This window comes from Halostella litorea (assembly GCF_004785955.1).
In the GTDB taxonomy this organism is placed as follows: domain Archaea; phylum Halobacteriota; class Halobacteria; order Halobacteriales; family Natronoarchaeaceae; genus Halostella; species Halostella litorea.
Window position 1 is genome coordinate 1 of record NZ_SJER01000004.1, and the last position, 55,785, is coordinate 55,785.

The following is a 55,785-nucleotide window of genomic DNA, read 5'->3' on the forward strand; positions in this document are numbered from 1 at the left end:
GTGCTGCTCGATGACGTGCTCGGGAACGCTCCCCGTCTCGTAGAGGAGTCGCCCTACGAGTGTGCTCTTGCCGTGGTCGACGTGGCCGATGATGGCCAGGTTCTGGTGCGGTTTGTCTTCGCTCATTAGCCGAACCGTGTTTTGCTGTTTTAGGCAACACCCTTAGTGTTTGGGTTCTATGGGTAACACCACACATGGGATACCAATCCGATGTCGACCGGAGCGACCGAATTCGCGTCACCGAGATCCAGGTGACGGCAATTCGATGATGCAGTACCCGAGTGTCTTTGTACAGGCTCGATGCGCTCTGGTTCGTGGGAATTCACCGTCCTAAGTCGGGGGTTTCGAGTAATCTAACGGCTAACCGGGACCCGGACGAACGGCGGTATATGACTCAGGAGAGCCTTGCCTCCTGCAGGCGGGAACAGTAGTTACTGGTTGATCTGCGGATCTATTCCGGTCGTATCGACGACATTCGAGAGACGTGGGTTCGGGGAGATCCGCTGTGCCGACTGGTCGTATTCGACCAGATCGACAGCGGCTAACTGTGGAAGGTCACGATGATGCAGCGTAATGCGAAGGGTTCGTTTTGCGTTGTAGGACGTGGGTCGCGGGCCTAATCGTCGCTTCGTAAGTATGGTAGTGAGAGTCCCCAGGCTGATTCTGCCCGGAGCGGCCACGAGGCATTCCGCTAACTCCTGCCGACGGGGATGGCTGAGGAGAACGCTGATCGGCTCCCAGAGGGGATGCTCGGGCTCTCGTAAGTCCGGGAGCGACATTCCCAGCGAATTAGTCGGTAAGGGGTCAGCGGCGATGACCCCATCGGACTGCCGGTCGATACATTCGGCCGCCTCCAATTTCGGCAATATCCGGTGGGTGAGGTCTATCCGGATCGAGTGACGGTCCGAGCCCGGAATTTCCGTTGATTCACCGTCGGACTCCCGTTCCGTGAGGTGGCTGGTGAGTTCCTGGAGTGGGACGGGACTCGATCGGTTGACGAGAGTCGCGAGCACGCGTCGATACCGCAAATCACCTAGTACCGTGGATAACGTCTCCTGGTCACCCCCTCTCGTCGGCGCTTCGGGTCGGTGATTCATACTACCACCCTGACCAGGGAGCGTGATAGTTTGACGCACCAATATATGTGACCGCCGGGGGAGAAGCTTTCAGAGTTCCTCAAATATCACTTCGAGAAGCTTGCTTTGGGCCTTCCGGACGTGCTGGTGATACGTGGAGGCATCGATATTTAGTGAGTCGGCTATCTCCCCGCCGGTTCGATGCCGGGGGCTGTTGAAAAACCCTCCAAAGTATCCTGCTTCGATGGCGACTCGCTGGCGTTCAGTGAGGTCGTCGGTGAGTAGATTGACCAGATCCTGTAGCGAAGGGGCCGACCGAGTCACCTGCTGTTGTCGCACGAGCCTGCCGGCGGGGTACGTCTCCTGCACTCTCCCGATGACCGACCGGACATCTATCCCCGGTGGTAACTGGATCGTCGCGCTGAAGGCTCCGTTCTCGATTCGTCCCTGCTTGAAGTTGCCTCTGTGGTCCGCGATAGCCGAAGTGAGTGGGGCAGCCGAGAGGTGCTGTTCGAACCGAACTACACCGTCCGTCTCATAGAACGTCTGAAGGTCCTTCCAGCCCTGGAGCCGTTCACTTAGCCCTTCGAGAACCGGTATGGCGCCTTCGGGGAGTCGTCCATACATCAGATACTCGTTTCCGCCCAGTGGCGTCATCCGCTCGATGGTGATGGTGCCTGCCGTTGGTGGGACGTCCTCCGTGTCGAACAGGTCCGGGATCTGTAGTTCGAGTTCGATAACTTCCTCGCTGATGAGTGCCCGTTTGTGGTCTACCGCAGCGATCGCGTGGCCGATGACGTCGCTGAGTTGGCCGATGACTTCCCGCTCCGCCTCGGCAAAGGCATCCGGCCGTTCCGAACCCACACCGAGAACCCCATAGAGCACGCCCTGATGGAGGATCGGGATGATCGCGAGTGAACTGTAATCGAACTGGCTCGCATGGTCCCGTAACGCGCCGGAACTCAGCTCCTGTCGGGCGTTCTGGATGACCTGCATCCGCTTGGTGTCGATGGCTTTCCGAACAGGGCCTTGCTCAGTAGACTCGGCCAGCGTCCGTACGGGCGGGACGTCGTCGTTTTCGCCAGCGCACCCCGACCACACTCGCGTTTCCAGATCGTGGGCCGAATCGAGCGACCCGACCCAGGCGAATCGATACGAACCGGAGTCGGCCAATCGGTCACAGACCACTTGCTCGATCTCCGTACGGGTGGATTGCTCGATGACCGCCGTGGTGATACCACGTACGACGTTGTTCAATTCGTCGAGCGCGGCGAGTTGCTCACGTTGCCGTTCCAGGTCCCGCTCGTACTGCCGGCGCTCGGAGATGTCCGTTGCCATTAGAATGGCGCCGTCGAACTCGCCGTCCCGGTGCACTGGGACCGCACGCCCGGTGAAGTAGGCCTCCTTTCCGTAGATCGATTCGAACGGGAACGAAAACTCGATCGTTTCGCTATGCTTGAGGCTCTTGAAGAGATCCGACTGCCCCGTCTCGACGATCGGCGGGAGTTCGCTGATGTCCAGACCGATCGCGGCCGACGATTCCTTCTCATCAGGGAGACCGATTATCTCCTCAGCCCGCGGGTTCTCGTAGGTGATTCGAAGCTCTTCGTCAAGGCGAAACATCCCGAACGGGGCGTTTTCGACCAGTTCCTCGTTGAATTCACGCGCCTCACGGAGCTGTCGTTCGTTCTCCTTGCGGTCCGTGATGTCACGGACGACACAGATGATGCCACCGGATTCGGAGGCCATCAGCGATATCTCCTGGGGAAACGTCGTGCCGTCCTGTTTCTTCCCGGTGGCTTCACCGCGCCAAGCGCCGTCTTCGGAAAGCGCCGGAATGATCTCGTCTTGGAACCGTGAGTACTCCTCGTCCGAGTAACACATCTTCCAGTGTTCCCCGAGAAACACATCCGGGTCGTCATAGCCGTACACGTCCGCGTGGGCCTGGTTCACGTAGAGGTACTCCCCGGATTCGCTGACGATGCCCAGGCCATCGATCAGCGACTCCAGCGTCTGTGACTGCCACCGAGAGTGATTTTCCCCCGTCGATCCGTCGGCTGGTTCAACCGCTAAACGATGGCCATCTGAGGTATCATCCGCTTGGCTCTCCGTCTCCGACCTCGGCTGAGTCTCCTGATCGTGATCGCCTTGGGAACTCGCATCAGCGGAGTTTCGCCACCAAACCCGGGACCCGGACCCGGCCTTTTTCGTTTCGAGTCGGCCCCGTTCGGCCAGTTTTTCCAGTCGTTTGTGAATAGTTCGACGCTCCGCGTCGAGAGTTTGAGCCACTTCCGGGGTCGTGAGCGGTTCGTACTGGTCGTCGCGTTCGTCGAAGACGGCCAAGGTTTCGGCGTAGATATCCCGCCGCGATCCGGAGGCCATACGTGTAACGAGATAGCATTGCACATAGTTCCGTCGGCGGAACTACCTCTGAGATGGCGACACTCGATTCGACGACGCATTCGGCAGTTCCGGTGGAGACGGCCATCTCGTAGGCCCAGTAGGGGACGTCGATCCTGTGAAGATCCTCGGTCACTTCGACCACAGGAGATTCGTAGTCCGCAACCCGTCCCCGTCAGACCAGCAACTGGATGTCGGCGTCCGCCATGTCCCGCAGGGCCGTCGCGGCTCCGACGCCGGTGGTGACGCCGTCGTAGAAGTCACCTTCGTCGTAGTCCAGCAGGTCGATGGTCATCTGACAGGCCTGGAACTCCACGCCCATCTCGAGGCTCGTCTCGACGAGTTCCTCGACGGACGCGGTGTCGTTGTCCGCGATCCGTCGTTCCATCATCTTTGTCGTCACGCGGTCCATGCCGGGGAGCGCTGCGACCGCGTTCGGCACCGGCACGTTGGGGTTGCCGACGGAACTCAGCTTGAGGTCCTTCGAGCGCTCCTCGTGGAGGATATCCAGCCCCCAGAACGTGTGGAAGACGGTCACCTCGTAGCCGAACGCGGCGGCGGTGCTGGCGAGGATCAGCGGGGGATACGCCATGTCGAGGGTTCCCTTCGTCGCGATGATGCTCACCTTCCTCGTGTCGTCCCCGCCGGTGGCTGCGTCGAGCGCGTCCTCGAGTTCGTCGACGCGTGCGGCCAGTTCCGCTCGGGAGGGCACCTCGTCGGCCGCCGCGTCGGGTGTGTCGGCGCTCATCGTCACGCCGTCTTGCGAACGTAGTGGGTGTACACGTCGTCGCCCTCCGCCTGGTCGAGTAGTTCGACGCCCTCCGTTCCGGCCGCCCACCCGTCGATGTCGCTCACGCTGCCGGGGTCGGTCGCCAGCACTTCGAGGACGTCGCCGGCGGCCAGGTCGTCGATGGCGGCCTTCGCCTTCACCACGGGCATGGGACACGATGCGCCTTTCACGTCGAGCGTCTCCGCGATATCGAATTCGGTGCTCATTGGGTATCCGCTCCGTGTGTCTGTATTGGAGCTACCGCACAATATCCTACACTCGGTTAAAAGATTGTTGGTTCTTGTGCTTACTACAAATCACTACATCGCCTTCATTGGATAAATAAGCGTCTAAAACGGCTATATTGGCGTTATATGGTATCGAACCGTGTTTCAACACCAGTTAGTATTGCTCTTCAAAGGAAATACTATGAAAACGCTTTTGTGCGGTCGACCGGTAGAGGCGACCACACGACATGAACGCCGACGACTTCCCGACGCCGGACGTCGCCGTGGAAACGGTCGATCCGGAATCGCTGAAGGACCGCATCGACGCCGGAGAGGCGGTCACGCTTCTCGACGCGCGCATGGGGTCCGACTACGACGAGTGGCACATCGACGACGAGAGCGTCACGTCGATCAACGTCCCGTACTACGAGTTCCTCGAGGACGGGATCGACGAGGACGTCCTCGAGCGCGTCCCGAACGACCGCGAGGTGACCGTCGTCTGTGCGAAGGGCGGTGCCAGCGAGTACGTTGCTGGCACGCTCGCGGAACGCGGCTACGACGTGGACCACCTTGAGGGCGGGATGAACGGCTGGGCGAGCATCTACGAGGCCGTCGAAGTCACCGGCTACGACGGTGCCGGCACGCTCCTGCAGTACCAGCGGCCCTCCTCGGGTTGTCTGGGCTATCTCCTCTACGACGGCGGCGACGCCGCGATCATCGACCCGCTGCGGGCGTTCACCGAGCGCTATCTGCAAGACGCCACCGACCTTGGCGTCGACCTCCGGTACGCGCTGGACACGCACGTCCACGCCGACCACGTCTCGGGGGTGCGGGACCTGGCCGACGAAGGCGTCGAGGGCGTCGTCCCCGAAGCGGCCGTCGACCGCGGCGTCACGTACGCGGACGACCTGACCACCGCCGAGGACGGCTACACGTTCCAGGTCGGCGACGCCACCATCGAGGCAGTCTACACGCCGGGGCACACCACGGGGATGACGTCCTACCTCGTCGACGGCAGCCTGCTTGCGACCGGCGACGGCCTCTTCGTCGAGAGCGTCGCCCGCCCCGACCTGGAGGAGGGCAACGAGGGAGCGCCCGACGCGGCGCGACGGCTCTACGAGTCGCTGCAGGAGCGCGTGCTGGCGCTGCCCGACGACACGCTGGTCGGCGGCGCGCACTTCAGCGACGCCGCCGACCCGGCCGCCGACGGCACCTACACCGCGCCCATCGGCGACCTCGTCGAGGAGATGGACGCGCTCACGATGACCGAGTACGAGTTCGTCGACGCCGTGCTCGCGGACATGCCGCCGCGGCCGGCCAACTACGAGGAGATCATCGCGACGAACCTCGGTCGGAACGCCGTCGACGACGAGGCGGCGTTCGCGCTCGAACTCGGCCCGAACAACTGCGCGGCGAGCCGGGACTCGCTCGCGGATGACTGACGACACAGATGGTGACTGACCTAGTCGGACTCCAGGTCGTCGCCGAACTGTTCCCGAACGGCGTCAGCCGGTACGCCGTCGGTGGGTTACTCGTGGGGCTCGGCACCGTCCTCATCTACCTCGGGACGGGGATTCACGCGGGGGCGAGCACGTTCCTGGAGTCGACGCTGTCGTACGTCTCGGACCGGTCGCGGTTCCAGCAGTACGTCGCCTCGCGGGACTGGCGGCTCGTGTTCACGCTCGGCATCGTTCTCGGCGCGGGCGTCTACGCCGTCGTCTACCAGGGCGGGGCGTGGACGACGGACGTGCAGCCGTGGCGGCTCCTGGTGGGCGGGTTCTTCGTCGGCGTCGGGACGCGCGTCGGCAAGGGCTGTACGTCCGGCCACGGCATCTGCGGCGTCGGGTCGGCCTCGAAGACGTCAGTCGTCGGCGTCGTGACGTTTCTCGCGGTGGCTATCGTCACCGCACAGGTCGTCGCCGCACTCGGGGCGAGTCCGTAGATGGCGGACCGCCATCCCCTGTTCGTGCCGCTGGTCCTCGTCGGCGGCCTCGTCTTCGGGTTCGGGCTCGCCTACAGCCACATGGCGCGCCCGGAGGTCGTGCTGGACTTCCTCCAGTTCGAGGACCTCGGGCTGGTGTTCGTGATGTTCGGCGGGGCGGCCGTCGCAGGATTGACGTTCCTCCTCGCGCCCCGGCTGCTCGGCCGCGCGCCCCTGACCGGCGACCGCTACGAGCGTCGCCTGAAGCCGTTCGACCGGGACGTGCTCGTCGGCGGCGCGGTCTTCGGCGTCGGCTGGGGCCTCTCCGGCATCTGTCCCGGGGCAGCCTACGCCAGCCTCGGCGTCGGCAACGTCGCCATCCTGTGGGCCCTCGCCGGGATGTTCCTCGGCGCGTACCTCCAGGGCTACTGGCGCAGCCGCGACCGGGCCCCCGAGACCGCCCCGTCGGGCGCGGACTGACGCCCCGTGCCGATGGACCCCGCTCTCGTCGCCCTCTTCGTCGGTGCCGCGCTCGCCAGCCTGTTCATGGCCTGGGTCATCGGTGCCGGGTCGAGCGGTGCGACCCCGTTTGCCCCCGCCGTTGGAGCGAACGCCGTGGGGACGATGCGGGCCGCCTTTCTGGTCGGCATCTTCGGGTTCGCCGGCGCCGTCACCCAGGGTAGCAGCGTCTCGGAGGCCGTCGGGACCGGGCTCGTCGGCGGGACGAGCATGCCGGTCGCCGGCGTCATCCTCGTGCTGGTGCTGGGTGCCGGACTGATGGCGGTCGGCATCGTCACTGGGTACCCGATCGCGACCGCGTTCACCGTGACCGGTGCCGTCATCGGCATCGGCCTCGCGCTCGGCGGGACGCCGGTCTGGCCGAAGTATCGCCAGATCGCCGCCGTCTGGGTGGCGACCCCGTTCGTCGGCGGCGGGATCGCGTACGTCATCGCGAGTGTTCTCCCGCGCCCCGACGTGCCCGAGCGGTACAGCGTGCCCGCGCTCGTCGGGGTCGTCGCCGCCGTCCTCGTGAACGTCGAGTTCGGGTTCCTCGGCGGGGGCAGTTCCACCGGGACCGTCCGGGGAGTCGGCCAGGACGTGCTGGCGGTCGGCGAGTGGGCGTCGGCTGTCGTCGTCACCGGCGGTGCGGCCCTGACCGTCGCCGCCCTGGTCCGGTGGGACGTCGAACGGGACCAGTGCGGGGGGTTGCAGCGCGTGCTGCTCGCGCTCGGGTCGCTCGTCGCGTTCTCCGCGGGCGGCAGTCAGGTAGGACTCGCGGTCGGGCCGCTGCTTCCCCTCCTCGGCGAAGTCGGGTCGGCGTCGACGGTCGCGGTGCTGGTCGGCGGCGGTCTGGGGATGCTCGCGGGATCGTGGACGGGTGCCCCCAGGATGATCAAGTCACTCGCACGGGACTACTCGTCGCTGGGGCCGCGGCGCGCCATCTCCGCGCTCGTCCCGTCGTTTCTGATCGCACAGCTAGCCGTCCTGCTCGGCGTCCCCGTGTCGTTCAACGAGATCGTGGTCAGCGCGATCATCGGGAGCGGTGCCGCCGTCGGGGGCCAGGCCGCGGTCGACGCGCGAAAGATCCTCGTGACGCTTTGCGCGTGGGCCGGGTCGTTCGCGCTCTCGTTCGTGCTCGCGTACGCCGCCGGGAGGCTCCTCCTGTAACCCGTCGCGGACGGGCTGTTCGCGGGCTTGACCCCCGGATGGCGGCCGGCCACGGACGCGGTCACCGTCGCCCGAGCGGGGCGTCGTTTACTGGTCGAATTCGCCCCTGATGACCGCCGCGACCCGGTCACGGTCGAACAGTTGTTCCTCCTCGGGGATCTCGGGATACGGCCCCTCGGTGTAGGTCGGCCACTCGCCGAACGCGTCGGGGTACAGCTGTTTGGCGGTCATCTCCAGCTGGAACAGGTTCAGGATCGGCCCCTGGTAGCGCGCCCCCTGGGCGTACACGCGGTCGTTCTGCACGGCGGGGAGCTGGCTCCCGGCCGCGTCGTCCGCGAGGCCGCTCCGGATCGCCCCGATGCTGGTCTGGGGGTGCATCCCGCCGAGCGCGAAGATCACGTCCGGGTTGGCTTCGAGGAGCGCCTCCATCCCGATCTGCGTCGTCGACCCGACCTCGTCGCTGAACGCGCTCACCGGCTCCAGCGGGCTGACGTGGGCCGTCAGGAAGCCGGGGTCGTCGAGCGGGTACGCGTAGATGCTGTCGAGGTCGCTGGCCCCGATGAGCACCGCGGTCGGTCGCTCTGATTCGGGCGGGAGCACCGATTCGAGCGTGTTCAGGAGGTCATCGTGGATCCCGGCGAGCGCTTCGTACCGGGCTTCCTCCTGAAACACCGCCGCGACGCGCTCGAACATCTCCCAAAGGCCGTAGTACTCGTAGTCGTCGACCCACTCCTCGGGCGGCGTGCCGTGCGAGTCGCTGAACTGGTTGCCGAACCACGGCCCGACGTCGGACCCTATCTCCTCGATGTCCTCCATGTTCCAGCTCTGGAGGGCGAACACGCTCGCCGGGTCGGCCAGGTGGACGTCGCTGTTCAGGTCGTAGAGCTTCTCCTTGTCGGGGTCCCACGAGGAGTAGAGGCCGGACCAATCGAGCGAGACGCCGTCGAGGTGCGGGGTGTACTGGTTCCAGAGCTGGTCGTAGTAGTCGGGCGCGTGCATCGCGTTCACGTCGTTGCCGCGCCCGAGCGCGAACGCCATCCCCGCGAGGTGCGTGAGCCGGGTGAAGATGCTCTCGGGCACGGCGTCGAACTCGGTCTCGCCCATCGGGGCCATCGACACGGTGTACGAGCCGTCCGTCCCGTCTCCGGACTCCTGTGACCCGCCGGTGCTGGTACAGCCGGCGAGCATCCCGCCGGCGACGAGCCCGCTGCCGCCCTGTATGAACTCCCTCCGCGTCGGTATCCCGCGTCCGATCGAATCGTCGACCATGGTTTTAGGCTCGCCTAACAATGCATAAACGCTACGATTTTTAGGTGGGCCTAAACAGGGTGGTGGATCCGCCGGTTCGCTAACCGTCGACTCAACTTATGGACGTCAACTCGTTCACTGACCGACCGGATCGACGCCGGTGGGTCAGGATCCGACGGAGTAAACCCCATCCCGGTGGCCCCCGTAGCGGTCCCCGTATGACTGGTGCCAGCGTGCAGTTGATCCGCAACGCAACGGTTCTCGTGGACGTCGGCGACACGACGTTCCTCGTCGACCCGATGTTCACGCCGCAGGGGGAGAACCCGCCCGTGCCGAACTCGCCGAACGACCGAAAGAACCCGCTCGTCCCGATGCCCGACGTCGATCTCACCTACGACGCCGTGGTCGTCACGCACCGCCACCCCGACCACTGGGACGAGGCGGCAAGCGAGGAACTCGACGCCGACGTCCCCCTCCTTTGCCAACCCGAGGAGGCGGAGGCCTTCGCCGACGAGGGGTTCACCGACGTGCGGCCTGTCGACGACGAGACCACCTTCGACGGCGTGACGGTCCACCGGACGCCGGGCCGACACGGACACGGCGACCTGGCCGAGGAGATGGGGCCGGTTTCGGGGTTCGTCTTCGCGGCCGACGAGACGGTGTACGTCGCCGGCGACACGGTCTGGTACGGGCCGGTCGAGGAGACGCTCGACCGGTTCGAGCCCGACCTGGTCGTCCTCAACGGCGGCGAAGCGCGGTTCGTGGAGGGCGATCCCATCACGATGGGCGTCGAGGACGTCGCCGCCGTCCGCGAGGCAACGGACGCAGCGGTCGTCGTCGTCCACATGGAGGCGATCAATCACTGCTTGCTGTCGCGCGAGGAACTGCGGGCGGGGACGGCGGACGTGTCCGTCCCCGAGGACGGCGAGCGGGTCGGGCTGTAAGACGGGTTCCCTCCCACCCGAGGTGGGATATAAATACGTCGTCCCGCTACCTCCGTGGCGAATGCGATACCTCACGGCGCTGGTCAAGCCGAACGACGGCGGCGCGTTCCATCCGCTCGGGGGGAAACTGGCGGAGGCCGCCTCCATCGAGCGGCGGGCGATCCACCGTATCGAACTCCTCGGCGACGACACCGTGTTGCTGTTCGCCGAGGCCAGCGGCAGTCAGGAACGGTACAGGCAGATTATGGACGACTCCCCCTACGTTATCGAGTATCTCACCGCCGGCGAGGACCGCTGGATGGCGGTGAGTCAGTTCGAACCGACGGAACCGGTCCGACGGGCGCTCCGGCTTCAGCGGGAATCGCTTCTGGTGCTCGACACGCCGTTTCATTTCACCTCCGAGAACCATCTGGAGGTCACGTATCTGGGAACCGAAGACGCGTTCCGGGACCTGTTCGAATACGCCGAGGGGACGGAGTCGATCGGGTTCGAAGTCCTCGAAACGGGCGAGTACGAGGCCGACGGGTCGTCGCTCAGGGGGACGATCACGTCCCGGCAGGAGGAGGTGCTCGAGGCGGCGGTCGATCTGGGGTACTACCGCGAACCCCGGCAGGCGTCGCTCGCGGACGTCGGCGATGCCGTCGGTATCTCCCCGGCAACGGTGGGCGAACACCTCCGAAAGGTCGAGGAACGGGTGTTTCGCGGGATCGTTCGCTGACGTGGTTTCGGGACCCGTTCGGGGCGGTCCCCACACGGGCTGTTCGCCTTACGACGCACCCGGCGCTTAAAAGGAGCCCCATGGCTGCGGCAGTCAGCATAATCGCCTTCGGAGCCTACGCCGACGTGGAGCAACGGTCCATGTCCGGGACAGTGACACCGAATCAAGTCGACGGTTCGAGCCGATACCGATGGCAGTGACGGAACCACAGGTCGACACCGATGCATCGCTGTTGACCGACCCCGAGGTCACGTCCACCTACCGCGAGGTAAACGGGGTCCGGTTACACGTCGTGACCGCCGGCGACCCCGACGCGCCGCTGGTCGTGCTGTTGCACGGGCATCCGGATTTCTGGTACGGCTGGCGCCACCAGATGGCGTCGCTCGTCGAGGCCGGCTTCCGCGTGGTCGTCCCGGACCAGCGGGGCTGTAACCTGAGCGAGGCGCCGGCGGGGATCGACGCCTATCGACAGTCGGAACTGACGGCCGACGTGCGCCAGCTGATCCGGAGCGAGGGGCGGGACTCGGCCCACGTCGTCGGGCACGACTTCGGCGGGTTCGTCGCCTGGAACGTGGCGCTCCGCCACCCCGATCTCGTGGACCGACTCGGGATCTTCAACGTCCCGCACCCGACGGTGTATCGGGCGACCCTGCGGTCCAGCCCCCAACAGATCGCCCTGAGTTGGTACGTGTGGTTCTATCAGGTGCCGAAGCTCCCGGAGTGGCTGCTGAGCCGGAACGACATGGCCAACATGGTCGACTCCCTCGAACTGACTTCGAACGAGGGCACGTTCGACGAGGCGTCGATCGACCGCTACCGGGCGGCCTGGCACCACACCGGCGTTTCACCCCGGCTGAACTGGTATCGCGGGTTCCGCCGTTCCGAGGGGCCACCACGCGACACGGTCACCCCGCCGACGCTGATCTGCTGGGGGGAAAACGACATCGCACTCCTCCCCTCGATGGCGAACCGGAGCATCGACTACTGTGAAGACGGTCGGCTCCGAACCTTCCCCGACGCCTCACACTGGGTCCACCACGAGCGCGAGGCCGTTACCGAAGAACTGCTCCGACACCTCGCGTAGCGGGGTCGTACGCTGGAACCCATGACACACCTCCGCCGGGAACACCGCCGGCGAAACGGCGACGTCACGGACGATGTGACGATACCCGGCCGGGGACCCAGTCCCGTGCCGGTCGGTAGCGACGCCACCTGAACGGGTGGGTGATATTAAACCGACGTGGAGCGAAGCCGTAACGATGGCAACTACCCCGCCCGATTCGAAGTCCTCCGTCGGCAAGTCCGTGATCGTCGGGACGGCGGTTGGAACGGCCGTCCTGCTCCTCTATCTCGTCTCCGGGCTCCTCTTCGCGTCGTGGAGCGTCGACGAGTTCCTCTCGAACCTCACCGTCGAAGCGGTCGGGACGCTCCTCCTTCTCGGCGGCGCGGGCATCGCCACGTTTGCGGTTCCGGTCGCCCTCTACCTCCACGCGCGCATTCGGGCGCCGCTCGCCGTGCTCTGTCTCGTCGTCGTCGGCTGGCTCGCCCTCGGCATCGGCTCCGGCAGTATCGGGGCGGGAGCGATATTCGGTTTGAGCCTCTACGCCGTCGGTCTCGCGCCGCTGTACGTCGCCCTGTATCTCGTCCTCGGCGGCGGGGAGTACTTTGCCCGCAAACGCGGCCTGGTATAGCCGGCACGACGGTCCGCCGTCCCGTACTGCGCGGCCGGTGGTTCCTCAAGTGTGCCCGAGCCGAGGCCGGCGCGTATCCGACGCAGAACCCATATAGCGACGGAGAGACTACGGTGGGTAATGGAAGATACCGCCTCGCAACGGCCTCGCATCTACACGGCGCCGCGGACGGACGTCTCGCAGAACCAGGGGAAGTTCCGGATCCACCTCGACTTCCCCGGGCGTGCCGTCCCCGACCACGACGACCACGGCTACGGTCCGCTGGCGACGGTCGTCGAGTCGTTCATGGACCCCGGAACGTTGATCCGGATGCACCAGCACCGCAACGAGGAGATCATCTCCTGGGTGCCCGAGGGCGTGATGCGACACGACGACCGGCAAGGCAACGAACTCGTCACCGACCCCGACCACCTGATGGTGATGAACGCCGGCAGCGGCTTCTGGCACGCCGAGGAGACGCTCGCCGACGACCCGCCGCTGCGGATGCTCCAGATATTCGTCCGCCCGCACAGTCTGAATCTGGACCCCGACATCCAGCACGAACCGATTCCCGACCCGACCCCCAACGAGTGGCGGCACCTGTTCGGTCCCAAGGGGACCGACGCCCCGCTGTACGTCCGAAACGAGGTCGACCTCTACGACTGTCGGCTCGACGCCGGTGCCACCACGACGCTGCCCGCACGAGCGGGCCGGGACACGTACCTGTACGTCTTCGAGGGAGCGGTCGACGTCGGCGACCAGTCGGTCGGCTTCACCGAGAGCGCGCTCGTGACCGGCGACGGCGACGTCGCCGTGACCGCAAGCGAGGACTCGATCTTGGTCGCGTTCGTGATCGACCCCGAGGCCCCGGTTACGCGACAGGGCACGATCGGCCGCTGACCGGCGCGGACGCTGCCCTCTCAGGTAGTTGCGCTCGCCTCCCCGATTTTCGGTTGTCGATAGTTGGCCGCCCTATACGACCCAGTATGACGTTGGTCCCGAAGCATCCGCCGTGTCCCCTCCAAACGACGCTGTTCCGCTCCAGTCCGACCAGATCGCGTCGGTAGCGGTGTCACCACCCGTAGCCGTGGTCTGGCCTACAAATAGATATACCATTATGTACTTTATTATGTATCGTACTCTCCGATATGCCGGTGTTACAGGCCGGGGACGTCGATTTCGCCCGATGGCATAATACGTGTGCTTAGTGAGGTAAGCACGAGTAAGTATAAGGACCTCGCCGCCCTCCCCCACCGTGATCACGATGGGATCGCTACGAACCGCGGGTTTCGGACTGGATATCGGGGGGCAAGCGTGACGCGTATCGAGGCCGTCGTCGACGACTTCCTCGCGGACAAGGGGAAGGGACGGGGCGGCGAATCGGGCAACTACCGGCGCGACGCGGCGCGGGAACTCGACCGCTTCGTGTCCTTCCTCGACGACGAGGGCAGGGAGTCGTTCGAGGAACTGTCGGCGGGGGACCTGCGCGCGTACGCCCGCCACCTCGCGCGGCAGGGGTGGACTGCCGGGACCGTCCGCACCTACTACGCCTACGTCTCGTCCTTTTGCGGCTGGGCAGTTCGGGAGGGGTATCTCCCGGAGAACATCGCCCAACGGCGCGACGCGACCGAACCGCTCCCCGCCGAGAACGGCCGTACGAGCGGCGAACAGCAGGCCTGGAGCTCCGAGGACCGCCGGGCGCTCACGGCGTTCGTCGACGAGCGCGCCGAGTCGGCGCTCGCGGGCGACGACCCGACCGACGCGGTCAAGGCATGTCGCGACCGGGCGCTCGTCTACCTCCTCTCGTACTCGGGCGTCCGCGGGGCCGAGGTCCTCGCGGACCCGAACGACGACCGGCGGGACGGCCTCCGCTGGCGCGACGTGCACTTGGACGACCGCTACGTGACGGTGTTCGCCAAGAAGCAGCGGTACGACGACCGGGGCCTGCCGTCCCCAGTCGTAAATCCCATGCGACGATATCGAACTGTGCTCGACCCGCCGAGCGACGACTGGCCCGTCTTCCCGACGTTCCACCGGCCGACGCTCGCACGCCGGATCGACACGGAACTGGCCGAACGGGGGTACGACGAGGCGGAGATCGACGGGCTCCGCGCCGACCGGACCGTGTTCGAGACGTGCCTGGAGTTCGACGTCGCGCCGCCGTCGATCACGACGGACGCCGGTCGGCGGATCCTGCGGACCCTCTGTGACGACGCCGCGATCGACGTCGGCGACGACCACGACTACCTCCAGCCACACGGCGCGCGGCGCGGCGCGGGCGAGGTGCTGGTGCGGACGTTCGGCCACGCCGCCGCGGCCCGCGCGCTCGACAACTCCGAGGAGATCGTCCGCGAGCACTACTCGCACATCGAGGCGGGCGACATGGCCGACCGGATGACCGACGCGTTCGAGGAGGTCGACGGCGGGGAGTGATTTCGGCTCCGTGGAGTCAGATATTTGCCACCCCCGGCTGTACGTCGGCGTATGTCGGAGATCCTGGTGCCGGTCGACGGTTCCCCGCTCGCGTACCGTGCCTTCGAATACGCTCTGGAGCACTTCCCGGACGACGACGTGACGACCCTGTACGTCATCGACCCGGTCGACGCGGCCTACCCCGCGGAGTTCGAGTCCGTGCCCGTCGGCGAGGAGTGGTACGAGAACGCGATGGAGCGCGCGGAGGGGATCCACGACGAGGCCCGCGAGATAGCCGCGAAGTACGACGCCGAACTGTCGACGGAGACGGAGGTGGACCGCCCGCGACACGCGATCATTGCCTACGCCGAGGACAACGACGTCGACGGCATCGTGATGGGGAGCCACGGCCGCGAGGGGATCCAGCGGCTCCTCCTCGGCAGCGTCGCCGAATCGGTGATGCGCCGGTCGGACGTCCCGGTCACCGTCGTTCGCTGACGCCCGACGGATCGGTGTTTTCACCCTCCGTACCGTAGCCTCCGGTATGGCGCTACCGACCTGGGCTGAGTACTGGAACGAGATCGAGCCCACCGTCCTGTTGATCGTCGGCTTCGTGCTGTTCGTGATCCCGGAGCCCCTGACGTCCACGCTCGGCGCGGGAATGATGCTGTTCGGGGCGGCGTGGTGGTTCTACGAGTGGGAGCGGTAGCCCGGATCAGGCCGCCTCGTCGACGATGGGGTTGACCGACGCCTCGCCGAGCATGAACTGCGCGTAGCGGCCGGCGACCCAGGCGAACGCGTTCGTGACGTTCATCGCGGCGAGCAGGAAACAACAGCCTAGCAGCGACATCAACAGTGCCTGGGGCAGGGTGGTGACCTCCCAGGACGTGATCGTCACGACGGTTTCGACGCCGACGAGCAAACTGTCCCACGGGATGGTCAGCGAGGGCGACACCTGGACCGGGCCGTGCATGATCAGGCCGACGTGGACCCCGGGCTGGTCGTAGAACAGCGGGACGGCCATCATCGTCCCGCTCGTCATGAAAAGCGTCAGTAGGAGGACGAACGAGACGATCCCCACGATAAGCTTGCTCGCGAGGTACAGCACCGCCTTCCACGTGTTCACGGAGAAGAACAGCCCGGCGGCGCGCCGCCACAAGCCCTCCTCCTGGAGCCAGACGCGGTCCGGCGTGTCGATGTCGACGCCGAGTAGAACGCTGGCGAGGATGCCCTCGAACCTGGCGACCCCGACGGCACAGACCAGCACCATCGCGGTCAGCGGCACGCCCACGACGAGGACGATAGCGGCGAGGGAAACCGAGAGTCCGACCGACAGCGCGATGAAGTACGCCAGTCCGAGCGGGAACGCCAGCGCGAGATACAGGAGGTTCTTGTACGTCTGTGCGCGGAACGGGACGCCGACCACCGACCGAACCGTCGGCCGTCGAACCGGGAGGCTGGAGGGGCTACCGAGGGACATCAATCGTTTGACCCGACCGTTTCTCGGCCAATAAACGTTCGGGAACGTCTCGGACGAGTTAGACCGTGAGACGTGCGTATGTCGGGAGCGGCCGTCGGTACGGATCCAGTGATGCCGTCCGTCGACCGCCGGTCGGACGATAAAAACCACACTGATACGATCGTATCTATATCAGATAAATATAATATAAACACGCCGTTGGTTCGATAGCGTGCCTCGGTCGGTTCGTATCGACCAGGAACCGACGACACTATCGCCGATACGACGAATTTCCCGTCTCAGTAGCTCGATTCGGCGGCCTCGGTGCGAAACTGGATGGCTCCGTCGAGGATGGAGAATATATCTCCCGATATTCGCCCGCATTGGGGGCGATCAATCCGTCCCGATTACTGTCGCCGGCCGACGGAACGTGGTTTTGGCTAATGAGTTGGCGATCCGAGTGAACGCTAAACTAATTCTCCCAATTACTATTGTCTTCAAATTATATATCCGCGTCGCCGACCTTGGACGGATTGTCGACAGTCCGAGTGCAGGCAGCGATACGCCCCGTCGCGGGAGGTTCCACACCGTCGTGGTTCGGTTCACGCTCCGGAGGCCGTGCCGTTCGGGGGTTCGTCGTGGAGAAACAGGTTGCGGTCGATGATCAGGTCGGCGATAGCGTCGCCGTCCATCGTCTCGGTGTCGACCTCGCCCGGGTCCGCGCCGTCGGGGTAGCGCTTCACCTCGAAGGCGTCCAGCGCGTTCCGGTTCTCTGTGACCGGTTCGATCACCTCGATCAGTTCGTCGGCGACGGCGTCGCGGAACGTCCGGCCCGTCTCGAAGCCCACCACCGGCACGTCGGCCGGCCAGTCCCACTGGAAGTTGCGCACGTACTGGTCGAACTGCCAGACGAGCTGTTCGGCCTCCCGCTCGTCCGCGTCGGCGTCCGCAGTCCGCTCCAGGGTGCGGTCCCAGTAGTCGATGACGCAGGCCTTGAGGTCGTCTCCCAGGTCGTCCTCGACCAGTTTCTCCTCGATGGGGTAGCCGATCTCGATGGCGATGATCGCGTGCTGGTCGAGGTGGGTGAGACACCGCTGGCACTCCATCTCGAAGACGGAGACGTCGACGGGGTTGTCGAGCGTGAGGTGGGCCAACTCGTTCCCGCAGTTCGGGCACCAGAGAAAGAGGACGCCGTTGTCCGCGCCGTGCAACTCGTCGAGGACGGTGAGGTCCTCGAACGCCTTGTCCGCGGGGGGTTGCGGCGATTCGGTTTCGGCGTCCGGCTCGGTGTCGACACCCTGCCCGGCGAACTTGGCGAGTTCGCGGTCCTTCAGCAGCGACTTGATGACGGAATCGTGCGACGAGTGCGATTCCTCCTCGAGGATCTTCTCGATCTGTTCTTTCGTCCAGTCCCGCACTCGGATCGTGGCCATTACGCATCATGATCCCGTTCGGAGCATTAACTTTTCCCCTGCCTACCCGCCGACGTTCGACGTGCGGGCGCTGGCGGGATCCGATGCTGTCCGGCCCCGCCTGCCCCGCTGGGCACCGGTGCGTTATCGCGTCGAGCCGGAGCCGCCGCGGTCGATCCGTCGGCGCACCTCGCTCGGGGTCACGCTGATCCGCTCCGCGCCGAGCCGCTGCGTGACCAGGTCCAGCAGGGACGTCTCCGCGAGGAGCCGGCGTGCCTGATCCCGGTCGACGCCCAGCCGCTGGGTGACCTCGTACACCGTGTCCGACTCGTTGACGACGGCCGCGAGTTCGGCGACGGTCAGCCCCTTCGGGACCCCCAGCCCGTCGGCGACCAGCGCGTCGCCGCCGTCCCCGCCGCCCGACGCCGCCAGTAGCTCGGCGACGGTCGCGTCGTCGCGGTCGGACGACCCGGCCGGCTCCTCGGGTCCGCCGTCCCTGTGGGGGGAGCCGTCTGCCGGCTCGTCGTCACCGTCGTCGGCCGCGTCGGCCGACGCCTCGACGGTCACGTCGGGTCCGACGGGCGGCCCGCTCTCGGACGGGTCGTGGATGTCGTGCTCGACCGTGTACCGCCGCACCGTCTCCGAGGTGACGTCGACCCCGAGCGCCTCGGTCATCTCGGGGAAGGAGTCACACGCCTCGTAGGCGGCCCGCAGCGCCTCCGGGTCCCTGTACGCCGGGACGCCGTCCGACTCGGCCCGCCCGGGCGACCCGCCGTGTCGTGTCGACCCGGCCGGCGTCGCCGCGCCGTCGGTCGGGAGCGTCACCGTGAGGCCGACGGTCACCCGGCCGTCCCGCAGGTCGACGCCCTCGCCCTCGACCGTGACTCCGTCGGGGAGTTCCGCGCCGTCGATCACCGGGACGCCGACGGTCAGCGACGCGGTCAACTCGTCCCCGTCGGCCGCGACCCCCTCGCCGATATCGACGTCCCTGACCGCGGCGTCGGACGACTCCAGCCGTTCGAGTACCTCCGTTAGCTCGCCGAAGGCGGCACTCACCATCATATGGCATGGCATAGCATCCCTTGCCTACAGCGTTCGTTAACCGGCAACATTCTCCGCCGGAGCACGGCGGGCCGTCACGGACCGGGCGCGGTCAGTCGGCGCTGGCACGCTCGTCGCGCGCGACGGTCCACTCCCCGGGGTCGATCTCGCGGCCCTCGAACGCGGTGTACTCGGGGTAGGCCGTGAACACGAGGTACTCCGTGCGCTCGTGGAGGTAGTCGATCAGCGTGTGGAGGTTGTCGTCGGCCAGCCCCCCGACGCCGTCGACCAGCAGGACCGGCACCGTCTCGGCCACGTCGAACGACTCGTAGCCGGCGAGCGCCGCGACGAAGCCGAGCAGTTCCAGTTCCCCCTCGCTCAGCGCGTCCAGGCGCGCCTCGCGGCCGTCGCGCGCGACGACAAGGTCGAACTCGGGGGTGAGCCGCGCCGTCTCGAACCCCGCGTCGAACCGCGCCAGCACGTCGTCCATCGCCTCGTCGAACGCCTCGCGGGCGCGGCGCTTGATCTCGTCTTTCCGGTTCCGGAGCTCCCGTATCTCCGTCCGGATCTCCTCGCTTTCGGCTTCGAGCGTCTCCACCTGCCCCGCGCGGCTTTCGAGCTCCGACAGTTCGCCCCTGGCGTCCTCCAGTTCGGCCTCGCGATACTTGATCTCGCTCTCGACGTCGGAGACGGCCTCGACCTCCTCGTCGACCGCCTCGGCGAGCGCCTCGACGCGCGCCGACGCGTCCTCGTACCGCTCCTCCGCCTCGGCCAGGCTCTCCCGCCTGTCCGCAAGTGTCTCCTCCAGCTCCGTTATCTCGGCGTTCAGGTCGCGCTTCCGGCGTTTCGCCTGGCTCAGCTCCTCCCGGCGCGCCTCCAGTTCGGCGACCTCGTCGCGGTATCGCTCGGCCCGGCTGCGCAGCTCCGCGACCTTCTCGCCGAGTTCGTCGAGCCGGTCCTCCAGGTCCCCGCGGTCGGCCTCGTCGCCGCAGGTCCAGCAGACGACGCGGTCGCCGGTCAGCTCCCGCTTGACCTCCGTCAGGAGGTCGAGCCGGCTCTCCTCCAGCACCAGCTCGTTGGCCGAGTACACCGACTGCAACACCTCGGAGTCGCGTTTCGCCCGCTGGAGCTTCTCCCGGGCCGTCGCGAGTTCGCTCTCGACGTCCTCCTCCTCAGGTAGCTCCAGTTCCGCCAGCTCGGCCCGGCGCTCGTCGAGGCGCTCCTCGGTCCGCTCGATGGTCCGCTCCAGCCGCTCGATCCGGGTTTCGGCCCGACTCCGCTCGGTCTGGGCCGCGCTGAGCTGCTGCCGGGTCCGCGACCCCTCCTCGTCGTCCGGCGCGTCGGTCGCGTCCAGCGCGTCGCGCTTCTCGCGGAGCTCCTCGACCTCCCGTTCGAGCTGCGTGACCCGCTCCTGGATGCCCGGGAGACGCTTTTTCGCCTCCCTCGCGCCCGAGAGCTCGGACTGGACCTGCTCGCGTTCGCGCGTCAGGTCGGCGATCCGATCGTCGAGGTTCTGGAAGTCCAGCGGGCGCATGAGCTCCTCCTCCAGGTTCTCCCCGCGGCGGACGGCCCCCCGGACCTCGTTGCGCTCGTCGAGGCAGGCGAACAGCCCCGCACGGATGGCGTCGTACTCGTCGTCGAGGTACGGCGTCCCGTCGCGTCGGACGGTCCCGTTCTCGCGGACGAGGTCCACCGCGACCTCCCGGTCGGGCGTTTGCAGGCGGACGCCGCCGGCCTCCTCGCCCTCGGTCAGCTCCGTCGAGGTTCCCAGCGCCGTCTTGATCGCCTCGATGAAGCTCGACTTGCCCTGCCAGTTCGACCCCCTGACCGCGTTCAGCCCCGGGTCGACGGTCGCGCGCCCGTCCAGTATGCCGGCGATGTTCTCGATTTCGATGGTCCAGGTCATGGTCCGTCCGTCGCGGCGATCGGTCGGTCGTGCTGTTCGCAGACGTAGCCGCGTTCGAGCGCCACCTCGAACGGGACCCGGGTCGGACAGGAACTGCAGCCGACCTGGATCTGCACCTCGGTCTCCGCGGCGGCGGCCCCCGCTATCTCCCCCTTCGTGTCGAGCGAGGAGAGCGCCCGCTCGGCTTTCTCCCGGGCGACCCCGCGGGCCCTCTCGATGCTCTCGCGCTCCCACTCCGTCTCGGCGGTCGGCGTCGGCTTCTCCCCGCCGAGACACTCCTTCAGGTGCCGCCGCATCGACCCGTACGACACCATGGCGTCGCGGACCGCCTCCGCGTCGATCCCGTCCGCGCGGAGGCTCTCGACCGTCTCCTCGCTGACGAGGTCGTCGTCGCTTCGCAGCGCCTCGTAGTCGCTGTCGACGCGCGCCCCCAGGGCGTCGCGCCCGTGGTCGTCGTACACCCGCTTCAGGAGGCGCTTGTTGAACCACTCCGCGAGCGAGCGATACCCCATCGGGGCGCGGTCGTCGGTCCCCCGCCACCGGGCGAGCAGTCCGTCGTCGATCGACTCGTAGGCCGGGTCCGCGGACTCCAGCCCGTATCGCTCGACCGTCGTGTCCACCTTGCACCCCGGTTCGGTTGGCATTACCTGCCTTTCACCCCGCTCCGCTAATAAATGTTGACGACCGTGTACGGGGCGTACCGGGCACAGCCACGAGGCGGCGTTTCCGTAACGCCCTTAGTCCGTTACGAATTGGTCGTGAGCCCCGTAACCGACGGGCACGGATAACGGACTAAGCCCGTTACGGAGAATCGGCGGCCGCCGACGCGCCCCGGCGGTCCCGGCCGGTTACAGGCGTTCCCAGAGGTCGGCGCTGGCCTCGCCCACGGCGGCCATGTCCGCTTCGTCCACGCCGCGTACACCGTCCTCGGGGGTGTACACCGTCTCGCCGCCGACGACGGTCCGCGTCACGTCGGCACGGCTCGCGGCGCTGACGACGTAGTACGGCGCGCTCCCGGGCCGCACCGGGTTCGGCCCCAGGTCGAGCGTGACGAAGTCGGCGCGCTTGCCGGGTTCGATGCTGCCGACCCGGTCGGCCATGCCGAGCACCGCCGCGCTGCCGATCGTCGCCCACTCGAGGGCTTTGGCGTTGTCGAAGCCGCTCGGGTCGTTGTCCTTCAGCTTGTGGATCCCGGCGGCCGAGCGCATCGTCTCGAACATGTCGGGGTCCCAGCCGTCGTCCCCGATGCCGATCGTCAGGTCGTGGTCCGCCATCGTCTCCACGTCCGCGATGCCGACGGCGTTGTTGACGTTCGAGTACGGGTTGTGCGCGACCTTCACGTCGTTGTCCGCGAGGATCCCTATCTCCCGTTCCGTCGAGTGGACGCAGTGGGCGGCGATGACGTCGGCGTCGAAAAACCCCATCTCGTCGAGCGCCGGGACGGGCCGCTCGCCGTACTCCTTTATCGACTCGTGGACATCGACCAGCCCCTCCTCCAGGTGGATCTGGACGGGGCGGTCGTCCGCCAGCGCGTGGTCGACGGTCTCCTCGACGACGTCCTCGCTGTTCGTAAACAGCGTGTGGAGGCAGTAGTGCCCGCTGACGCGGTCGTACTCGTCCTCGGCCTCACGGACGAACCGGCGGTTCTCCTCGATCCCGTCCAGCGCCTCGGCCTCCGAGTTGCGCGCCGTCGTCTCGAACGTGATCATGCCGCGGATCGGCGTCGCGGCGACGCCCTCGGCGACGGCGTCCAGCGCGCCGGGCAGCGTGTTCGGCCCGGAGTAGTTGTCGCAAAACGTCGTGACGCCGCCGGCCAGCATCTCCGCGCAGGAGCCGAGCGCGGACAGCCGCGCGTCGCGCTCCGTGAACGCCTCGTCGACCTCCCACCAGATATCGACCAGCGCCTCGTAGAAGCTCTCGGGGGACGCGGACAGCGGTGCCCCGCGGAGCGGCAGCGCGTACATGTGGGTGTGGCAGTTCACCAGCCCCGGAATGACCACCTCGTCGCGGGCGTCCACCGTCTCCTCGCCGCTTTCGTACCCGTCCGCCACCTCGACGACCTCGCCGTTTTCCACGACGACGTGGACCTCCTTCCGGACCTCGCGCTCGTCGTTCATGGTGACGAGCGTGCCTGCGTTGAGTATCACAGTTCGTGACATACTGTCGGTCGACAAAAAACTACCTCCGGACGCGGCGTCCGCCGGTCCCTGTCGCCGTAACCGTGCGACTGCGGCGGGGTCGGACATCGAACCCTCCCGCGCGGCCGGGACGACCCGTCGCACGCCAAACGTTTTGGTACTCCACCACACGGTGTGGCGTATGACCGACCGGCTCGTGACGGACGCGCGCATCGTGGACGCATCCGGCGTCCGGACCGGCGACATCGCCATCGCCGACGGGGAGATCGCAGCAGTGGGGCCCGGGGTCGCGACCGACCGCGACGCGGCCGACGTGGTCGACGCCGACGGCATGGTCGCGCTGCCGGGCGTCGTCGACGTCCACAACCACATGCACGACGCGGAACTGTTCCCGGAGGGGATCGACTTCGCCTCGGAGACGGCGAGCGCCGTCGCCGGCGGGGTGACAACCGTCGTCGAACTCCCGACCCAGACGCCCGTCACCACGCCCGAGGCGTTCCGGCGCAAGCGCGAGCAGTGTGGCGACCTCGCCCACGTCGACTTCGGGCTGGTCGCCGGCAACGTCGAGGAGCCGGGGATCGACGTCGAGGCGGTCGGTGCCGAGGGAACGCGGGACTTCAAGACGTTCACCGCGGAGCCGTACCTCGCGGACGACGGGACGATCGTCTCGCTGATGGAGCGGGTCGGCGAGGCCGGCGGCAAGGTCCGGGTCCACTGCGAGAGCCAGGGGATACTGGACCACGCCCGCGCGGGGGTCGACGGCGACGACCCCGAGGTGTACATGGACTCGCGGCCGCTGGAGGCGGAACTCGACGCGATAAGCAGGATGGGCTGGTTCGCGGAGTACGCCGACTGTCCCCTCCACGTCGTCCACGTCTCCAGCGGGAGCGGCGCGCGGGAGGGCGGCCGGTTCAAGTCCCGCGCGAACGTCCCGGTCACCCTCGAAACGTGTCCGCACTACCTCGCGTTCTCGAAGGCGGACGTCGCGGAGAAGGGGCCGTTCCTGAAGGTCAATCCGAGCCTCAAATCGCCCGAGGAGGTCGACCGACTCTGGACGGCGGTGCGGGACGGGACGATAGACCTGGTCGCGAGCGAGCACTTCCCGACGTACCGCGCGGAGCGCGAGCGCGGGTGGGACGACATCTGGGAGCCCTACGCCGGCCTGCCGAGCATCGAGACGATGCTGGAGTTCCTCGTCAGCGAGGGCGTCCACGAGGGGCGGCTCTCATGGCCGCGGCTCCACGAACTCGTCTGCGCCCGTCCGGCGAAGGAAGCCGGCGTCTACCCGCGGAAGGGGTCGCTCCGCGAGGGGACCGACGCGGACGTCGCGCTCGTCCGGGAGGAGCGGTTTGAGGTGTCGGCCGACGACCTGACGTTCGTCGGCGGCTGGACGCCGTACGAGGGCCGCGAGTGGAGCGCGCGCGTCGACACCGTCCTCGCGGGCGGCGAGGTGGTCGCCCGGGACCACGAGGTGCGGTCCGCGCCCGGCCGCGGGGAGTTCCTCCCGCGGGCGTAGCGTGATCGCTCGGTGCATGCCGCGCCTACACGGTCGTCGGGTCGCGGCGGCGTCGGGCGCGTTACCCGCGGTGACGCGTGGTTTTTAGTGGTGGCCTCGCGTGGTCCCGCGTATGGCAATGGAGCATGTCACCGCGCTAGAGTGCACTATCTGCGGGAAGGAGTACGACCCGGACCGGATCATCTACACCTGCCCCGAGCACGAGGGCGTCAAGGGGATCCTGGAGGTCACGTACGACTACGACGTGATAGACGACGAGTTCGACGCCGACCTCGACGGGAACATCCGGAGCCAGTGGAAGTACGAGGCGTTCCTGCCGGTCGACGACGACGCCGACGTCGTGACGCTGAACGAGGGCGGCACAGACCTGTTCGACGCGCCGAACCTGAGCGAGGCCCTCGGCGTCGAGACGCTCGTCAAGGACGACGGCCGGAACCCGACCGGCTGCTTCAAGGACCGCGCCAGTTCCATCGCGGTGACGAAGGCGCGACACGCCGGCCGCGACATCATCACCTGCGCCTCGACGGGGAACGCGGCGGCGTCGCTCTCGGGCTACGCGGCCCGCGGCGGGCTGGACTGTCGCATCTTCGTGCCCGGCGACGCGCCGGTCGGCAAGCTCGCCCAGCCGCTCGTGTACGGCGCGGACGTGCTCGCGGTCAACGGTTCGTACGACGAGGCGTACGACCTGAGCGTCGAGGTCACCGAGGAGTACGGCTGGTACAACCGCAACGCCGCGATCAACCCCTTCCAGGTGGAGGGCAAACGCACCGTCGGCCACGAACTCGCTGAGCAGTCGAAGGTCCGCGGCGAGGTGCCCGACTGGGTCGTGTTCTCGATGGGCGACGGCTGTACGATCGCCGGCGCGTGGAAGGGGTTCAAGGAGTTCTACGACCTGGGCTACGTCGACGACCACCCGAAGATGCTCGGCGTGCAGGCCGAGGGCGCGTCGGCGATCCACGACGCGTTCCAGGGCCACGACGACGTCGACGACATCGCGGACACGGTCGCCGACAGCATCGCCGTCGGCCGGCCACGTAACACGATCAAGGCCTGCCGTGCGCCCGCCCAGAGCGGCGGCGACACCGTGCTCGTCTCCGACGAGGAGATACTCGAGGCCGAGAAGCTGCTGGGCAGCACCGAGGGCATCTACTCCGAGCCGGCGGGCGCGACGCCCGTGGCCGGCGTCAAGCAGGCGCTGGCGGACGGCATCATCGACGAGGACGAGACGGTCGTGGTCGTCTCGACCGGCTTCGGCCTCAAGGACACCGAGAGCGCGAAGGCGGCGACCGGCGACGTGAACCGGATCGACCCCGAACTCTCCGAGGTCGAGGCGCTGTTCGGCGAGGCCGCCGCGGCCGACGACTGAGGCGGCCGCCGACCGGGTTCACGCCATTTCGCTTGACGGCTCGCTGGCCGTCGTGTTGCGGGGGCGGCGACCGTGGCACGCCGCGGGCGCGCCGAGTCGTCGGACGCCGGACCGTTACAGGTAGCCGTCCGCGAACTCGTCTATCATCAGTTCGCGGTCGTCGCCCAGCGGGTAGAGGACCGGGCACTGGCAGCCGTTCTCGGCGTACTCGCGGACCTTCTCGCGGCACTGCTCCGGGGTGCCGCTGGCGGTGAGCTTGTGGACGACCTCGTCGGGGATAAGGTCCATCCCCTCCTCGATGTCCTCCTTGTCGGCCGGCCACCCGCCGATGGCCTCGCCCACCTCGTCGATGAGGTCCTGGCTCACGCCGCTTGCCTTCATGATGTGGGGCTGCTGGCCGAGGTACTGGGTGATGAGTTCGCGGGCGTTGTCGAGCGCCACGTCGACGTCGTGGTCCATCGAGCAGACGACCAGTTGCGGGCGGTCGATGTCCTCCAGCGAGCGCCCGCCCCGCTCCGCGCCGGTTTCGAGCGCGTCGAGGGCCTTCTGGTTGTACTCGGGGCTGACGAGGTAGTTCAGCACGGCCCCGTCGGCGAAGTGGCCGGTGAGTTCGAGCATCTTGAACCCGGTCGCGCCGACGTAGACGGGGACCGTCCGCGGCCCGTCGTCGCCGTGGACCACGTCCAGTTCCACGTCGCGCATCTGGACGAAGTCGCCGTCGTAGGTGACGTTCTCCATGGCCAGCAGGTCCTGGGTCACCTCGACGCACTCGCGCATGGCCCGGAGCGCGCCGCTCCGGTCGATGCCGACCTTCTCGGCGAGCGGGTCCCACCAGGCCCCGATCCCACACTGGATCCGGTCCGGCCCGGCGAGTTCCTCCAGGGTGCTCATTGTCTGGGCGATGAGGGCGGCGTTTCGCGTCCAGTTGTTGATGACGCCCGTGCCGAGTTTGATCTCGTCGGTCACCGCCGCGTACGCGCCGAGCGGCGTGACCCCGTCCCGGGCGAGCCGTGACTCCGCCTGCCACACCTCGTCGATCCCCTGCCGTTCCGCGTACTGGACGAGGTCTAGGTTCTCCTGCAGGGAGTGTTTGTCCTGCAAGTAGATGCCCACACGGTCGCCTCTGTCGAACACCTGTTTGCTAGCGCTCATTGGAAGTCCGTTGGCATCTATTCCTACGCCGGGTAAATAAGTATGGGTGAGAACCACACGCTCGGTCGGCGGGCGATCGCGGGGCGGCGGCGGGATCCGTTTCGAGCGATGGGAGTTGCCTCGCCGCGCGGCCGTCACTCCGCCGCCGACCGGTCGAGCGTCGGCCGCGTCTCGCCGCCCCACTCCTCGGTCGAGCGCAACACGTCGCCGTTGCGGACGCCGGTCGACTCGCCGTCCTCCACGGCGACCCTGCCGCCGACCAGCACGAACTCGAACCCGCCGGTGTACTGGAGCGGCTCCTCGTAGGTGGCGTTCGCCGACACCGCCTCCAGGTCGAACGCGACGAGGTCGGCCACGTACCCCTCCCGCACGTAGCCGCGGTCGTCGAGACCGAGGATGTCCGCCGGGTGGCCGGCGGCCTTGCGCGCCATCGCGGCCGGCGACAGCACGTCGCGCTCGCGGACGTAGCGTTCGAGGATGCGGCCGAAACTGCCCAGCACCCGGGGATGTGGTTTGCCGCCGAAGATGCCGTCGGTACAGAAGGTGCCGCGGCCGTCCGCGAGGAAGCGCTGGATGTCCTCCTCGGCCATGATGAAGTCGGCCATCGTCACGTCGAGTTCCTCCTCGACCAGGAGCCCGCACATCGCGGGGACCGGGTCGAGGCCTCGCTCGTCGGCGATCGACGCTATCGTCTCCCCCTGGTGGTCGCCGCTCCCCGTCCGCGTGACGAGGATGTTGTCCCAGGTGCCGGCCGCGCGGGCGAGGTTCTCCCACTCGCCGGGGGCGTCGATGTCCGCGGCTATCTCCTCGACGGTGCCGGGGACTTCCAGCCGGTCGAGGATGTCCTCGGAGTCGCCCTGCCGCGCCCACGGCGGGAGCAGCGCCGTGAGCATCGTCGACCCCGCGGTGTAGGGGTACTGGTCGAACGTGACGCGCTGGCCGGCCGCCTCGGCCTCGTCGAACAGGTCGAGGACGGCCTCGGAGTCGCCCCAGTTGGCCTCGCCGCCGACCTTGAGGTGGGAGACGTGAGCGTGACAGCCCGCCCGCCGGCAGATGTCGAGGTAGCGCTCGATGGACTCGACGACCCGATCCGTCTCGTTCCAGACGTGCGAGACCATAAAGGAGTCGCGCGCGGCGAGCGTCTCGGCGAGCGCCTCCAGTTCGTCCTCCCGGGCGTAGGAGCTCGGGGGGTAGATCATCCCCTTCGACATGCCGAACGCGCCCTGGTCGATGGCGGCGTCGAGTTCGGTCTGGAGCACGCCGAGCGCGCCGGGCGCGGCCCCGTGCCCGGCTTCCGCCCGCGTCCCCCCGACCGTGATCTCCCGGTTCGTCCCGGCGGCGGCGACGTTCTCGGTCCCAACCGGCCTGTCCTCGAACCCCGTCAGCAGCGAGCGGAGGTTGCCGTGGGGCGCGTAGTACGCGCAGTTCACGGCGGGCGAGGCGGCGTCGAGTTCGTCGAGATAGCCCCCGACGTCGTTCCACGGCCACGTCCCGTCGAAGGTCCCGTCGAGCGAGGCGACCCGCTCGGCCCACTCGGCCTTGAGGTCCGCCGGAACCGGCGCGACGCTCACCCCGTCCTGTCCCAGCACCTCAGTCGTGATCCCCTGGGTGAGCTTCTCCGCCGCGCCGGGGTGATCGAACAGGCGCAGTTCCGAGTGGGCGTGCATGTCGACGAAGCCGGGGGCGAGGTAGGAGCCGTCGAGGTCGACCTCGCGGTCGGCCCCCGCCGGGTCCTCGCCGACCCGCCTGACGCGCCCGTCGGCGACGAGGACGTGCGCGGAGAACGGGGGGCGGCCGCTCCCGTCGAGGACCCGGGCGTTTCGAAACTCGATAGACCCGTCCGTGGCGGTCATATCACCAGTGTGTGTCGCTCCGGGGTATTGTTCTTTCGGTCGTTACCACGCCACACACGTCGCGCCGGCACAATGTTGAAGGTGGCACTCCGAGAGGTGTCGCGTATGGCAGACCCGACAGTCGATGGCGAGCGGTTCCGCCGGCGGTTCGACGAGTTCAGCGATATCGGCGCGACCGAGAACGGCGGCGTGAACCGGCCGAGCCTCTCCGACGAGAACAAGGCGGCCAGGGACACCGTCGTCGAGTGGTTCCGCGAGGCGGGGCTGGCGGTCACGGTCGACGAGATGGGCAACATCTTCGGCCGGCGGGCGGGCGCGAACCCCGATGCGGACCCGGTTCTGTTTGGATCCCACGTCGACAGCCAGTACAACGGCGGCCGGTACGACGGCGTGGTCGGCGTCCTCGGCGCGCTGGAGGCCGTCGAGGCGCTGAACGACGCGGACGTGACCACCGACCGCCCGCTGGAGGTCGTCGCCTGGAGCAACGAGGAGGGGGTGCGGTTCCAGCCCGACATGCTCGGCAGCGGCGTGTTCTGCGACCAGTTCGACCTGGAGTACGCCTACGAGCGCGAGGACAAGGACGGCAAGAGGTTCGGCGAGGAACTGGAGCGCATCGGCTACAAGGGCGACGCGCCCTGCGAGCCCCGCGACCTCCATTGCTACTTCGAGATGCACGTCGAGCAGGGGCCGTTCCTCGAACAGGAGGGCCTCCCGGTCGCGGCCGTCGAGGGCGTGTTCGGCTTTTCGTGGATGAACGTGACGTTCGAGGGGCAGGCGAACCACGCCGGCCCGACGCCGATGGACATGCGCCACGACGCGTTCGTCGCGACGGCCGACGTGACCCGGAGCGTCCGACGGCTCACGGCGACGGAGGGCACCGACCTCGTCGGCACCGTCGGCAGCGTCGACGTGTGGCCGAACGCGATCAACGTGATCCCCGAGACGGTGGAGTTCACGGTCGACTTCCGGTCGTACGACGACGCGGTCGTCGACGCCGCCGTCGAGCAGATCCAGCGGGAGATCGCCCACGCCGCCGAGCGCGAGGGCCTCGAGTACGAGTTCGAGGAGATCATGCGCGTCGACGCCGACCCGTTCGACCAGAGCTGTATCGACACGGTCGTCGACGCCGCCGAGACGGTCGGCTGCGAGTACACGCGGCTCGTCAGCGGGGCCGGCCACGACGCGAACTACCTCAACAAGATCGCCCCGACGAGCATGATCTTCGTCCCGAGCGTCGACGGCATCAGCCACCGCGAGAGCGAGTTCACGGAGTGGGAGGACATTGTGACGGGCACGGAGGTACTGCTGGAGGCCGTCCGGTCGAAGGCCGCCGAGTGAGCGACCGCGCCGTCCGGGCGTCCCGTCCCCCTGTGCCGCGACGGCAGATCAGGTGAGCTGACGCCGGAGCCGCCCGGCGAGCACGTCGCCGAGTACGACCAGCGCGAAGACGGCGGCGATAGCCGTCACGAGCCTGGCGTACTGGAGCCGCTGGATGGTGACGACGAGGTAGTAGCCGATGCCGCCCGCGCCGACGAAGCCGAGGATCGTCGCCGAGCGGATCGTACACTCCCAGCGGTACAGCGTGTACGAGGCGACCGTCGCGGTCACCTGTGGCACCATCCCGTGACAGACCGCCTGGAACCGGGTCGCGCCGCCGGTCACAACCGCCTCCGTCGTCCGCGGGTCGGTGTCCTCCAGGAAGTCCGCGTACAGTTTGCCGAGGACGCCGGCGTTGTGGACGCCAAGCGCCAGCGCGCCGGCGAAGGGGCCCAGGCCCACGGCGGTGACGAACAAAAAGCCCCAGACCAGCCCCGGGACCGAGCGGAGGAAGCTGAGGAGAAAGCGGCTCCCGCCGGCGACCGCGCGGCCGACCGCACGGCGCGTATCGGAGGCGTCGGCGTACAGCGGCCCCCGGTAGGTGACCGTCGCCGCGGCCAGCAGCGCCAGCGGGACGGCCAGTCCGACGGCAATCACCGTGGCCACGACGCTGATCGCGAGCGTCTCGACGACGGCCCACAGCAGGCCGTCCCTGAGCGTCCGGCCGAACAGGTAGTCGCCGCTCGTGTCGGGCGGGACCCCCTCGGCGACGAACGCCAGCAACTGCTCGCGCGCCCCCGGCGAGACCAGCGCGGCCACGTCGACCTCCGCGACCCACGCCGAGAGCAGGACCAGGACCGCCGCGGCCAGCGCCCACCCCAGCCCTCGCTTCGAGAGGACCGACGCGCCGGTGCCGGGGTCGAACTCCGCCGTTCGGTTCGGCGGCCCGTCAGACATGCCACTCGGGCTCCCGCCGGGGGTACTCCGATACCGCTTCCGTCCCGGGTCCGTGCTCCGGCCCGTCGCCGCCGCCCGGGGTGGATGCACCCGCCGCGAACAGGGCCGCGAGCCGGTCGTCGGTCACCTCGGCGGCCGGTTCGTCGAACCGCACGCGGCCGTCCGCCAGCCCCACGATCCGGTCGTAGCGCTCCACCGCCAGGTCCACATCGTGCAGCACGGTCAGGAGGACGCGGTCGCCGGCGGCCGCCTCCAGCACGTCGAGCACGTTCGCCCGCGAGGCGGGGTCGAGGTTCGCCGTCGGCTCGTCGGCCAGCATGGCCGGCACGTCCCGAACCACCGCGCGGGCGAAGGCGACCCGCTGGCGTTCGCCGGCACTGAGGCGGTCGGCCCGCACGTCCGCTTTCCCCCGGAGGCCCACCGCCGCCAGCGCGTCCAGGGCCGGCCCGGGTCGCCGCGGTGCCAGCGGTTCAAGCAGCCCGCGCCACCACGGAAGCTCGCCCATCCGTCCGCCGAGGACGTTCGACAGCGCCGTTCGCCGGTCGACGAGCGTGTCGCCGCCGTAGGCGACCGCGACGTCGTCGCTGGTCGCCGGCTCGCCGTCGAGCACGACCCGCCCGCTGTCGGGGCGCACCGAGCCGTTGGCGACCCGGAGCAGGGTCGTCTTGCCCGCGCCCGAGGGACCGACGAGCGCGACGCGCTCCCCCTCCTCGACGTGGAAGGACACGTCGTCGAGGACCCGCTCCCCGTCGAACGACGCCGTGACGCCGTCGAAGCGGAGTTCGGAGCCGGCGTCGGTCACGGGTTCGCCCCCGACTCGTCCCCGTCGAGCAGCCCGGCCATCTCGACGCCCTCGTTCAGCGACGTGAAGTCGTCGTGGCTCACGGGGACGTACTCATCGACGTTCTGGGTGTCGAGTATCCCCGTCCGGTCGCGGTCGTCAAGCTTCATGAACGCCTCCCGGATGCGCCCCACCCGGTCCGAGTCGACGGTCGGGGCGACGGCCCACGGGTAGTCCGGGAACCCCGGCGTGCGCCACAGTTCGACGACGTCGTCGCCGACGTCGCCGCTCTCGACGAGCGCGTCGTAGATGCGGGCGTTCAGCGCGCCGACGTCGCCGCTCGCGTTGGCTATCGCCCCGGCCGTGGCGTCGTGCGCGCCGACGTGGGTGGTCGAGGCGAAGTCGTCGGGTCGCGTGTCGAACTCCGTTCGGAGGTAGTACGTCGGCATCACCGTCCCGCTGGTGCTGATCGGGTCGCCGAAGACGAGGTCGTAGTCGCCGGGCGCGGCGACGACGTCCTCCATGCTCGACGGCCCGTCCGCGTGGGCGACGAACGCGGAGTGCCACTCCGTCGACCCGCCCTCCGACCCGACGACGACGGGTTCGGCGTCCGCGCGGTGGCGGGCGAGGATGTACGAGACGCCGCCGAAGTACGCGAGGTCGACCTGTTCGGCGGCCATCGCCCGGACCATCCCCGCGTAGTCCGCCGACGTGTCGACGTCGACGGTGGCGTCGAGGTGGCTCTCCAGGTACTCCGCGAGCCCGGTGTTTTGCTGGACCGCGGTGTCCGGGTCGACGTCGGGGACGACGCCCATCCGCACCGTGGACGTACCCGTTCCTCCGAGGCAACCGCCGGTCAGGGCCGCGCCGCCGACGGCGGCGAGGTACGAGCGACGGCTGGTCGAACGCCGTGTCATATCCGCACGTGTCCATCGACCGAGATAACGGTTCGGGTCGGTACCCCTGTCACGACGGGCACGCCCGTTTGCCGGGGCTGTGGGACGTGTGCCACACTGGCCGCTGGGCCGTTCGCCTGTGGCACACCGCCCCGCCGGCGCGTGCCACAGTGTGGCTCGACAGTGTGAGGCTCACCCATAGTTATATGTGAGGGTATCCCGCATCTTCACCTACGACGTGCCCGCGCGTGGCACCCCTTAACGGAGGAACTACCGTGGAAATTCAACTGACTGTCAACGACGATCCGACGACCGCGACGGTCGGACCGGACGACGACCTGGCGACGGTACTGCGACGCAACGGCTACACCGGCGTGAAATGCGGCTGCGACGGCGGCGTCTGCGGCGCGTCGAAGGTGTTCGTCGACGGCGAGGTCGTGATGGCCTGTGGCGTCGACGCCAGCGAGGCCGACGGCGCGGACGTGCGGACGATCGCGGCCCTCGGGACCCAGGACGACCTCCACCCGATCCAGGCCGCGTTCGTCGACCACTTCGCCGTCCAGTGTGGCTTCTGCATCCCCGGGATGATAATCGAGGCGGAGTCGCTGCTGGCGGAGAACCCGGACCCGACCGAGGCGGAGGTCCGCGAGGCCATCGACGACAACCGCTGTCGCTGCACCGGCTACCAGAAGCCCGTCGAGGCGATCCTCGACGCGGCCGACCGCATGGACGGAGGCCGGGTCGCGGCCGACGGCGGCGCGCGGCCCGACGAGGAGGGAGAGACCCATGAGTGACGACCGGACCGACCCCGCACCCGACGGCGGCACCGCTTCCCAGCCGGCGACGGACGAGCGCGAGGCGTTCGAGGAACACCCCCTCGAGTGGGACGAACCGGCGAACAACGACAAGGCCCCCGAGGAGCGCGACAGCGTCTCGCAGCCCGCCGAGAAGTACGACGACCGGAAGCTCGTCACCGGGCAGGCGAAGTACACCGCGGACTACGGGGAGCGGTTCCCGGACCTCGCCCACGCGGCGGTCGTCCGCAGCGAGGTGCCCCACGGCCGCGTGACCGACGTCGACACGGACGCGGCCGAGGCGATGGACGACGTCCACGCCGTGCTCACGCCGTGGTCCGAGGCGGTGCCGGACGCCAAGTACACGAGCGCCGGCCAGTCGTACCCCGAGCCGAGCCCGTGGGACATGAACGTGCTCAACGAACACGTCCGATACGTCGGCGACCCGGTCGCGGCCGTCGCCGCCGAGGACCCGGACACGGCGGCGGCCGCGGCCGACGCCGTCGATGTCGAGTACGAGGAGCACGACCACGTCGTCGACCCCGAGGAGGCGTTCGACGCGGACGCTCCGCAACTGTTCGCGGAGAGCGAGGTCGAAAACGGGATCGTCGGCCACGACTACGAGCGCAACCGGATGGCACACATCGACGGCGAGGTCGGCGACGTCGAGGCCGCGCTGGCCCGCGACGACGTCCACGTCCACGAGACGGAGTGGGAGACGATCCGGCAGTCCCACGCCCAGATCGAGAAGCACACGACGCTCGCCTACACCGACGAGGACGACCGGCAGGTGGTGATCACGAGCACGCAGGTCCCCAACCACACCCGCCGCCAGCTCGCCCACCTGTTCGACGTCCCGATCCGCGACATCAGGGTGAAGAAACCGCGCGTCGGCGGCGGGTTCGGCGGCAAGCAGGCGATGGTCGTCGAGCCGATCCCGATGGCGCTGTCGCTGGCGACCGACCGCCCCGTCATGTACGAGGCCAGCCGCGAGGAGGAGTTCGGCGCGATGCGCTCGCGGCACCCGATGCAGGTCCGGGCGCGGACGGCCGTCACCGACGACGGCGACATCGCGGCGATGGAGCTGTACGCGCTGTCGAACACCGGCGCGTACGGCAGCCACGGGATGACCGTCGCCGGCAACGTCGGCAGCAAGCCGATGCCGCTGTACTCGAAGGTGCCAAACGTCCGCTTCGAGGCCGACATCGTCCACACGAACACGCCCCAGACCGGCGCGATGCGGGGCTACGGCGCGCCCCAGGGCACGCTCGCGCTGGAGGGGCACCTCGACGAGGTGGCCCGCGACCTCGGGCTCGACCCCGTCGAGTTCCGCCGGGAGCACTACATGGAGGTCGGCGACCTGGACGAGATCGCCGGCATGATGGGCGGCGAGGGCGCCGAGCGCCGCATCCGCTCCTGCGGCCTCGACGAGTGCGTCGAGCGCGGCAAGGAAGCGATCGGCTGGGACGACGTCGACCAGCCAGACGAGGACGGCCGCCACCGCGGGATCGGGATGGCGCTGTCCGCCCAGGGGACCGGCGTCGCCGGCGACGAACTCGGCGCGGCCCAGATCATGATGAACGAGGACGGCTCGTTCCACCTGCAGGTCGGCGGCGTCGACATCGGCACCGGCGCGGACACGGCGTTCATCCAGATCGCCGCCGAGGTGCTGGGCTGCGACGAGGACGACGTCGTCGTGAAGTCCTCCGACACGGACAACACGCCGTTCGACTACGGCGCGTACGCCTCCTCGACCACCTACATCAGCGGCATGGCCGTCAAGAAGGCCGCCGAGGACGCCAAGGAGCGGATCCTCGACTGGGCGTCCCGGATGCTGGACGAACCCGTCGAGAACCTGGAAACGGCCGACGGCGAGGTGTACAGCGAGGCGACCGGCGACTCGGTGACGCTGGAGGACGTCGGCTACGAGTCGGTGTACGGCCACGACGACCGCGAGCACATCCTCGGCAAGGGCACCCACTCCACGGAGGAGAGCCCGCCGCCGTTCGCCGCGCAGTTCGCCGACGTGACCGTCGACGAGGAAACCGGCGAGTTCGAGGTCAACAAGCTCGTCGTGGCGGTCGACTGCGGCGTCGCCATCAACCCCGGAATGGCCGAGGGACAGGTCGAGGGCGCGAACCACATGAGCTACGAGATGGCCGTCAGCGAGGGGATCACGGTCGACGGGGACGGCCGCGCGGAGGTGTCGGACTTCGACGAGTACGGCCTCCCCTCGGCGTCCGAGACGCCGCCAATCGAGAGCATCCTCGTGGAGACCCACGAACCGACCGGCCCGTTCGGCGCGAAGTCGGTCGCGGAGGTGCCGACCAACACGGTGCCACCCGCTATCTCGAACGCCGTCCGCGAGGCGGTCGGCGTCCGGATCAACGAGATGCCGATCACCGCCGAGAAGATCAGGGCGAAACTCGACGAAGAGTAGGTCCCGGCTCCTCCCTGTCGCCCCACCGGCGACCCGGTGTTCGGGTTTAATTACGACCTTCTCACGGCCAAAACCTCGATGGATATTTACGGCCATGCGAGCGATACTCCGACGAACCGAGAGACTCCTTCCCAAGGTGTGCTCATGCAACTCGAACTGGAACTCAACGGCAAACGGCGCACGTTCGACGCGGCGAAGTCGGACGTGTTGCTCGACGTGTTGCGGCGGAACGGATACACCGGCCCGAAGCGCGGCTGCGACACCGGCGCGTGCGGGATGTGTACGGTCCAGATCGACGGCGAGCCGGCGATGTCCTGCGTCACGCCGGTCGCGAGGGCCGACGGGTCGTCGGTGGAGACGATAGAGGGGCTGGGGTCCCAGGACGACCTCCACCCGATCCAGGCGGCGTTCGTCGACAACTCCGCGCTCCAGTGTGGCTTCTGCATCCCCGGGATGATCATGCGCTCGAAGGCGCTGCTGGAGGAGAATCCGGACCCCTCGGAGGCGGAGGTCCGCGAGGCGCTGTCGGACAACCTCTGTCGGTGCACGGGGTACAAGAAGATCGTCGAGGCGGTGCTGGACGCGGCCGACCGCATGGACGGCGACGCGGCGCTGGCGGCCGACGGCGGAACGGTCGCGCTCGACCGGGAGTACCCGACGCGCCGCGGGGAGGGGGAGTCGCGATGAGCAACGTCGGGGAGGACCGGGACGAGGCCGACGGACGCGGAAACCGGCAGGTTGCGGAGGGGGCCACCGAGACGGACGCGTCGCCGGCGGAGCGCGAGGGCGGCGAGGACGACCGCCGGGCGGGCGCGGAGCGCGAACACCTGTCCGAGGACGTCGAGAAGGACGACGCGCGGAAGATAGTCACGGGCGAGGCCCGGTACACCGCCGACTACCGCGAGCGCTTCCCCGATCTGGCCGAGGGGAAGGTGATCAGAAGCGACGTCGCACACGGGTACGTCCGCGACGTCGATACGAGCGAGGCCGAGGCGATGGACGGCGTGTACGCCGTGATCACGCCGTGGGACGACGTCGTCCCGGACGAGCCGTACTCCAGTTCGGGCCAGTCGTACCCCGAGCCGAGCCCGTGGGACCTGCGCGTGCTCCGCGAGCACGTCCGGTTCGTCGGCGACCCGGTCGCGGCCGTCGCCGCCGAGGACTCGGAGACGGCCGACCGCGCCGCCCGGAAGGTCGAGGTGGAGTACGAGGAACTGGAGCCGGTGCTCGACCCCGAGGAGGCGACGGAGCCGGACGCGCCGCAGCTGTTCGAGCCGGACGACGTCGAGAACAAGCAGGCCGGCGCGGACTACGAGCGGAACCTCGAATCGCACTTCGAGGGCGAGATCGGCGACGTGGCGCGGGCGTTCGACCGGGCGGACGACGAGCACGTGGTCGAGACGGAGTGGGAGACGCCGTACCAGTCCCACTGCGTCCCCGAGCCCCACACGACGATCGTCCACACCGACGAGGACGACCGGTACCACTTCATCACGGCCACGCAGGTCCCGTTCCACACGCGCCGGCAGATCGCCCACCTGTTCGACGTCCCGATCCGCGACGTCCGCGTCACCAAGCCGCGGATCGGCGCGGGCTTCGGCGCGAAACAGGAGATGGCGATCGAGCCGATCGCCTTCGCGCTTCACCTGGCGGCCGGCAAGCCCGTCAAACTGGAGATGAGCCGCCGCGAGGAGTTCTACGCGCTGCGGTTCCGCCACCCGATGCGGATGCGGATGAAGACGGCCGTCAGCGAGGACGGCGACGTCGAGGCGATGGACCTGTACACGCTGTCGAACTCCGGGGCGTACGGCACGCACGGGATGACCGTCGCCAACAACGTCGGCACGAAGCCGCTGCCGCTGTACCCCCGCGTTCCGAACGTCCGGTTCGAGGGCGACGTGGTCCACACGAACCTGCCGATGGGCGCGGCGATGCGGGGCTACGGCGCGCCCCAGGGCCACTTCGCCGTCGAGTCCCACATGGACGAGGTCGCCCGGCGACTCGACCTCGACCCGGTCGAGTTCCGGAAGCGCAACGCCGTCCGCGAGGGAGACGTCGACCGCAGCGTCGCCATCCTGAAGGAGGGCGACCGGTTCGCCCGGGAGATCCGCTCCTGCGGGCTCCGCGAGTGCATCGAGCGCGGCAAGGACGCCATCGGCTACGACGACATCGACCAGCCCGACGAGGACCACCTGCACCGCGGCGTCGGCGTGGCGCTCATCGCGCAGGGCAGCGGCGTCGCCGGGAAGGAACTCGGCGCGGCCCAGATCAAGATGAACGAGGACGGCTCCTTCGTCCTCCAGGTCGGCGGCGTCGACACCGGCACGGGCGCGGACACGATGTTCGGACAGGTCGCCGCGGAGGTGCTCGGCTGCGATCCCGAGGACGTGGTCGTCGTCGCCTCGGACACGGACCTGACGCCGTTCGACTACGGCGCGTACGCCTCCTCGACCACCTACATCAGCGGGCAGGCGGTCAAGGAGGCCGCCGAGGACGCCCGGGAACGCATCCTCGACTGGGCGTCCCGGATGCTGGACGAACCCGCGGATGACCTGACGGCGGCCGACGGCGCGGTCGTCAGCGAGGCGACCGGCGAGCGCGTCTCGCTGAAGGAGGTCGGCTACGAGGCGACCTACGGCGACGACGGCCGCGAACACATCCTCGGGAAGGGGAGCCACTCGACCGACGAGTCGCCGCCGCCGTACGGCGCGCAGTTCGTCGACGTGACCGTCGACGAGCGGACCGGCGAGTACGAGATAAACGAGATGGTCTTCGCCGCGGACTGCGGCGTCGCCATCAACCCCGCGCTCGTCGAGGGCCAGATCGAGGGCGGCGAACACATGAGCCTGGAGTTCGCGACGAGCGGCGGCCTGGAGTTCGACGACGAGGGCAACCCCGAGACGCTGGGCTTCCGGGGGTACGGGATGCCCCGCACCACCGACCACCCGCCGATGGAGACGATCATCGTCGAGACCCACGAGCCGACCGGCCCGTTCGGCGCGAAGTCGATCGCCGAACTGCCGACCAACGGCGTGCCGCCCGCGCTCAGCAACGCCGTCCGCGACGCCGTCGGCGTGCGGGTCACCTCGCTGCCGATCACGGCCGAGGACGTGAAGGCGGCGCTGGACGAACGGTCGGCGTGATCCGGACCGGCGGAACAGTTATTGTCCGCTCGGTTCGAACGGTAACCAATGGCGTACATCGGGTTTCTCCTCACCGGCGGCCCGTTCGACAGCGAGCGCTGGCGGACGGCCTATGAACTGGGCCGGGCGGCGCTGGACCGCGGCCACGAGGTGACGTTCTTCCACTACCTCGACGGCGCGCTCGTCCCGGTCGCGGACCAGACGTTCCCGGACTGCTCGGACACGGGGCTGTACGACGAGATGCCGACCGAGAAGTTCCAGGAGCTGGTCGCGGACGGCGCGGAGGTCATCTGCTGTGGCCTCTGTGTCGACGCGCGCGGCATCGACGCGCCCGACGACTACCCCGACGGCGTCGAGGTCGGACTCCTGCCGGACCTGGCCGACGTGATCGGGGAAGCCGACCGGGTGGTGTCGCTATGAAGCGGGACGTCGTCGTGTTGCTGACGCGCGCGCCGTACGGCCGCGTGCATGTCCCCGAGGGCCTGCGGGCCGCCCGCGGCGTCGCCGCCGGGTTCGACGGCCACGACGTGACTGTCGTGTTTACGCAGGACGGCACGTACGCCGCGCGGGAAGCCGTCGACCGCGAGGCGCTCAACATGCCGGGCCACGTCGCCGACCTGCACGAGGGGGACGGCGCGATGGTGGTCGACGCCGCCGCGATGGCCGAGCGGGGGATCGACGCGGGCGAGATAGCCGACGACGTGACCGTCCGGCCGGGCGAGGAGGTGACGGCGCTCGTCCGGGACGCTGACTGCACGCTGGACTTCTGACCATGCTCTACCTGCTAGACAAGCCGCTGGCCGAGGTCGGACTTCGAACCGTCGCGGAAGACCCCGACGCGCACGTCGTGCTGATCCAGGACGGCGTCTACCTGTCGCCGGACGTCGACGCCGAACTCTACGCCGTCGGGAAGGACGTCGACGTGCGCGGCGTCGACCTCCCGCCGGCGGTCGAGCGCGTCCCGTACGACGCCGTGGTCGAACTGATGGAGGAGCACGAGGTGCGGAGCTTCGTATGAGCCTCTTCGATCGCGTCGCCGAACTGGTCGACCGCGGCGAGGCCGCCGCGATGCTGACCATCGTGGACAAGGACGGGAGCGCCCCGCGCGACGTCGGCGACCGGATGCTCGTCACGCCGGACGACGCGTTCGGCACGATCGGCGGCGGGCACGTCGAACACCTCGCCGTCCAGGACGCGCGGGCGGTGCTCGCCGACGAGGCCGAGTCCGGCGTCCGGACGTACGAGCTCGAACCCGACGGCAACACCGGGATGGTCTGTGGCGGCACGATGGACGTGTTCGTCGATCGGATCCGCGGCAACGCGCGCCTCTACGTCGCCGGGGCCGGCCACATCGCGCTCGAACTCGCTCCGCTGGCCGAGCGACTCGGCTACGACGTGACGGTGGTCGACGACCGCGCGGAGTACGCCGACCCCGAGAGCTTCCCCGACGGGGTGGACGTGATACACGGCGATTACGAGGCCGCGCTCGGCGACCTGCCGATGACCGCCGAGACCGCAGTCGCCGTCGCGACGCGGAGCGGGACGTTCGACCGGCGCGCCGTCGCCGCGGCGCTGGACGGCGGCGCGGGCTACGTCGGCCTAGTCGCCAGCGGGACGAAGGCCGATCGGGTGATCGACGGGCTCGCGGAGGAGGGGTACGGCCGGCGTGACCTCGCCCGGGTCCGCGCGCCGGTCGGACTCGACCTCGGCGGCAGCGGCCCGGAGGACGTCGCGCTCTCGGTCCTCTCCGAGGTGCACATGGACCGGCACGACGCCACCGGTCGGCGCGCGACCCGGTTGGACCTCGACGACCTCGCCGTGGTCCGGGGCGGCGGCGACCTCGGCAGCGGCGTCGTCTACCGACTGCATCAGGCCGGGTTCCCGGTTGTCGTGACCGAGGTCGAGCGACCGACCGTCGTTCGCCGCGGGGTGGCGTTCGGCGCGGCGATGTACGAGGACGAGGTGTCGGTCGAAGGGGTCGACGCGCGACGCGCGGCCGACGTCGACGAGGCCGTCGCGGTGCTCGCCGACGACGCGGTCCCGGTGCTCGCCGACCCGGACGCGGCGGTCGCCGCGGAACTGGACGCCGCCGTGCTCGTGGACGCGATCATGGCGAAGGGACGGACCGACACCGGCACCCGCCGCGGCGACGCCGACGTGGTCGTGGGCCTCGGCCCCGGGTTCGAGGCCGGCGCGGACGTCGACGCCGTCGTCGAGACGGACCGCGGCCACGAACTGGGCCGCGCCATCTACGAGGGGCGGGCGAGCCCGTACGACGGCGAACCCGGCGAGCGCCGCGGCTACACGCACGAGCGCGTCCTCCGCGCGCCCGGCGCGGGGGTCTGGGAGCCGACCGTCGATATCGGCGACCTCGTCTCGGCCGGCGATACCGTCGGCCACGTCGGGAGCGAGGCCGTGACCATGGAGATAGACGGGCTGGTCCGCGGGCTGGTCCACGGCGGCCTGGACGTCGACGAGGGGACGAAACTCGGCGACGTCGACCCCCGCGGCGAGGAAGTCGATCCGGCGAAGATATCCGACAAGGCGCTCTGTCTCGGCGGCGGCGTGCTGGAGGCCCTGTTGCGCTTGCGGTGAGGCGGCGCGTCCGCCGGACTCACCGACTGACCGGCTCCAGTTCGGGGCCGCGAAGCGTCACCCCGGAGCCGTCGGTGACGCGGCCGATCCGGCGGTAGAAGACGCCGGCGGCGTCGAACCGCGATTCGAGGTCGGCGGCGCGCGCGGCCGGAACCGACAGGAGCAGCCCCCCACTGGTCTCCGCGCTCTCGCCGTCGGCCAGCCCGTAGCCGAACAACTCGGAGAGGTCTTCGGTCCCCTCGATGACGGGCAGGCGCGTCACCTCGACGCCGACGCCGGAGTTCGCCGCGAGCACCGCCGACTGGCCGACGAGGCCGAAACCGGTGACGTCCGTCGCCGCGCCCGCGAGGTCGCGGGCGGCCTCGGCGGCCGCGCGGTTCGGCGTCGTCATCCACGCCAGCGCCTCCTCGCCGATCCGCTCGACCGGCCGCCCGGCGGCGTCGGCGACGAGGTCGGCGAACTCGCCGTCCGTGACGCGGAGCGCGCCCATCGCCGACTGCGTGCCGAGCGGCTTCGTGAGGTACAGTTCGTCGCCCGGCGTCGCGCCCTGGGAGGTCAGCAGGACGTCGGGCGAGGCGGTCGCGGAGACCGCACCGCCCGCGAACGGCCACGGGCTGACGATCGTGTGGCCGCCCGCGACGACGCCGCCCATCCCCTCGACCGCGTCGGCGACGCCCGCGAGCAGCGCCGGCGCGACATCCGTCAGTTCCTGCGGGAGGCCGAGGACGACGAGGAAGTCGAGGTTCTCCGTCGCCCCCGTGGCGAACGCGTCGCTCGCGGCGTTGCAGGCGGCGACGCGGCCGAAGTCGTACGGGTCGTCGACGATGGGCGTGAAGAAGTCGACCGTCGACACCAGCGCGAGGTCGTCGGTCAGCCGCCGCGCGGCGGCGTCTTCGCCGACGCCGAACAGCAGGTCGTCGCTGGGCTCGGTGAGGCCCGCCTCCCCGAGCAGGTCGTCGAGGTCGCCCTGCCCGACCTTGCACGAGCAGCCGTGGAGCTCCGCGTACTCGGTGAGGCGGACGTCGGCGTCGGGGCCGTCCGCCATCGCTACGCCCCCGGGACGTCGGCGTCCTCGGTCACCTCTATCGCCAGTTCGAACGCGTCGGCGTCCGCGCCGGCCCCGTCCGCCGACTCCCCGTCGGCGTCGGAGACGGCGAACCCGTGCTTGCGACACATGCGGCGGAGGTTCCGCTCGGCCGGCGGGTAGTCCCCGCGGACCACTAGTTCGTCCCCCGCGTTGAGTTCGGCGAGTTCGCGGCGGACGATCAGCGCCGGGCGCGGGCACACTTCGCCGGTGACGTCAACGCGTGCCATACGGGCCGGTATGCGAGTGGATCGCAAAACGGTGTCGGCTCGGTGCGTCGCAAAGGTATATCCATCCGGCCCGTGCAGGGTGGGTATGCGACTGTCCGAGGCCCTCCCGCTCGGCGACCGCGAACTCGTCGCGTTCGTCGGCGCGGGCGGGAAGAAGACCGCGATGGGGCGGCTCGCGGCGGAGGGCACCGAACGGGGCTACGACGTCGGATACACCACGACGACCCGGATGCCCCCACCGCCCGACCTGCCGCTGACCGTCGCGGACGTCGAGGCGTCGCCGTACGCTGTCGCGGAGGACGAACCGCCCGCGGCGTTCGCCGCCTCGTGGGTGGCCGACCCCGAGCGCGTCGACCGCAAGGTCGAGGGGTTCGACCCCGACGCGCTCGACGACTTCTTCGCCAGGGGGATCTTCGACTGGCTGGTCGTGAAAGCCGACGGGGCGCGCCGGCGCGAGTTCAAAGCGCCCGGGCCCGACGAACCGGCGGTCCCCGACAGGGCGACCCACGTCGTCCCCGTGGCCTCGGTGGCCGCCGTCGGCGACCTGCTCGACGAGGCGACCGTCCACCGCCCGGAGCGCGTCGCGGCGATCACGGACCTCGCGGTCGGCGACGCGATCACGCCCGAGGCGGTCGGGGCCGTCCTCGCGAGCCCCGACGGCGGCCTGAAAGGCGCACCCGACGCCGCGACCGTCACCCCGGTCGTCAACAAGGCCGACACGCCGGAGCGGCGTGAGACTGCGCGGGCGGTTCTCGACCACGCCATCGGCCGCACCGACCGCTTCGACCGCGGCCTCGTCACCTCCTTCGAGCGCGACGTCTGTCTCCCGGTCGAGGGGCGGCCGTCCCGCCGGCGGGCGTAACGGGGCAGCTGGTCGGGAGCAGATCCGGGGGTCGGACACGTCGCCGGGCGCCGGGGAAAGAACCAGTACCGTTCCGGCCCCACGATGAGATATGACCGACCAGCCCGGAACGCGGTCCGACGGCGCTTCGGCCCGGCGGACCGACGGCGGCCCGGAGGACGGCGTCGACGGAGCGAACGACGCGGACGGTCCGGACGACTCGGCTACGTCCCCCCGCGTCGGCGGCGTGGTGCTCGCGGCGGGCCTGGGATCCCGATTCGAGGGCGGGAACAAACTCCTCGCCGAGGTCGACGGGAGGCCGGTCGTCGAACGCGCGGCGAAGACCCTGCGTCGGTCGGCGGTCGCCGAGGTGGTCGCCGTCGTCGGACACGAGGCCGAGCGGGTGACGGCGGCCGTCGACGGCCTCACGGACGCCGTCAGGCGGAACGAGGACTACGCGGCGGGACAGAGCACCTCGGTCCGGGTCGGCGTCGCCGCCGCCCGGGAGCGGGGCTGGGACGCCGCCGTCTTCATGCTGGGCGACATGCCGTTCGTCCGCCCGGCCACGGTCGACGCCGTGGTGGCGGCGTACGCGCGCGGCGACGGATCTATCGTCGCCCCAGCCTACGACGGCCGGCGCGGCAACCCCGCGCTGTTCGGGAAGCGCCACTACGACGCCCTGGCGGACGTGTCCGGTGACCGCGGGGGGCGGGACCTGATCGAGACCCACGAGGACAGCGTTCTCGTCGATGTCGACGACCCCGGCGTGACGCGGGACGTCGACTTCCGGGCGGACCTGGAATCGGACGCCGAATAGCAGCCCACCTCAGGACACCACGACGTCCACGTACGCCGCCTCCTCGACGTCGACGAGGCCGTTGTTCGTGAGCCGGTACTCCGGGATCACCTCCAGGGCGAGGAACGACAGCTCCATCAGGCCGCTTTTGGCCATCCCCAGTTCGACGGCCCGCCGCTCGACCGCCTCGAACCGCTCGCGGACCACCTCGACCGGTTCGTCGGACATCAGCCCGGCGACCGGGAGCGCGATGGCCGAGAGTTCGTCGGTCGCGGGGTCGTACGCGGCGACCCCGCCGTTCATCTCCCGCAGTTCGTTCGCCACCGTCGCCATCGCCGCGTGGTCCGCGCCGGCGACGACGCAGTTGTGGGCGTCGTGGGCGACCGTCGAGCCGACCGCGCCGCGCTCGACGCCGAGGCCGTGGACGAAGCCGCGGCCGATCCCGCCGCTCCCGCCGTGGCGCTCGATGACCGCCAGGGCCGCCACGTCGTCGTCCGGGGCCGCGACGAGCGTCCCGTCCCGGACCGGCACAGCCGTCTCCATGCGGGCGGTTTGGAGCCCGCCGACCGCGTCGACGACCCGGACGCGCTCGGTGCCGTCGCGGCCGTCCGGGACCGTGATCGCGAGGTCCGCGGCCGACACCGCCGGGAACTCGACCGTGTCCGTCGCGACGTTGGTCGACGGCGGGGAGCTGCCGTCCGTCGTCGGGTCGACCTCGCCGTCGACCAGCACGCGGTCGACGTCCCACGCCGCCAGGTCGTCGAGGAGGACCAGATCCGCCGGCGCGCCGGGTTCGATGCGGCCGAACGGGAGGTCGTAGGCCTCGGCGGTGTTTATCGTCGCCATCTGCACGGCCTCGACGGGGTCCGCGCCCTCCCGGACCGCCGTCCGGAGCGCGCAGTCGACGCCGCCTTCCTCGACCAGGTCCGTCACCTCGCGGTCGTCGGTACAGAGCGAGAGCCGCCGGCTGTCGACCTCGTCGGCGAGGGGCAGCAGGTCGGCGAGGTTCCTGCTGGACGAGCCCTCGCGCAGGTACACGCGGAGGCCGGCGTCGACCTTCTCCCGGGCCTCGACGAGGGTGATGCTCTCGTGGTCGGTGTCGAGGTAACGTGCCGCCTCCTGGAGGTCGGAGCCGGTCAGCCGGGGTATGTGGCCGTCGACTGTCAGGTCGCGCTCCCGGGCCGCCCGGATCTTCGCGTGGACCTCCTCGTCGCCCGCGAGCAGGCCGGGGGCGTTCATCACCTCGCCCAGCGCCACGACGTTCGGTTCGTCGAGCAGGTCCGCCACGGCGTCGGCCGGAAGCGTCGCCCCGCCGTCCTGGAGGTCCGACGCCGGGACGCTCGACGGGACGGTGAACCGCGCCTTCAGGGGCGTGTGCTCGGCGTCCGCGACGACCGCGCGGACGCCCGCCGCGCCGACCACGTTCGCTATCTCGTGGGGGTCGTGGATCACGCTCGTCACGCCGCGTGGCACGACGGCCGCCCCGTACTGGGGGAGCGTCACCATGCTCGACTCGACGTGCATGTGCGCGTCGATGAGGCCCGGGGCGACGTAGTTCGCCGTCAGTTCCCGGTCGGCGGGCCGTTTCTCCAGCGCGACGACGACCCCGTCGTCTATCGCCACGGCTCCCTCTTCTAAGTTCCCGGTGGCGACGTTGACGACCGTGCCGCGGACGAGCGTGTCGACGCTGTCGGTCACGCCGGGTCACCCCCGCCCGCTGCGGCCCGGGTCCGTGTCCGTGGTCGGCCTCCGTCCGGCTCTGTGAGTCCCTCGCTACCGAATCGCATACCCAAACCCGGCTCCCCGCCGGGAAATACTTTGCCATGAGATCGGTTCACTCGGGGCGGGCGTTCGTCGCCGCCGCGCCGGGAGGGGATCAGTCGTCGTCACCCCCGGCGGGGTCGGGGACGTCCCCCTCCACGTCCATCGGCGTGTCGGGCGCGAGGCCGTCGGTGTACTCGGTCGGCCCCGTGCCGACGCCGCCGCCCGGCAACACGACGTTCAACAGCAGCGCGGCCATGCCGCCGGTCACGAGCGCGGAGCCGAACAGGGTCTGAACCTCTGACGGGAACGCCTGGAGGACCGCCGGGCGGAACGAGACGCCGAGCCCCAGCGCCATCGACAGCGCGAGGATCGTCGAGTTCCGGTGGTCGAGCGTGACGTTCGACGTGACGATGCGCGCGCCCGACGAGAAGATCATCGCGAACAGGACCAGCGCGCCGCCGCCGAGCACCGCGTCCGGCATCGCCGAGACGACCGCGCCGATCTTGGGGACGAACCCGAGCACCAGCAGGACGACGCCGCCGATCCCGACGACGTACCGGCTGGCGACGCCCGTGAAGTTGACGAGGCCGACGTTCTGCGAGAAGGACGTGTTGGGCATGGCGTTGAACACCGCGCCGACCATGCTCATCACCCCGTCGGCGATGAGGCCGCCGCGCAGTTCCGACTGGGTCGCGTCGCGCCCCGTCGCCGAGACCGTCCCCGAGATGTCGCCGATCGTCTCCATCCCGGTGATGACATAGAGGAAGGCGACGGTGACGACGGCGCTGGGCTCGAAGGCGAGGCCGTACTTGAGCGGCTGGGGGACCATCACCCACCCGGCGGAGGCGACGGGCGAGAGGTCGACCACGTTCAGCGCGAGCGCGGCGGCGTAGCCGACGACGATGCCGACGAAGACGCTGATGACGCGGAGGAAGCCCTCGAAGAACTGGTTGAGGACGACGGTCACGACCAGCACGAGGCCGGCCAGGCCGAGGTTGGTGAGGGAGCCGTACCCCTCGGCCGACGGGCCGGCGGAGGCCCCCGCCGCGTAGTCCATCCCCGTCGGGATCAGCGTGAGGCCGATGAGCATCACGACGATCCCGGTGACGAGCGGCGGGAAGTAGTCCCGGAAGCGGTCGAGCGAGACGCCCATCGCCATCTCGACGGGGGCCGCGATCAGCGACGCGCCGAAGACGGCCGCGATGCCGAACTGGTTCCCGATCGCGATGAGCGGCGAGAGGAAGGCGAAACTGGTCCCCATGACGACGGGGAGCCGCGCGCCCACCGGGCCGACCGGATACGCCTGCACGATCGTCGACACGCCCGCGACGATGAGCGCCATCTGGACGAGGAACGTCGTCTCACCCGTCACCGACCCCACCGCGCCCGCGAGGATGAGCGGGGGCGCGACGTTCCCAAGGAACATCGCGAGGACGTGCTGTATCCCGAGCGGGATCGCTTCCCCCAGCGGGGGTCTGTCCTCGATATCGTACAACACGACCGAGTCCCCGTCCGTGTCGGGGCGCTCCGGAGTGCTCATGTTCCGTGTCACACACCGACACGTCGTTTCAAGGTTTGGATCATTACACCTTATATTCGAAAATGTGTATTACTACGTCGCGGTTCGGTGACCGTACACAGCGTTTTCTCAGACTTACCTTACTATTCGGTATTCGTCGCTTACGCGGGGAAGATCACGCCTTCCGACTCGTTACAGCAATACACCTGTAACGAGCTATGCGGCTCGTGTCCCGGGATTCGGTCGGGGTCGTCCGGGACGATCGTCTGCCGAACGGCCGCACGTCCGGCGGCAGGGAGCCGTCAGTCCTCGCTTGCGGGGGTGGCGTCCGGCCCGAGGTCGTCCTCCAGGTCGCCCGTCACCTCCGCCTCGTCGATGTCCGAGTCGGCCTCCCGCGGCACCAGCGTGTTGAGCAGGACCGCGGAGATGGCCGTCATGATGATCGCGTTGCCGAAGAAGATGGTCGCCCGGTCCGGCAGCGCGCTGAGCGCCTCCGGCCGGAACTCCACGCCCAGTCCGAGCGTGATCGACGTGGCGATGATGACCATGTTCCGGCGGTTCATCCGCTCGTTCAGGAAGATGAGGCGGATGCCGCTCGACATGATCATCCCGAACATGACAAGCACCGCGCCCCCGAGCACTGCGCTCGGGATGGTCGTCACGACGGCGCTTATCTTCGGGACGAATCCGAGCACGACGAGGACGGCGCCGCTGACGCCGACGACGTAGCGACTCATCACGCCGGTGAAGTTGATGAGCCCGACGTTCTGCGAGAACGTCGTCAGCGGGAACGCCCCGAACACCGCGCCGAGGGAGCTACCGAGGCCGTCGACGAAGAGCCCACCGGTGATCTCGTCGTCGTCAGGGTTGCGCCCCTCCGCGGCGGTGATGCCGGTGATGTCGCCGATCGACTCGATCGCGGCGGTGATGTGGATGGCGGTGAACGTGAGGATCGCGACCGGTTCGAACGAGAACCCGAACCGCCCCGGCGTCGGCACCGCGAACCACCCCGCCTGGCCGACCGCCGAGAAGTCGACGACGCCGAGCGCGATCGCCGCGACGTAGCCGACCGTGATCCCGACCAGGATGCTCAGTATCCGTAACGTCCCCTCGGAGAAGAGGTTCAGCCCGACGGTGACCGCCAGCACGAGCATGCCGAGGCCGAGGTTCTCGTAGGAGCCGTAGTCGGCGGCCCCCGCCCCGCCGGCCAGGTAGTCGACCCCGACCGGAACGAGGTACAGGCCGATGATCATGACGATGAGGCCGGTGACCAGCGGCGGGAAGAACCGTTTGATGCGGTCGAACTGCCACCCGATCAGCACCTCGACCAGCGCCGCGACCACGATAGCGCCGAACACGGCGTCGAGGCCGTATTCGAGCCCTATCGTGATCGAAGCGCCGACAAACGCGAAACTCGTCCCCATGACGACCGGGAGGCGGGCCCCGACGGGGCCGATCGGGAACACCTGTACGAGCGTCGCGAGGCCGGAGAACACGAGCACCATCTGCACCATGAACGAGACGTCGGCGGTACCGGCTCCGACGCCGTTCCCGACGATGAGGGCCACCGCGGTGGCCGGCACGATCATGGCCGCGACGTGCTGGATACCGAGGAAGGCCGCCTTCGCCGCCGGCGGTTTGTCTTCGAGTTCGTACGCCAGATCGATGGATCCGTCCCTCTCTGTCATGTGCTGTCGATTCCCACAGATGTCGTATCGGTACTAATAGCTTATTGACACACATGCGATCACTCCGGCGGACCCGCGACGGATGTCGTACGCGCGTGGCCGTCCCCTGACGGCGGGCGAGGGAGGCGGCGTCGGGGAAATCATTAAGGGGCGATGCTCGGAGTGTTTCCGTATGAAACGAGTCATCAGCACGGACGATGCCCCTGCGGCGGTCGGCGCGTACAGTCAGGCGACGACGAACGGCGACGTGGTGTTCACGGCGGGTCAGCTTCCGATGACGCCCGACGGGGAACTGCTCGACGACGAGCCGATCGCCGCGCAGGCCGAGCAGGCGCTCTCGAACGTCGAGGGGGTCCTCGCGGCGGAGGGACTGGGGATGAGCGACGTACTGAAAGTGACCGTGTTCATGGACGACATCGACGACTTCGACGAGATGAACGAGACGTACGCCGGGTTCTTCGACGACGAACCGCCGGCCCGGAGCGCGGTCGAAGTCGCGAGCCTGCCGAAGGACGCGGGGCTTGAGATCGAGGCGATCGCCGCGAACGAGTGACACGCGGGTCGTAACACACCGGCGGGGCCGCCGGTCCCAGCGTTCGACGGCAAGCACCGGCGGTCAGTCGGCCGAGGCCGGGCGCGTCGCCTCCTCGGTGACGCGGATCCGCAGCGCGAACTCCGCGTCGGGGTCCGCGGTCGACGCCGACGTCACGGGGTAGCCGTGCTTGTGGCACGACCGCCGGATGCTCCGCTCGGCGGGCGGGTAGTCCCCGACGACAGTCAACTCCTCCCCGGGCGATAGCTCCGCCAGACAGCGCTTCACGACCAGTACCGTCTGCGGGCACACGGTTCCGCTCACGTCGACTTCCATGTGGGATGGCAACGTACGTACTACCAATAACGTTTCCCAGCGGCGGGCCGCGACGTGACGGTCAGGGCTTCACTTCCCGCGCCGCCTCGCGGTGGTCGTCGAGCGAGAGGCCGACGTCGGCCGCCTCCTGTCGGATCTCCTCGGCGTCGACGGCCGTCACCTCGCCGTCGTCGACGAGGACGTTCCCGTCGACCATCGTGAACTCGACGTCGTCGCCGTGTGCGCCGAACACGAGGTGCGAGAGCACGTCGTGCAGCGGCGTCGCCCGGGTGACGTCCGTCCGCAGGCCGACGATGTCCGCGCGCCAGCCCTCGCGGATCGCGCCGAGCCGGTCGAAGCCGGCCGCCTTCGCGCCGTTTATCGTGGCCATCTCGAATATCTCCCTCGCGGGCGTCGCCGTCGGGTCGAGCCGGTCGACCTTCTGGAGGAGGCTGGCCTGGCGCATCTCGGTGAACGGGTCGAGCGTGTTGTTACACGGCGGCCCGTCGTTGCCCAGCGCGACGTTGATGTCGCGGTCGAGGTAGTCCCACACCGGCGCGACCCCGCTCGCGAGCTTCATGTTCGACGACGGGCAGTGGGTGACGTGGGTGCCCGTCTCCGCGAGCACCTCCCGCTCGCTCTCGTCGGTCCAGACGCAGTGGGCGAGGACGACGTCCTCGCCGGTCAGCCCCACCTCGTCCAGCCAGTGGATGTTCCGCATCCCGGTGTCCTCCTTCACCGTCTCGATTTCGCTCTGGTTCTCGCTCGCGTGCGTGTGGATCCGGACTCCGTCGTATTTATCGGCGAGTTCCCGGGCGCCCCGCAGGCACTCCTCGGTGCAGGACACCGCGAACCGCGGCGTCACGGCGTAGCGGATGCGGTCGTCGAACGAGCCGTGGTACTCCCGGATCAGCCGCTCGGACTCCGCGAGCGCGTCCTCGGTGTCCTCCAGCAGCCCCCGCGGCGACCGCCGGTCCATCAGCACCTTCCCCAGCACGCCCCGGATGCCGACCTCGCCGGCCGCCTCGAACGCCCGGTCCGCGTGGTCGACCGAGAGGTGGTCGACGCAGGTCGTCGTCCCGCTCTCGATCATCTCCAGGTAGCCCAGTTTGGCGGCGATTTCCATCTCCTCGGCCGACAGCGAGGCCTCCATCGGCAGGATGTAGTCGAACAGCCAGTCGAGCAGTTCCGTGTCGTCCGCGATGCCCCTCCCAAGGCTCTGGACGGAGTGGATGTGCCCCCCGACCAGCCCCGGCAGGAGCACGTCGTACTCCCGCCGCTCGTGCCCGGGATACCGGTCGACGAGGTCGTCCCGGTCCCCGACGGCCGCTATCTCCGAGCCGTCCACCACGACTGCGCCGTCGTGAACGACGGTCCCCGAATCCGCGACTACCGTCCCGCTGAGCAACATACGTTCTCAGGAGCCGCACACACGGGGAAAAGTCTTTCCTCATCGCCCCTGAGCGCCGCGCTGGGACACGAGCGCGGCCGGCCGGCGCGTTCCGCGGACCGCCGGGAACCGGTCCCCGTACTGGTCAGACCTCGACTTTCTGCCGGGTGATGTAGCCCGCGATCCGGTTGCGGAGGCGCGTCGACCCGACGTCCGTCACGTCCGTCACGACCCGTTTGTTCGTGCTGAACTCGTTCGAGAACGAGTCCGGATGCTGCCGGAGCAGGCGGTCGCCGACGCTGATGATGTCCTCCGGGTCCGCTGTCATGGGGGCAGACGTTCGGCCATCGGCGGCTTAAGTGCTTTGTTCACCCGTCAGCCGCCCGTACCACGCGCTCATCATTGCACCTTCACGAGCATCACCGGGACGAGAGTGCGAGTTCCCAAGAACCAACAATACATAATATTCCAATGTATTATTTAAATCTGTTATTTAGTGGCGATGGATCGGTAACGGCAGTTGATCGCCAACTTGGACTCATAGGATACGGATATTCCCGAAAACTGTCCCTATTTCTCTTTCCTGGGCTATATACTGCCGATACGCCTACGATTCGCCAGCTACCAACCGAACGGCGATCTATTTAGTCAGATCAGGGATTTAAAGTCCAATAAAGGATTTAAGCGGAGTATTCTGTGTAAACGTGGACCAGCGATCCCATCCCGGAGTCAGCGCCGAACTCCCGGACAAGTAAAGTTCAAAATTTAGTATGTCTTAAAACTACACGGGATAGTTATGTTTTGTGCGCCCGGTGAGCAGAACGCAACCCCGACGTCGTCCGTCGGAGGGTCAGGAGGCTCCGGCGTCCCCGTCCGACCCGGGGTCGGCGGGTTCGGCGTCGGACCGTTCGTTCGCGACGTCGAGGAGGGCGGCGGTCACGGCCGCGCCGGCCTCCGCGAGGCGGTTCAGCAGGTAAAACCCGACGAACACGCCGACGAGGCCGGCCCCGCTTATCGCCAGCGCGGTTTCGAGCGTCGTCACCGTGTAGCCCCCGACGTGGTACACGACGCCGGGCTGATCATAGAGCAGCGGGGCGCCGAGCGCGGTGGCGACGGTCGCGCCGGTCGCCACCAGCGCGGAGAACGCGACGACACCGAAAACGAACTTCACCAGGACGAGCAGGAGGCTCGTCCACGTCGTCGGCCGGAGGAGAAACCGGACGACGGCCGCGATGACGCCCTCGCCGGGCCGGGGGACGTTCGAGGGGTCGAACCCGCGGAGCGACGGCGGGGACTGGGCGTCCGTGCCGACGAGTCGGCGTGCGAGCGCCGCTTCGAAGCCGGCGATGACCGTGGCGGCGGCGATGGTGCCAAGCAGTATCGGCACGCCGATCCACACGATCACCAGCGCCCCGCCGAAGGAGAGGCCGAGCGTGATCCCGATGAAGTACGCCAGGCCCAGCGGGAAGGCAAGCGCCAGGTACGCGAGGTTGCTGTACGTCTGCGTGCGGAACGGCACGCCGAGGAACCGCCGGAGGGGACCGGGCGGGCTGTGGTCAGCGGTTGACATCGTTTACGGTTCGACCTTTCGGCGGGACGACCGTATAACGGGGAACAGCGTTGCCGCGTCGGCGACCCGGCGAAACGAATAAGTATCAGCCCCGAAGGGTCGCGTAGATCACGACCAGTCCGGCGGTGTGGGAGACGAGCACGGCGAGCAGCCCCTGGCCGTCGGTCAGCCGCGCCGCGGGCGTGACGACGTTGATGACGAGGAACGGCACGACGGCGATGAGGACGATGCCGACCGCGAGCGCCCGCATGACGGGGCTCGCGTTCTTCCGGTACCCGCGGTAGGCGAGGTACGCGACGTACAGTCCGACGACGGCGGTGAGCGCGGTCGCGGCGTCGGCGATCGGTTGTGATATCATGGGTCGTACACCACGTAGAGGATCGTCAGGAGCCCGGCCAGTTCGGTCACCGCGACGACGAAGATCCGCGTCGTCGGGGGGACGGCGTTCAGGTTCCCGAGCAGCAGGCGGAGGAACATCGGGGCGCTGGCCAGCAGGAACACGCCGACGGCGAGCAACAGCATCGGCCGCCGCTGGGACTGCCGGTAGCCGCGGACGCACTGGTACGTGACGACCACCGACAGCGCCAGGGCGACGAAGAACGTCACGAGCGCCGCGACGGCGACGCCGACGGAGCCGCCCGAAACCTCGATCTGCGCGACCGCTGCCGGCCCGAGCGTGCCCGCGGCCGTCCCGATGGATGCCCCCATCATCCGGCGAACTCCTCGTACAGTCTGGTGAAGCGGTTCGCCGCGTCCTCCTCGGCGCGGTCGACCTCGACGACGAAGCCGTCGTCGGTCAGCTCGACTGACACGCGCCGGAGCGTGGCCACGAACACCTCGCGGTGGTGGCCGTCCGGGTCGAGTTGCTGTCGGCTCTCGACCAGGCCGTGGTCCTGCAGGCGTTCGATGCGTCTGTAGATAGTCGATCGCGAGGCGTCACAGGCCTCGCTCAGCGCCCTCGCCGAGCGCGGCTCGTCGTGGGTCTCGACGAGGATCTCGCGGGCGTAGTCGTCCTCCAGGAGCGTGAAGAGGGCCTCGTTCGGCTCCTGTCCGTCGCCCGCGCTCATCGTCGGTCCCTTCCGTCGGCTGGTATAAAAAACCGCATACACTCGTCGGACCCGCCGGACTCGCTCGCATACGCGGGAGCGGGGGAAGGCCCGTCGACCGATCGTTCGATCACGGCAACGCTTTTGCCCGAACCGGGCCGTGGGGACGGTAGACACGCAGGATGTTCGGACACGACACACCGCTGCGGGGCGTAAACGGCGAGGTGACCGCCGCGTGAGCAGCGCGCGGGTGGGCGTCGACGTGGGCGGGACGTTCACCGACGTCGTGCTCGTCACGGGCGAGAGCGACCTCGTCACGGCGAAGGTGCCGACGACCGACGACCAGAGCGTCGGCGTGGTCGAGGGGATCCGCAAGGCCTGCCGGACCGCCGGGATCGAACCCGGCGAGATCGAGGAGTTCGTCCACGGGACGACGGTGTCGGTCAACGCCCTGCTCGAACGGGCCGGCGCGACGACTGCGCTCGTCACGACCGAGGGGTTCCGCGACGTGCTGGAGATCGGCCGGCAGGCCCGGCCGGCGCTGTACGACCTCGACGCCGAGAAGCCGGCCCCCCTGGTCCCGCGGCGGCGGCGCTACGAGGTGACGGAGCGGACGACGCCCGACGGCGTCGAGACGCCGGTCGACGGGGGCGAGTTGCGCGGGGTGGCCGCCGAACTGCGGTCGGCCGGCGTCGAGAGCGTCGCCGTCGCGTTCCTCCACGCTTACGCCCACCCCGAGAACGAGCGCCGCGCCGCCGCCGTCCTCCGCGAGGAACTGGACGTCCCGGTGTCGGCGTCCCACGAGGTGCTGGCCGAGTTCCGCGAGTTCGAGCGGACGGCGACGACTGCGGTCGACGCGTACGTCGCGCCGACCGTCGACGCCTACCTCGGCCGCCTCGTCGAGCGCACGGGGGAGGCGGGGGTTCCGTCGCCGCGGGTCATGCAGTCCAACGGCGGCGTCGCCACGGCCGACGCGGTGCGGAGCAGGCCGGTCGGGACGGTGCTCTCCGGGCCGGCGGCGGGCGTCGTGGGCGCGAGCCGCGCCGGAGAGGCGGTCCGCGACGAGCGCGACCTGGCCGGCCTCGTCACGTTCGACATGGGCGGCACGTCGAGCGACGTGAGCCTCGTCCGGGACGGCCGCGCGGAGCGCACCGCGGACGCCGACGTGGACGGCATCCCGGTCCGGACGCG

The 55,785-nt window shown here is 68.9% G+C and carries 56 protein-coding genes (1 of these 56 only partly in view); 27 read left to right on the top strand and 29 right to left on the bottom strand.

Translation table 11 applies throughout. The features are described from left to right. The 5 genes from EYW40_RS20330 to EYW40_RS12965 all read right to left on the bottom strand — a co-directional run. Positions 1-126, bottom strand: a 126-nt coding sequence (locus EYW40_RS20330) for a GTP-binding protein (RefSeq protein ID WP_135822072.1), incomplete at its 3' end; no start/stop codon positions are given. A 305-nt stretch (positions 127-431) separates the two neighbouring features. Then, a complete protein-coding gene (locus EYW40_RS20520; RefSeq protein ID WP_449271851.1) occupies positions 432-1,097 on the bottom strand; it encodes a DUF7344 domain-containing protein in 666 nt (221 codons plus the stop codon). A gap of 69 nt (positions 1,098-1,166) precedes the next feature. Further along, complete coding sequence (locus tag EYW40_RS12955; protein ID WP_135822073.1) at positions 1,167-3,458, bottom strand: bacterio-opsin activator domain-containing protein; 2,292 nt, start codon at positions 3,456-3,458, stop codon at positions 1,167-1,169. 193 nt (positions 3,459-3,651) lie between these two features. After that, a complete protein-coding gene (locus EYW40_RS12960; protein ID WP_135822074.1) occupies positions 3,652-4,224 on the bottom strand; it encodes a DsrE/DsrF/DrsH-like family protein in 573 nt (190 codons plus the stop codon). Positions 4,225-4,226: 2 nt separating this feature from the next. Then, complete coding sequence (locus EYW40_RS12965) at positions 4,227-4,472, bottom strand: sulfurtransferase TusA family protein (protein ID WP_135822075.1); 246 nt, start codon at positions 4,470-4,472, stop codon at positions 4,227-4,229. Between the two features lie 248 nt (positions 4,473-4,720). Here EYW40_RS12965 and EYW40_RS12970 point away from each other — a divergent pair, with 248 nt between their 5' ends. The 4 genes from EYW40_RS12970 to EYW40_RS12985 are packed head-to-tail and all read left to right on the top strand — an operon-like array spanning position 4,721 to position 8,061. Continuing rightward, positions 4,721-5,914 carry an MBL fold metallo-hydrolase gene (locus tag EYW40_RS12970; protein WP_135822076.1) on the top strand — a complete coding sequence of 398 codons (1,194 nt, stop codon included), beginning with the start codon at positions 4,721-4,723 and terminating at the stop codon, positions 5,912-5,914. 8 nt (positions 5,915-5,922) lie between these two features. Further along, the gene (locus tag EYW40_RS12975; protein WP_135822077.1) at positions 5,923-6,414 is read left to right on the top strand and encodes a YeeE/YedE family protein; all 492 of its coding nucleotides are present in this window, start codon (positions 5,923-5,925) and stop codon (positions 6,412-6,414) included. After that, a complete protein-coding gene (locus tag EYW40_RS12980; protein WP_135822078.1) occupies positions 6,415-6,873 on the top strand; it encodes a YeeE/YedE family protein in 459 nt (152 codons plus the stop codon). 12 nt (positions 6,874-6,885) lie between these two features. Continuing rightward, positions 6,886-8,061, top strand: coding sequence for an inorganic phosphate transporter (locus EYW40_RS12985; RefSeq protein ID WP_135822079.1), 1,176 nt, complete (start codon positions 6,886-6,888; stop codon positions 8,059-8,061). An 87-nt stretch (positions 8,062-8,148) separates the two neighbouring features. Here EYW40_RS12985 and EYW40_RS12990 read toward each other — a convergent pair whose 3' ends face one another. Then, the gene (locus tag EYW40_RS12990; RefSeq protein ID WP_135822080.1) at positions 8,149-9,330 is read right to left on the bottom strand and encodes an ABC transporter substrate-binding protein; all 1,182 of its coding nucleotides are present in this window, start codon (positions 9,328-9,330) and stop codon (positions 8,149-8,151) included. Between the two features lie 197 nt (positions 9,331-9,527). On the opposite strand from EYW40_RS12990, the gene EYW40_RS12995 reads away from it, so the two are divergent. The 8 genes from EYW40_RS12995 (at position 9,528) to EYW40_RS20030 (ending at position 15,762) form a co-directional block, all read left to right on the top strand. Further along, positions 9,528-10,253 (top strand): MBL fold metallo-hydrolase, encoded by a 726-nt coding sequence (locus EYW40_RS12995; RefSeq protein ID WP_135822081.1) that lies wholly within the window; start codon positions 9,528-9,530, stop codon positions 10,251-10,253. Between the two features lie 61 nt (positions 10,254-10,314). Continuing rightward, positions 10,315-10,971 (top strand): helix-turn-helix domain-containing protein, encoded by a 657-nt coding sequence (locus tag EYW40_RS13000; protein WP_135822082.1) that lies wholly within the window; start codon positions 10,315-10,317, stop codon positions 10,969-10,971. Positions 10,972-11,161: 190 nt separating this feature from the next. Continuing rightward, entirely contained in the window at positions 11,162-12,055 is an 894-nt protein-coding gene (locus tag EYW40_RS13005) for an alpha/beta fold hydrolase (RefSeq protein ID WP_135822083.1), read from the top strand. A gap of 175 nt (positions 12,056-12,230) precedes the next feature. Then, positions 12,231-12,662: a hypothetical protein gene (locus tag EYW40_RS13010; protein ID WP_135822084.1), complete on the top strand. Its 432-nt coding sequence runs from the start codon at positions 12,231-12,233 to the stop codon at positions 12,660-12,662. Between the two features lie 120 nt (positions 12,663-12,782). After that, on the top strand, positions 12,783-13,541 hold the full coding sequence (locus EYW40_RS13015) for a pirin family protein (RefSeq protein WP_135822085.1): 759 nt from the start codon (positions 12,783-12,785) through the stop codon (positions 13,539-13,541). Between the two features lie 414 nt (positions 13,542-13,955). Further along, a complete protein-coding gene (locus EYW40_RS13020; RefSeq protein ID WP_135822086.1) occupies positions 13,956-15,074 on the top strand; it encodes a tyrosine-type recombinase/integrase in 1,119 nt (372 codons plus the stop codon). 51 nt (positions 15,075-15,125) lie between these two features. Next, the gene (locus EYW40_RS13025) at positions 15,126-15,551 is read left to right on the top strand and encodes a universal stress protein (RefSeq protein WP_135822087.1); all 426 of its coding nucleotides are present in this window, start codon (positions 15,126-15,128) and stop codon (positions 15,549-15,551) included. Positions 15,552-15,597: 46 nt separating this feature from the next. Next, positions 15,598-15,762, top strand: coding sequence for a hypothetical protein (locus EYW40_RS20030; protein ID WP_202614539.1), 165 nt, complete (start codon positions 15,598-15,600; stop codon positions 15,760-15,762). Between the two features lie 6 nt (positions 15,763-15,768). Here EYW40_RS20030 and EYW40_RS13030 read toward each other — a convergent pair whose 3' ends face one another. The 6 genes from EYW40_RS13030 to EYW40_RS13055 form a co-directional block, all read right to left on the bottom strand. Then, positions 15,769-16,533, bottom strand: a complete 765-nt coding sequence (locus EYW40_RS13030) for a sensor domain-containing protein (RefSeq protein ID WP_135822088.1) — start codon at positions 16,531-16,533, stop codon at positions 15,769-15,771. A gap of 581 nt (positions 16,534-17,114) precedes the next feature. Next, complete coding sequence (locus EYW40_RS13035; protein WP_135822089.1) at positions 17,115-17,945, bottom strand: hypothetical protein; 831 nt, start codon at positions 17,943-17,945, stop codon at positions 17,115-17,117. Positions 17,946-18,068: 123 nt separating this feature from the next. Next, positions 18,069-18,986 (bottom strand): DUF8073 domain-containing protein, encoded by a 918-nt coding sequence (locus EYW40_RS13040; RefSeq protein ID WP_135822090.1) that lies wholly within the window; start codon positions 18,984-18,986, stop codon positions 18,069-18,071. 91 nt (positions 18,987-19,077) lie between these two features. Beyond that, positions 19,078-20,871: an archaea-specific SMC-related protein gene (locus EYW40_RS13045; protein ID WP_135822091.1), complete on the bottom strand. Its 1,794-nt coding sequence runs from the start codon at positions 20,869-20,871 to the stop codon at positions 19,078-19,080. Beyond that, positions 20,868-21,515 (bottom strand): rod-determining factor RdfA, encoded by a 648-nt coding sequence (gene rdfA / locus EYW40_RS13050; RefSeq protein ID WP_135822092.1) that lies wholly within the window; start codon positions 21,513-21,515, stop codon positions 20,868-20,870. The genes EYW40_RS13045 and rdfA overlap by 4 nt, the downstream gene beginning before the upstream one ends. Positions 21,516-21,719: 204 nt before the next feature. Next, complete coding sequence (locus EYW40_RS13055; RefSeq protein ID WP_135822093.1) at positions 21,720-23,018, bottom strand: amidohydrolase family protein; 1,299 nt, start codon at positions 23,016-23,018, stop codon at positions 21,720-21,722. Between the two features lie 172 nt (positions 23,019-23,190). Here EYW40_RS13055 and EYW40_RS13060 point away from each other — a divergent pair, with 172 nt between their 5' ends. Then, positions 23,191-24,525 (top strand): dihydroorotase, encoded by a 1,335-nt coding sequence (locus tag EYW40_RS13060; RefSeq protein ID WP_135822094.1) that lies wholly within the window; start codon positions 23,191-23,193, stop codon positions 24,523-24,525. Positions 24,526-24,637: 112 nt separating this feature from the next. Beyond that, positions 24,638-25,891, top strand: a complete 1,254-nt coding sequence (gene thrC, locus EYW40_RS13065) for a threonine synthase (RefSeq protein ID WP_135822095.1) — start codon at positions 24,638-24,640, stop codon at positions 25,889-25,891. 114 nt (positions 25,892-26,005) lie between these two features. Here the strand turns inward: thrC and EYW40_RS13070 are convergent, their stop codons facing one another. Then, a complete protein-coding gene (locus EYW40_RS13070; protein WP_135822096.1) occupies positions 26,006-27,043 on the bottom strand; it encodes an LLM class flavin-dependent oxidoreductase in 1,038 nt (345 codons plus the stop codon). Between the two features lie 134 nt (positions 27,044-27,177). Then, positions 27,178-28,896: an N-acyl-D-amino-acid deacylase family protein gene (locus tag EYW40_RS13075; protein ID WP_135822097.1), complete on the bottom strand. Its 1,719-nt coding sequence runs from the start codon at positions 28,894-28,896 to the stop codon at positions 27,178-27,180. Positions 28,897-29,001: 105 nt separating this feature from the next. Here EYW40_RS13075 and EYW40_RS13080 point away from each other — a divergent pair, with 105 nt between their 5' ends. Further along, entirely contained in the window at positions 29,002-30,234 is a 1,233-nt protein-coding gene (locus EYW40_RS13080) for a Zn-dependent hydrolase (protein ID WP_135822098.1), read from the top strand. Between the two features lie 48 nt (positions 30,235-30,282). Here the strand turns inward: EYW40_RS13080 and EYW40_RS13085 are convergent, their stop codons facing one another. Genes EYW40_RS13085 through phnD form a run of 3 tightly spaced genes read right to left on the bottom strand, consistent with a single transcriptional unit; the run spans position 30,283 to position 32,868 of the window. Continuing rightward, a complete protein-coding gene (locus EYW40_RS13085) occupies positions 30,283-31,170 on the bottom strand; it encodes a PhnE/PtxC family ABC transporter permease (RefSeq protein WP_135822099.1) in 888 nt (295 codons plus the stop codon). Further along, on the bottom strand, positions 31,163-31,972 hold the full coding sequence (locus EYW40_RS13090; RefSeq protein WP_135822100.1) for a phosphonate ABC transporter ATP-binding protein: 810 nt from the start codon (positions 31,970-31,972) through the stop codon (positions 31,163-31,165). The genes EYW40_RS13085 and EYW40_RS13090 overlap by 8 nt, the downstream gene beginning before the upstream one ends. Further along, a complete protein-coding gene (gene phnD / locus EYW40_RS13095; protein WP_135822101.1) occupies positions 31,969-32,868 on the bottom strand; it encodes a phosphate/phosphite/phosphonate ABC transporter substrate-binding protein in 900 nt (299 codons plus the stop codon). Before phnD ends, EYW40_RS13090 begins: the two co-directional genes overlap by 4 nt. A gap of 254 nt (positions 32,869-33,122) precedes the next feature. On the opposite strand from phnD, the gene EYW40_RS13100 reads away from it, so the two are divergent. The 8 genes from EYW40_RS13100 to yqeB all read left to right on the top strand — a co-directional run bounded on the left by EYW40_RS13100 (position 33,123) and on the right by yqeB (position 41,819). Next, entirely contained in the window at positions 33,123-33,641 is a 519-nt protein-coding gene (locus EYW40_RS13100) for a (2Fe-2S)-binding protein (protein ID WP_135822102.1), read from the top strand. Then, positions 33,634-36,081, top strand: coding sequence for a xanthine dehydrogenase family protein molybdopterin-binding subunit (locus EYW40_RS13105; protein ID WP_135822103.1), 2,448 nt, complete (start codon positions 33,634-33,636; stop codon positions 36,079-36,081). The genes EYW40_RS13100 and EYW40_RS13105 overlap by 8 nt, the downstream gene beginning before the upstream one ends. Positions 36,082-36,225: 144 nt before the next feature. Next, entirely contained in the window at positions 36,226-36,768 is a 543-nt protein-coding gene (locus EYW40_RS13110) for a (2Fe-2S)-binding protein (protein ID WP_135822104.1), read from the top strand. After that, positions 36,765-39,224 carry a xanthine dehydrogenase family protein molybdopterin-binding subunit gene (locus EYW40_RS13115; RefSeq protein WP_135822105.1) on the top strand — a complete coding sequence of 820 codons (2,460 nt, stop codon included), beginning with the start codon at positions 36,765-36,767 and terminating at the stop codon, positions 39,222-39,224. The genes EYW40_RS13110 and EYW40_RS13115 overlap by 4 nt, the downstream gene beginning before the upstream one ends. Before the next feature lie 48 nt (positions 39,225-39,272). Then, entirely contained in the window at positions 39,273-39,644 is a 372-nt protein-coding gene (locus tag EYW40_RS13120) for a DsrE/DsrF/TusD sulfur relay family protein (RefSeq protein WP_135822106.1), read from the top strand. Then, positions 39,641-39,994 (top strand): DsrE family protein, encoded by a 354-nt coding sequence (locus tag EYW40_RS13125; RefSeq protein ID WP_135822107.1) that lies wholly within the window; start codon positions 39,641-39,643, stop codon positions 39,992-39,994. Before EYW40_RS13120 ends, EYW40_RS13125 begins: the two co-directional genes overlap by 4 nt. Before the next feature lie 2 nt (positions 39,995-39,996). After that, positions 39,997-40,242, top strand: a complete 246-nt coding sequence (locus EYW40_RS13130) for a DsrH/TusB family sulfur metabolism protein (RefSeq protein ID WP_135822108.1) — start codon at positions 39,997-39,999, stop codon at positions 40,240-40,242. Continuing rightward, the gene (gene yqeB / locus EYW40_RS13135) at positions 40,239-41,819 is read left to right on the top strand and encodes a selenium-dependent molybdenum cofactor biosynthesis protein YqeB (protein WP_135822109.1); all 1,581 of its coding nucleotides are present in this window, start codon (positions 40,239-40,241) and stop codon (positions 41,817-41,819) included. The genes EYW40_RS13130 and yqeB overlap by 4 nt, the downstream gene beginning before the upstream one ends. Positions 41,820-41,838: 19 nt before the next feature. Here the strand turns inward: yqeB and selD are convergent, their stop codons facing one another. Both selD and EYW40_RS13145 read right to left on the bottom strand, forming a co-directional pair. Beyond that, positions 41,839-42,864: a selenide, water dikinase SelD gene (gene selD / locus EYW40_RS13140; protein WP_135822110.1), complete on the bottom strand. Its 1,026-nt coding sequence runs from the start codon at positions 42,862-42,864 to the stop codon at positions 41,839-41,841. A gap of 2 nt (positions 42,865-42,866) precedes the next feature. Then, complete coding sequence (locus EYW40_RS13145; RefSeq protein ID WP_135822111.1) at positions 42,867-43,133, bottom strand: sulfurtransferase TusA family protein; 267 nt, start codon at positions 43,131-43,133, stop codon at positions 42,867-42,869. A gap of 85 nt (positions 43,134-43,218) precedes the next feature. Between EYW40_RS13145 and yqeC the strand changes: the two genes are divergently transcribed. Both yqeC and EYW40_RS13155 read left to right on the top strand, forming a co-directional pair. Then, the gene (yqeC, locus tag EYW40_RS13150; RefSeq protein WP_135822112.1) at positions 43,219-43,995 is read left to right on the top strand and encodes a selenium cofactor biosynthesis protein YqeC; all 777 of its coding nucleotides are present in this window, start codon (positions 43,219-43,221) and stop codon (positions 43,993-43,995) included. Between the two features lie 91 nt (positions 43,996-44,086). Further along, a complete protein-coding gene (locus EYW40_RS13155; protein WP_135822113.1) occupies positions 44,087-44,791 on the top strand; it encodes a nucleotidyltransferase family protein in 705 nt (234 codons plus the stop codon). A 9-nt stretch (positions 44,792-44,800) separates the two neighbouring features. Here the strand turns inward: EYW40_RS13155 and EYW40_RS13160 are convergent, their stop codons facing one another. From EYW40_RS13160 to EYW40_RS13170, 3 genes are all read right to left on the bottom strand, one after another. After that, on the bottom strand, positions 44,801-46,468 hold the full coding sequence (locus tag EYW40_RS13160; RefSeq protein ID WP_135822114.1) for an adenine deaminase: 1,668 nt from the start codon (positions 46,466-46,468) through the stop codon (positions 44,801-44,803). 178 nt (positions 46,469-46,646) lie between these two features. Beyond that, positions 46,647-48,074, bottom strand: coding sequence for a uracil-xanthine permease family protein (locus EYW40_RS13165; protein ID WP_135822115.1), 1,428 nt, complete (start codon positions 48,072-48,074; stop codon positions 46,647-46,649). 281 nt (positions 48,075-48,355) lie between these two features. Further along, positions 48,356-49,741 (bottom strand): uracil-xanthine permease family protein, encoded by a 1,386-nt coding sequence (locus tag EYW40_RS13170; RefSeq protein ID WP_135822116.1) that lies wholly within the window; start codon positions 49,739-49,741, stop codon positions 48,356-48,358. Positions 49,742-49,913: 172 nt separating this feature from the next. On the opposite strand from EYW40_RS13170, the gene EYW40_RS13175 reads away from it, so the two are divergent. Next, positions 49,914-50,294, top strand: coding sequence for a Rid family detoxifying hydrolase (locus tag EYW40_RS13175; protein ID WP_135822117.1), 381 nt, complete (start codon positions 49,914-49,916; stop codon positions 50,292-50,294). Positions 50,295-50,357: 63 nt separating this feature from the next. On the opposite strand, the gene EYW40_RS13180 is transcribed toward EYW40_RS13175, so the two are convergent. The 7 genes from EYW40_RS13180 to EYW40_RS13210 all read right to left on the bottom strand — a co-directional run bounded on the left by EYW40_RS13180 (position 50,358) and on the right by EYW40_RS13210 (position 54,615). Continuing rightward, complete coding sequence (locus tag EYW40_RS13180; protein ID WP_135822118.1) at positions 50,358-50,609, bottom strand: sulfurtransferase TusA family protein; 252 nt, start codon at positions 50,607-50,609, stop codon at positions 50,358-50,360. A 61-nt stretch (positions 50,610-50,670) separates the two neighbouring features. Next, entirely contained in the window at positions 50,671-51,999 is a 1,329-nt protein-coding gene (locus EYW40_RS13185) for a 5'-deoxyadenosine deaminase (RefSeq protein ID WP_135822119.1), read from the bottom strand. 124 nt (positions 52,000-52,123) lie between these two features. Continuing rightward, positions 52,124-52,306, bottom strand: coding sequence for a 30S ribosomal protein S17e (locus EYW40_RS13190; protein WP_135822120.1), 183 nt, complete (start codon positions 52,304-52,306; stop codon positions 52,124-52,126). A gap of 522 nt (positions 52,307-52,828) precedes the next feature. Next, positions 52,829-53,548 (bottom strand): sensor domain-containing protein, encoded by a 720-nt coding sequence (locus EYW40_RS13195; RefSeq protein ID WP_135822121.1) that lies wholly within the window; start codon positions 53,546-53,548, stop codon positions 52,829-52,831. Between the two features lie 85 nt (positions 53,549-53,633). Further along, entirely contained in the window at positions 53,634-53,906 is a 273-nt protein-coding gene (locus tag EYW40_RS13200; RefSeq protein ID WP_135822122.1) for a DUF7521 family protein, read from the bottom strand. Beyond that, a complete protein-coding gene (locus EYW40_RS13205; RefSeq protein WP_135822123.1) occupies positions 53,903-54,259 on the bottom strand; it encodes a DUF7521 family protein in 357 nt (118 codons plus the stop codon). Before EYW40_RS13205 ends, EYW40_RS13200 begins: the two co-directional genes overlap by 4 nt. Continuing rightward, positions 54,256-54,615 (bottom strand): ArsR/SmtB family transcription factor, encoded by a 360-nt coding sequence (locus EYW40_RS13210; RefSeq protein WP_135822124.1) that lies wholly within the window; start codon positions 54,613-54,615, stop codon positions 54,256-54,258. Before EYW40_RS13210 ends, EYW40_RS13205 begins: the two co-directional genes overlap by 4 nt. A gap of 214 nt (positions 54,616-54,829) precedes the next feature. Between EYW40_RS13210 and EYW40_RS13215 the strand changes: the two genes are divergently transcribed. Further along, positions 54,830-55,785 carry the start of a hydantoinase/oxoprolinase family protein gene (locus tag EYW40_RS13215; RefSeq protein ID WP_202614540.1) on the top strand. 1,057 nt of this gene lie beyond the right edge of the window, so 956 of the gene's 2,013 nt are visible here — the first part of the coding sequence; the start codon lies at positions 54,830-54,832; the stop codon falls past the right edge of the window.

Bases quoted from the DNA above. Each gene is read 5' to 3' on its own strand.
- EYW40_RS20520 (WP_449271851.1), bottom strand. From the start codon at position 1,097: ATGAATCACCGACCCGAAGCGCCGACGAGAGGGGGTGACCAGGAGACG.
- EYW40_RS12955 (WP_135822073.1), bottom strand. From the start codon at position 3,458: ATGGCCTCCGGATCGCGGCGGGATATCTACGCCGAAACCTTGGCCGTC.
- EYW40_RS12960 (WP_135822074.1), bottom strand. From the start codon at position 4,224: ATGAGCGCCGACACACCCGACGCGGCGGCCGACGAGGTGCCCTCCCGA.
- EYW40_RS12965 (WP_135822075.1), bottom strand. From the start codon at position 4,472: ATGAGCACCGAATTCGATATCGCGGAGACGCTCGACGTGAAAGGCGCA.
- EYW40_RS12970 (WP_135822076.1), top strand. From the start codon at position 4,721: ATGAACGCCGACGACTTCCCGACGCCGGACGTCGCCGTGGAAACGGTC.
- EYW40_RS12975 (WP_135822077.1), top strand. From the start codon at position 5,923: ATGGTGACTGACCTAGTCGGACTCCAGGTCGTCGCCGAACTGTTCCCG.
- EYW40_RS12980 (WP_135822078.1), top strand. From the start codon at position 6,415: ATGGCGGACCGCCATCCCCTGTTCGTGCCGCTGGTCCTCGTCGGCGGC.
- EYW40_RS12985 (WP_135822079.1), top strand. From the start codon at position 6,886: ATGGACCCCGCTCTCGTCGCCCTCTTCGTCGGTGCCGCGCTCGCCAGC.
- EYW40_RS12990 (WP_135822080.1), bottom strand. From the start codon at position 9,330: ATGGTCGACGATTCGATCGGACGCGGGATACCGACGCGGAGGGAGTTC.
- EYW40_RS12995 (WP_135822081.1), top strand. From the start codon at position 9,528: ATGACTGGTGCCAGCGTGCAGTTGATCCGCAACGCAACGGTTCTCGTG.
- EYW40_RS13000 (WP_135822082.1), top strand. From the start codon at position 10,315: ATGCGATACCTCACGGCGCTGGTCAAGCCGAACGACGGCGGCGCGTTC.
- EYW40_RS13005 (WP_135822083.1), top strand. From the start codon at position 11,162: ATGGCAGTGACGGAACCACAGGTCGACACCGATGCATCGCTGTTGACC.
- EYW40_RS13010 (WP_135822084.1), top strand. From the start codon at position 12,231: ATGGCAACTACCCCGCCCGATTCGAAGTCCTCCGTCGGCAAGTCCGTG.
- EYW40_RS13015 (WP_135822085.1), top strand. From the start codon at position 12,783: ATGGAAGATACCGCCTCGCAACGGCCTCGCATCTACACGGCGCCGCGG.
- EYW40_RS13025 (WP_135822087.1), top strand. From the start codon at position 15,126: ATGTCGGAGATCCTGGTGCCGGTCGACGGTTCCCCGCTCGCGTACCGT.
- EYW40_RS20030 (WP_202614539.1), top strand. From the start codon at position 15,598: ATGGCGCTACCGACCTGGGCTGAGTACTGGAACGAGATCGAGCCCACC.
- EYW40_RS13030 (WP_135822088.1), bottom strand. From the start codon at position 16,533: ATGTCCCTCGGTAGCCCCTCCAGCCTCCCGGTTCGACGGCCGACGGTT.
- EYW40_RS13035 (WP_135822089.1), bottom strand. From the start codon at position 17,945: ATGGCCACGATCCGAGTGCGGGACTGGACGAAAGAACAGATCGAGAAG.
- EYW40_RS13040 (WP_135822090.1), bottom strand. From the start codon at position 18,986: ATGATGGTGAGTGCCGCCTTCGGCGAGCTAACGGAGGTACTCGAACGG.
- EYW40_RS13045 (WP_135822091.1), bottom strand. From the start codon at position 20,871: ATGACCTGGACCATCGAAATCGAGAACATCGCCGGCATACTGGACGGG.
- rdfA (WP_135822092.1), bottom strand. From the start codon at position 21,515: ATGCCAACCGAACCGGGGTGCAAGGTGGACACGACGGTCGAGCGATAC.
- EYW40_RS13060 (WP_135822094.1), top strand. From the start codon at position 23,191: ATGACCGACCGGCTCGTGACGGACGCGCGCATCGTGGACGCATCCGGC.
- thrC (WP_135822095.1), top strand. From the start codon at position 24,638: ATGGCAATGGAGCATGTCACCGCGCTAGAGTGCACTATCTGCGGGAAG.
- EYW40_RS13070 (WP_135822096.1), bottom strand. From the start codon at position 27,043: ATGAGCGCTAGCAAACAGGTGTTCGACAGAGGCGACCGTGTGGGCATC.
- EYW40_RS13075 (WP_135822097.1), bottom strand. From the start codon at position 28,896: ATGACCGCCACGGACGGGTCTATCGAGTTTCGAAACGCCCGGGTCCTC.
- EYW40_RS13080 (WP_135822098.1), top strand. From the start codon at position 29,002: ATGGCAGACCCGACAGTCGATGGCGAGCGGTTCCGCCGGCGGTTCGAC.
- EYW40_RS13085 (WP_135822099.1), bottom strand. From the start codon at position 31,170: ATGTCTGACGGGCCGCCGAACCGAACGGCGGAGTTCGACCCCGGCACC.
- phnD (WP_135822101.1), bottom strand. From the start codon at position 32,868: ATGACACGGCGTTCGACCAGCCGTCGCTCGTACCTCGCCGCCGTCGGC.
- EYW40_RS13105 (WP_135822103.1), top strand. From the start codon at position 33,634: ATGAGTGACGACCGGACCGACCCCGCACCCGACGGCGGCACCGCTTCC.
- EYW40_RS13110 (WP_135822104.1), top strand. From the start codon at position 36,226: ATGCAACTCGAACTGGAACTCAACGGCAAACGGCGCACGTTCGACGCG.
- EYW40_RS13115 (WP_135822105.1), top strand. From the start codon at position 36,765: ATGAGCAACGTCGGGGAGGACCGGGACGAGGCCGACGGACGCGGAAAC.
- EYW40_RS13120 (WP_135822106.1), top strand. From the start codon at position 39,273: ATGGCGTACATCGGGTTTCTCCTCACCGGCGGCCCGTTCGACAGCGAG.
- EYW40_RS13125 (WP_135822107.1), top strand. From the start codon at position 39,641: ATGAAGCGGGACGTCGTCGTGTTGCTGACGCGCGCGCCGTACGGCCGC.
- EYW40_RS13130 (WP_135822108.1), top strand. From the start codon at position 39,997: ATGCTCTACCTGCTAGACAAGCCGCTGGCCGAGGTCGGACTTCGAACC.
- yqeB (WP_135822109.1), top strand. From the start codon at position 40,239: ATGAGCCTCTTCGATCGCGTCGCCGAACTGGTCGACCGCGGCGAGGCC.
- selD (WP_135822110.1), bottom strand. From the start codon at position 42,864: ATGGCGGACGGCCCCGACGCCGACGTCCGCCTCACCGAGTACGCGGAG.
- EYW40_RS13145 (WP_135822111.1), bottom strand. From the start codon at position 43,133: ATGGCACGCGTTGACGTCACCGGCGAAGTGTGCCCGCGCCCGGCGCTG.
- yqeC (WP_135822112.1), top strand. From the start codon at position 43,219: ATGCGACTGTCCGAGGCCCTCCCGCTCGGCGACCGCGAACTCGTCGCG.
- EYW40_RS13155 (WP_135822113.1), top strand. From the start codon at position 44,087: ATGACCGACCAGCCCGGAACGCGGTCCGACGGCGCTTCGGCCCGGCGG.
- EYW40_RS13165 (WP_135822115.1), bottom strand. From the start codon at position 48,074: ATGAGCACTCCGGAGCGCCCCGACACGGACGGGGACTCGGTCGTGTTG.
- EYW40_RS13170 (WP_135822116.1), bottom strand. From the start codon at position 49,741: ATGACAGAGAGGGACGGATCCATCGATCTGGCGTACGAACTCGAAGAC.
- EYW40_RS13175 (WP_135822117.1), top strand. From the start codon at position 49,914: ATGAAACGAGTCATCAGCACGGACGATGCCCCTGCGGCGGTCGGCGCG.
- EYW40_RS13180 (WP_135822118.1), bottom strand. From the start codon at position 50,609: ATGGAAGTCGACGTGAGCGGAACCGTGTGCCCGCAGACGGTACTGGTC.
- EYW40_RS13185 (WP_135822119.1), bottom strand. From the start codon at position 51,999: ATGTTGCTCAGCGGGACGGTAGTCGCGGATTCGGGGACCGTCGTTCAC.
- EYW40_RS13190 (WP_135822120.1), bottom strand. From the start codon at position 52,306: ATGACAGCGGACCCGGAGGACATCATCAGCGTCGGCGACCGCCTGCTC.
- EYW40_RS13195 (WP_135822121.1), bottom strand. From the start codon at position 53,548: ATGTCAACCGCTGACCACAGCCCGCCCGGTCCCCTCCGGCGGTTCCTC.
- EYW40_RS13200 (WP_135822122.1), bottom strand. From the start codon at position 53,906: ATGATATCACAACCGATCGCCGACGCCGCGACCGCGCTCACCGCCGTC.
- EYW40_RS13205 (WP_135822123.1), bottom strand. From the start codon at position 54,259: ATGATGGGGGCATCCATCGGGACGGCCGCGGGCACGCTCGGGCCGGCA.
- EYW40_RS13210 (WP_135822124.1), bottom strand. From the start codon at position 54,615: ATGAGCGCGGGCGACGGACAGGAGCCGAACGAGGCCCTCTTCACGCTC.